54 protein-coding genes and 2 pseudogenes (2 of these 56 only partly in view) are annotated in these 57,671 nt (G+C 40.3%); 44 read left to right on the forward strand and 12 right to left on the reverse strand.

Annotated features, from left to right (window positions below):
- Positions 1-1,458, reverse strand: partial view of an ABC transporter substrate-binding protein/permease gene (locus EL076_RS01030; RefSeq protein WP_126428933.1) — the 5' portion only. The gene continues 90 nt to the left of window position 1, outside the view; only the first 1,458 of its 1,548 coding nucleotides appear in the window; the start codon lies at positions 1,456-1,458; the stop codon falls past the left edge of the window.
- A 203-nt stretch (positions 1,459-1,661) separates the two neighbouring features.
- Between EL076_RS01030 and EL076_RS01035 the strand changes: the two genes are divergently transcribed.
- Complete coding sequence (locus EL076_RS01035; RefSeq protein ID WP_126428935.1) at positions 1,662-2,516, forward strand: undecaprenyl-diphosphate phosphatase; 855 nt, start codon at positions 1,662-1,664, stop codon at positions 2,514-2,516.
- Positions 2,517-2,593: 77 nt separating this feature from the next.
- Here EL076_RS01035 and EL076_RS01040 read toward each other — a convergent pair whose 3' ends face one another.
- Positions 2,594-2,875, reverse strand: coding sequence for a DUF3021 family protein (locus tag EL076_RS01040; protein WP_126428937.1), 282 nt, complete (start codon positions 2,873-2,875; stop codon positions 2,594-2,596).
- Positions 2,876-3,140: 265 nt separating this feature from the next.
- On the opposite strand from EL076_RS01040, the gene mecA reads away from it, so the two are divergent.
- From mecA to sufB, 7 genes are all read left to right on the forward strand, one after another.
- A complete protein-coding gene (mecA, locus tag EL076_RS01045) occupies positions 3,141-3,890 on the forward strand; it encodes an adaptor protein MecA (RefSeq protein ID WP_126428939.1) in 750 nt (249 codons plus the stop codon).
- A 3-nt stretch (positions 3,891-3,893) separates the two neighbouring features.
- Positions 3,894-5,051, forward strand: coding sequence for a glycosyltransferase family 4 protein (locus EL076_RS01050; protein WP_003098132.1), 1,158 nt, complete (start codon positions 3,894-3,896; stop codon positions 5,049-5,051).
- A gap of 160 nt (positions 5,052-5,211) precedes the next feature.
- A complete protein-coding gene (sufC, locus tag EL076_RS01055) occupies positions 5,212-5,982 on the forward strand; it encodes a Fe-S cluster assembly ATPase SufC (protein WP_002883600.1) in 771 nt (256 codons plus the stop codon).
- 36 nt (positions 5,983-6,018) lie between these two features.
- The gene (gene sufD, locus EL076_RS01060; protein ID WP_126428941.1) at positions 6,019-7,281 is read left to right on the forward strand and encodes a Fe-S cluster assembly protein SufD; all 1,263 of its coding nucleotides are present in this window, start codon (positions 6,019-6,021) and stop codon (positions 7,279-7,281) included.
- 53 nt (positions 7,282-7,334) lie between these two features.
- Complete coding sequence (locus EL076_RS01065) at positions 7,335-8,567, forward strand: cysteine desulfurase (protein ID WP_064519082.1); 1,233 nt, start codon at positions 7,335-7,337, stop codon at positions 8,565-8,567.
- Positions 8,554-8,985, forward strand: a complete 432-nt coding sequence (sufU, locus tag EL076_RS01070) for a Fe-S cluster assembly sulfur transfer protein SufU (protein WP_003095135.1) — start codon at positions 8,554-8,556, stop codon at positions 8,983-8,985. Before EL076_RS01065 ends, sufU begins: the two co-directional genes overlap by 14 nt.
- Positions 8,986-9,060: 75 nt before the next feature.
- On the forward strand, positions 9,061-10,479 hold the full coding sequence (gene sufB, locus EL076_RS01075) for a Fe-S cluster assembly protein SufB (protein ID WP_002883666.1): 1,419 nt from the start codon (positions 9,061-9,063) through the stop codon (positions 10,477-10,479).
- A 322-nt stretch (positions 10,480-10,801) separates the two neighbouring features.
- Here sufB and EL076_RS01080 read toward each other — a convergent pair.
- Positions 10,802-12,051, reverse strand: a pseudogene (locus EL076_RS01080) (ISL3 family transposase).
- A 130-nt stretch (positions 12,052-12,181) separates the two neighbouring features.
- Here EL076_RS01080 and EL076_RS01085 point away from each other — a divergent pair.
- The 26 genes from EL076_RS01085 (at position 12,182) to groL (ending at position 41,236) form a co-directional block, all read left to right on the forward strand.
- Positions 12,182-13,828, forward strand: coding sequence for a peptide ABC transporter substrate-binding protein (locus EL076_RS01085; protein WP_003098122.1), 1,647 nt, complete (start codon positions 12,182-12,184; stop codon positions 13,826-13,828).
- A 130-nt stretch (positions 13,829-13,958) separates the two neighbouring features.
- Positions 13,959-14,873 (forward strand): ABC transporter permease, encoded by a 915-nt coding sequence (locus EL076_RS01090; protein WP_126428943.1) that lies wholly within the window; start codon positions 13,959-13,961, stop codon positions 14,871-14,873.
- A 10-nt stretch (positions 14,874-14,883) separates the two neighbouring features.
- On the forward strand, positions 14,884-15,915 hold the full coding sequence (locus EL076_RS01095) for an ABC transporter permease (protein ID WP_408055269.1): 1,032 nt from the start codon (positions 14,884-14,886) through the stop codon (positions 15,913-15,915).
- 13 nt (positions 15,916-15,928) lie between these two features.
- A complete protein-coding gene (locus tag EL076_RS01100) occupies positions 15,929-16,969 on the forward strand; it encodes an ABC transporter ATP-binding protein (RefSeq protein ID WP_037621603.1) in 1,041 nt (346 codons plus the stop codon).
- 1 nt (position 16,970) lies between these two features.
- Positions 16,971-17,909, forward strand: coding sequence for an ABC transporter ATP-binding protein (locus tag EL076_RS01105; protein ID WP_003098114.1), 939 nt, complete (start codon positions 16,971-16,973; stop codon positions 17,907-17,909).
- A gap of 228 nt (positions 17,910-18,137) precedes the next feature.
- On the forward strand, positions 18,138-18,302 hold the full coding sequence (locus EL076_RS10155) for a hypothetical protein (RefSeq protein ID WP_003098113.1): 165 nt from the start codon (positions 18,138-18,140) through the stop codon (positions 18,300-18,302).
- Between the two features lie 117 nt (positions 18,303-18,419).
- Positions 18,420-19,286, forward strand: coding sequence for an Hsp33 family molecular chaperone HslO (gene hslO, locus EL076_RS01115; protein WP_002883609.1), 867 nt, complete (start codon positions 18,420-18,422; stop codon positions 19,284-19,286).
- Positions 19,279-20,256 carry a tRNA dihydrouridine synthase DusB gene (dusB, locus tag EL076_RS01120; protein ID WP_117647330.1) on the forward strand — a complete coding sequence of 326 codons (978 nt, stop codon included), beginning with the start codon at positions 19,279-19,281 and terminating at the stop codon, positions 20,254-20,256. Before hslO ends, dusB begins: the two co-directional genes overlap by 8 nt.
- A gap of 228 nt (positions 20,257-20,484) precedes the next feature.
- Positions 20,485-21,753, forward strand: a complete 1,269-nt coding sequence (locus tag EL076_RS01125; protein WP_003095034.1) for an MFS transporter — start codon at positions 20,485-20,487, stop codon at positions 21,751-21,753.
- 105 nt (positions 21,754-21,858) lie between these two features.
- Positions 21,859-22,302: a zinc-dependent MarR family transcriptional regulator gene (locus EL076_RS01130; RefSeq protein ID WP_003095002.1), complete on the forward strand. Its 444-nt coding sequence runs from the start codon at positions 21,859-21,861 to the stop codon at positions 22,300-22,302.
- A gap of 1 nt (position 22,303) precedes the next feature.
- Positions 22,304-23,011, forward strand: a complete 708-nt coding sequence (locus EL076_RS01135) for a metal ABC transporter ATP-binding protein (RefSeq protein WP_003095024.1) — start codon at positions 22,304-22,306, stop codon at positions 23,009-23,011.
- Complete coding sequence (locus EL076_RS01140; RefSeq protein WP_003095010.1) at positions 23,004-23,816, forward strand: metal ABC transporter permease; 813 nt, start codon at positions 23,004-23,006, stop codon at positions 23,814-23,816. The genes EL076_RS01135 and EL076_RS01140 overlap by 8 nt, the downstream gene beginning before the upstream one ends.
- Before the next feature lie 162 nt (positions 23,817-23,978).
- Positions 23,979-24,917, forward strand: coding sequence for an AEC family transporter (locus EL076_RS01145; RefSeq protein ID WP_126428947.1), 939 nt, complete (start codon positions 23,979-23,981; stop codon positions 24,915-24,917).
- A 155-nt stretch (positions 24,918-25,072) separates the two neighbouring features.
- Positions 25,073-27,259 (forward strand): PTS transporter subunit IIBC, encoded by a 2,187-nt coding sequence (locus EL076_RS01150; RefSeq protein WP_126428949.1) that lies wholly within the window; start codon positions 25,073-25,075, stop codon positions 27,257-27,259.
- A gap of 98 nt (positions 27,260-27,357) precedes the next feature.
- Positions 27,358-28,173 (forward strand): endonuclease/exonuclease/phosphatase family protein, encoded by an 816-nt coding sequence (locus EL076_RS01155; RefSeq protein ID WP_117647339.1) that lies wholly within the window; start codon positions 27,358-27,360, stop codon positions 28,171-28,173.
- Positions 28,174-28,277: 104 nt separating this feature from the next.
- Positions 28,278-29,627, forward strand: a complete 1,350-nt coding sequence (locus EL076_RS01160) for a glucose-6-phosphate isomerase (RefSeq protein WP_117647341.1) — start codon at positions 28,278-28,280, stop codon at positions 29,625-29,627.
- Between the two features lie 187 nt (positions 29,628-29,814).
- A complete protein-coding gene (locus EL076_RS01165; protein ID WP_003095160.1) occupies positions 29,815-30,531 on the forward strand; it encodes a YebC/PmpR family DNA-binding transcriptional regulator in 717 nt (238 codons plus the stop codon).
- Between the two features lie 125 nt (positions 30,532-30,656).
- Complete coding sequence (locus EL076_RS01170) at positions 30,657-30,995, forward strand: preprotein translocase subunit YajC (RefSeq protein WP_117647343.1); 339 nt, start codon at positions 30,657-30,659, stop codon at positions 30,993-30,995.
- Positions 30,996-31,123: 128 nt separating this feature from the next.
- On the forward strand, positions 31,124-31,873 hold the full coding sequence (locus EL076_RS01175) for an isoprenyl transferase (protein WP_021143496.1): 750 nt from the start codon (positions 31,124-31,126) through the stop codon (positions 31,871-31,873).
- A gap of 12 nt (positions 31,874-31,885) precedes the next feature.
- Positions 31,886-32,680 carry a phosphatidate cytidylyltransferase gene (locus EL076_RS01180; protein ID WP_003095116.1) on the forward strand — a complete coding sequence of 265 codons (795 nt, stop codon included), beginning with the start codon at positions 31,886-31,888 and terminating at the stop codon, positions 32,678-32,680.
- 16 nt (positions 32,681-32,696) lie between these two features.
- Complete coding sequence (gene rseP, locus EL076_RS01185; RefSeq protein ID WP_126428951.1) at positions 32,697-33,959, forward strand: RIP metalloprotease RseP; 1,263 nt, start codon at positions 32,697-32,699, stop codon at positions 33,957-33,959.
- Positions 33,960-34,029: 70 nt separating this feature from the next.
- Positions 34,030-35,892 carry a proline--tRNA ligase gene (locus EL076_RS01190; RefSeq protein WP_126428953.1) on the forward strand — a complete coding sequence of 621 codons (1,863 nt, stop codon included), beginning with the start codon at positions 34,030-34,032 and terminating at the stop codon, positions 35,890-35,892.
- Between the two features lie 483 nt (positions 35,893-36,375).
- Positions 36,376-38,316, forward strand: a complete 1,941-nt coding sequence (locus EL076_RS01195; protein WP_126428955.1) for an ABC transporter substrate binding protein — start codon at positions 36,376-36,378, stop codon at positions 38,314-38,316.
- Positions 38,316-39,119, forward strand: a complete 804-nt coding sequence (locus EL076_RS01200) for an ABC transporter ATP-binding protein (protein WP_003095020.1) — start codon at positions 38,316-38,318, stop codon at positions 39,117-39,119. The genes EL076_RS01195 and EL076_RS01200 overlap by 1 nt, the downstream gene beginning before the upstream one ends.
- Before the next feature lie 165 nt (positions 39,120-39,284).
- Positions 39,285-39,572 carry a co-chaperone GroES gene (groES, locus tag EL076_RS01205; protein WP_003095068.1) on the forward strand — a complete coding sequence of 96 codons (288 nt, stop codon included), beginning with the start codon at positions 39,285-39,287 and terminating at the stop codon, positions 39,570-39,572.
- Positions 39,573-39,616: 44 nt separating this feature from the next.
- Positions 39,617-41,236 (forward strand): chaperonin GroEL, encoded by a 1,620-nt coding sequence (gene groL, locus EL076_RS01210; protein WP_003095125.1) that lies wholly within the window; start codon positions 39,617-39,619, stop codon positions 41,234-41,236.
- 78 nt (positions 41,237-41,314) lie between these two features.
- Here the strand turns inward: groL and EL076_RS01215 are convergent, their stop codons facing one another.
- From EL076_RS01215 to EL076_RS01230, 4 genes are all read right to left on the reverse strand, one after another.
- A complete protein-coding gene (locus EL076_RS01215) occupies positions 41,315-42,178 on the reverse strand; it encodes a superinfection immunity protein (protein WP_003095111.1) in 864 nt (287 codons plus the stop codon).
- A 101-nt stretch (positions 42,179-42,279) separates the two neighbouring features.
- Positions 42,280-42,585 (reverse strand): DUF2752 domain-containing protein, encoded by a 306-nt coding sequence (locus EL076_RS01220; protein ID WP_003098092.1) that lies wholly within the window; start codon positions 42,583-42,585, stop codon positions 42,280-42,282.
- A complete protein-coding gene (locus EL076_RS01225; RefSeq protein ID WP_003095133.1) occupies positions 42,585-42,917 on the reverse strand; it encodes a TM2 domain-containing protein in 333 nt (110 codons plus the stop codon). The genes EL076_RS01220 and EL076_RS01225 overlap by 1 nt, the downstream gene beginning before the upstream one ends.
- A 182-nt stretch (positions 42,918-43,099) precedes the next feature.
- Positions 43,100-43,969: an RluA family pseudouridine synthase gene (locus tag EL076_RS01230; RefSeq protein WP_003095163.1), complete on the reverse strand. Its 870-nt coding sequence runs from the start codon at positions 43,967-43,969 to the stop codon at positions 43,100-43,102.
- A 65-nt stretch (positions 43,970-44,034) separates the two neighbouring features.
- Between EL076_RS01230 and pbp2a the strand changes: the two genes are divergently transcribed.
- The 5 genes from pbp2a (at position 44,035) to EL076_RS01255 (ending at position 48,102) form a co-directional block, all read left to right on the forward strand.
- Positions 44,035-46,362: a penicillin-binding protein PBP2A gene (gene pbp2a, locus EL076_RS01235; protein ID WP_003095136.1), complete on the forward strand. Its 2,328-nt coding sequence runs from the start codon at positions 44,035-44,037 to the stop codon at positions 46,360-46,362.
- 46 nt (positions 46,363-46,408) lie between these two features.
- Positions 46,409-46,561: a 50S ribosomal protein L33 gene (rpmG, locus tag EL076_RS01240; RefSeq protein WP_002886472.1), complete on the forward strand. Its 153-nt coding sequence runs from the start codon at positions 46,409-46,411 to the stop codon at positions 46,559-46,561.
- Between the two features lie 8 nt (positions 46,562-46,569).
- On the forward strand, positions 46,570-46,746 hold the full coding sequence (gene secE, locus EL076_RS01245) for a preprotein translocase subunit SecE (protein ID WP_003095130.1): 177 nt from the start codon (positions 46,570-46,572) through the stop codon (positions 46,744-46,746).
- Between the two features lie 200 nt (positions 46,747-46,946).
- Entirely contained in the window at positions 46,947-47,486 is a 540-nt protein-coding gene (nusG, locus tag EL076_RS01250; protein ID WP_002883644.1) for a transcription termination/antitermination protein NusG, read from the forward strand.
- A 127-nt stretch (positions 47,487-47,613) separates the two neighbouring features.
- A complete protein-coding gene (locus EL076_RS01255) occupies positions 47,614-48,102 on the forward strand; it encodes a phosphatase PAP2 family protein (protein WP_039976626.1) in 489 nt (162 codons plus the stop codon).
- Positions 48,103-48,233: 131 nt separating this feature from the next.
- Here the strand turns inward: EL076_RS01255 and EL076_RS01260 are convergent, their stop codons facing one another.
- Together EL076_RS01260 and EL076_RS01265 are read right to left on the reverse strand one after the other, a co-directional pair.
- The gene (locus EL076_RS01260) at positions 48,234-49,043 is read right to left on the reverse strand and encodes a Cof-type HAD-IIB family hydrolase (protein WP_126428957.1); all 810 of its coding nucleotides are present in this window, start codon (positions 49,041-49,043) and stop codon (positions 48,234-48,236) included.
- A complete protein-coding gene (locus tag EL076_RS01265) occupies positions 49,036-49,803 on the reverse strand; it encodes a DeoR/GlpR family DNA-binding transcription regulator (protein ID WP_126428959.1) in 768 nt (255 codons plus the stop codon). Before EL076_RS01265 ends, EL076_RS01260 begins: the two co-directional genes overlap by 8 nt.
- 173 nt (positions 49,804-49,976) lie before the next feature.
- On the opposite strand from EL076_RS01265, the gene leuS reads away from it, so the two are divergent.
- From leuS to EL076_RS01285, 4 genes are all read left to right on the forward strand, one after another.
- A complete protein-coding gene (leuS, locus tag EL076_RS01270) occupies positions 49,977-52,478 on the forward strand; it encodes a leucine--tRNA ligase (RefSeq protein ID WP_126428961.1) in 2,502 nt (833 codons plus the stop codon).
- Positions 52,479-52,743: 265 nt separating this feature from the next.
- Entirely contained in the window at positions 52,744-53,199 is a 456-nt protein-coding gene (locus tag EL076_RS01275) for a MarR family winged helix-turn-helix transcriptional regulator (protein ID WP_126428963.1), read from the forward strand.
- 58 nt (positions 53,200-53,257) lie between these two features.
- Positions 53,258-54,490 (forward strand): acyl-CoA thioesterase/bile acid-CoA:amino acid N-acyltransferase family protein, encoded by a 1,233-nt coding sequence (locus tag EL076_RS01280; RefSeq protein ID WP_126428965.1) that lies wholly within the window; start codon positions 53,258-53,260, stop codon positions 54,488-54,490.
- 141 nt (positions 54,491-54,631) lie between these two features.
- A complete protein-coding gene (locus EL076_RS01285; RefSeq protein WP_003095191.1) occupies positions 54,632-55,045 on the forward strand; it encodes a YjdF family protein in 414 nt (137 codons plus the stop codon).
- 93 nt (positions 55,046-55,138) lie between these two features.
- Here the strand turns inward: EL076_RS01285 and EL076_RS10460 are convergent.
- Positions 55,139-55,270, reverse strand: a pseudogene (locus tag EL076_RS10460) (YciI family protein); the annotation flags it as partial.
- A gap of 8 nt (positions 55,271-55,278) precedes the next feature.
- Between EL076_RS10460 and EL076_RS10545 the strand changes: the two are divergent.
- The gene (locus tag EL076_RS10545) at positions 55,279-55,497 is read left to right on the forward strand and encodes an integrase core domain-containing protein (protein WP_081448752.1); all 219 of its coding nucleotides are present in this window, start codon (positions 55,279-55,281) and stop codon (positions 55,495-55,497) included.
- A gap of 176 nt (positions 55,498-55,673) precedes the next feature.
- On the opposite strand, the gene EL076_RS01300 is transcribed toward EL076_RS10545, so the two are convergent.
- Together EL076_RS01300 and EL076_RS01305 are read right to left on the reverse strand one after the other, a co-directional pair.
- The gene (locus tag EL076_RS01300) at positions 55,674-57,026 is read right to left on the reverse strand and encodes a sensor histidine kinase (RefSeq protein ID WP_126428967.1); all 1,353 of its coding nucleotides are present in this window, start codon (positions 57,024-57,026) and stop codon (positions 55,674-55,676) included.
- A 17-nt stretch (positions 57,027-57,043) separates the two neighbouring features.
- Positions 57,044-57,671, reverse strand: the 3' portion of a protein-coding gene (locus EL076_RS01305; protein WP_003098075.1) for a response regulator transcription factor. It continues 71 nt past the right edge of the window; the window shows 628 of its 699 coding nt (coding positions 72-699); its start codon lies off the right edge, out of view; its stop codon occupies positions 57,044-57,046.

A 57,671-nucleotide genomic window follows, 5' to 3' on the forward strand; every position in this document is an offset into this window, starting at 1 on the left:
GTAGATTGCTGCGATAACAAAGAATGTTTGGAAGTATTGATAAGTTTGGCTTGCAACAGTGTTACCTGCGAAGTAAAGTTCCACAACAGAGATAACGTTCAAAACAGAGGTATCCTTGATATTGATAACGAACTCATTACCAGTAGCTGGCAAGATGTTACGGATAACCTGTGGAAGAACAATCTTACGCATGGTTTGACCGTGGGTAAATCCAAGAGCAGTTGCAGCTTCAAATTGTCCTTTATCTACAGAGAAGATACCACCACGTACGATTTCACTCATGTAGGCTCCGGTGTTGATAGAAACGATGAAGACAGCTGCTAGGGTACGGTCAATGTTGATACCAAAGGCCTGGGCAGTACCGTAGTAGATAACCATAGATTGTACAATCATTGGCGTACCACGGAAAACTTCGATATAGACATTAAGAACCCAACCGAAGAGTTTTTGGAGCAAGGCTACAAATTTATTAGCAGCCTTAGGAGCTGTGCGGTAAACACCAATCATAAGACCGATGAAAGTACCCACAACTGTACCGATAATCGAGATAAGAAGGGTGATTCCTGTACCACGTAAGAATTGTGGCCAGTTCTTAGCGATGATAGTGCTCATCTGACTAAAGAAGTTTCCTTTTTTAGTCTCATCAGTCTTATCTGCAGGTTGGATGTTAATGATGTGATCCATCAGTTTAACACGTTCCTCTTGACTGATTCCAGCAAGGACCTTATTGACTTGTTCCATTTGCTGGCTGTCTCCTTTACGAAGACCGACGGCCAAGGAGACGTCATCGTCTGAAACCTGGAAACCACCATCTTTAAGCGTAATCATCTTATATTTTGAGCTAGCTTCTTCGGCAGTTTTTGCTTCAGGACGCTCTGAAACATAACCATCGATGATACCAGATGCAAGGGCTTGGCGCATAGCACCGAAGTCTCCCATAGCTGTTTGTTTGCTGACGTCTGGGATTTGGTCAATCAAGTTATAGAGATAAACTCCTTGTTGAGCTGTGATTTTAGCATCCTTGAAATCCTTGAGACTCTTAGCGTTGGCATAATCACCATCAGAGCTAACAACCATAACAGGTTCGCTTCGGTAGTAGCTATCTGAAAAGTCAATTTCTTGACGACGTTCAGCTGTTGGACTCATACCTGCGATAATCATATCAATCTTGCTGGAAGTGAGGGCAGGAATCAAACCTGTCCAGGCTGTTTTGACCACCAAGGGTTTCTTACCTTGAGCTTCAGCGATTTTTTTAGCGATTTGCACGTCATAACCGTTGGCATACTGTTTAGTACCTTCGATTGGAACGGCTCCGTTTGAGTCATCGTCCTGCGTCCAGTTGAAAGGTGCATAGGCAGCCTCCATACCGACACGGAGATACTCGTCTGCTTGAGCGCTTGACACTCCACCAAAAACGAGGAGGAGTGCTGTAAAGCAGGCTACAATAATTTTTTTCATTGAAACAATGTCTCCTATAAAATTGTCATTCCTTACTATTTTACAGGAAATTGAGATTGATGACAATAAGTTGATGCTAGAAAAAAACTGTATATCAGGATTGTCTTCAAATACAAGTTGTAATTTGATATAATGAGAAGGACAATTTGGAGCCCTGATCATTTTTGGTGTGATGGGGCTAGCATTTTAAAACGGAGATAATTATGCAAACGGCACAATTTATTATTGAATTACTAAAAGCAGTCTTTCTTGGGATTGTTGAAGGAATCACAGAGTGGTTACCGATTTCATCTACAGGTCACTTGATTTTGGTTAATGAATTCTTGAACTTGAGACAAAGTAAGGATTTCATCGATATGTTTAATATCGTTATCCAACTTGGTGCTATTCTTGCGGTTATGGTCATTTACTTTAAACGTTTGAATCCCTTCCAACCTGGTAAGACGGCACGTGAAGTGCAGTTGACTTGGCAACTTTGGCTTAAGGTGGTCATTGCCTGTATTCCTTCAGCCTTCTTTGGTCTTCTTTTAGATGATTGGATGGAGGCCCACCTCAGTAATTTCTTTGTAGTAGCTATCATGTTGGTGGTCTACGGGATTGCCTTTATTTGGATTGAGGACCGCAATCGACGTGTAGAGCCTAAGGTAACGGATTTGGCACGTATGTCTTACAAGACCGCTTTCTATATTGGCCTCTTCCAAGTCTTGAGTATCATTCCAGGGACTAGTCGTTCAGGTGCTACTATTCTTGGGGGAATCATCGTTGGTACTAGTCGTAGCGTAGCAGCTGACTTTACCTTCTTCCTCGGTATTCCAACGATGTTTGGTTATAGTGGGCTTAAGGCAGTTAAGTATTTTATTGATGGGAACACCTTGACTGGTGGACAAGTGGCCATTCTATTGGTAGCTAGTGTGACAGCCTTTCTTGTCAGCCTATTTGTGATTCGCTTCTTGATGAACTATATTAAGAAACACGATTTCACTGTTTTTGGAAAATACCGTATCGTACTCGGTATCATTGTGCTTTTCTATGGAGCTGTTAAACTTATTTTTGGATAAAAAATTGAAAGGATTTCGATTGAAGTCCTTTTTATCTGGTTTAGAGATTATTTATTGAGAAGTTTTCCAAAGCTAAGCTAAGCTAGTGTCCAAAGGACCAGTCCGCAAGTTAAGAAACCGGAAAGGATTTTCAATAAGTCTACCATATTATGCAAGGGATGCCATCCAGATAAACAGAGGATTGGAAGGATGGTAACATACATGATTGAGAAGTGGAGGAGTGATTGTTGTCGGAGTGTCAAATGGTCATCGTCGTAAATGGGTGCAGTTGCCAGTATGATGGCAAAGATTAATCCTGTAAGAAAGGTAGATTTGTTTACTTGATGAGGTTGTCCTGACAAGTAGAGAAAGAGCGTCAAAAAATTCGTTATTCTTGCAGTATTGCTAGTTCGAAGTCATCCTTTTTTATAGGCAGTCATGGTTGTCACCTCCAACTACATATCCACTTTTATTTTACTCTTTTCTAGGATAGCTGACGGCTATAAATAGGAAAATTCAAATCTTTGCTAGCATTAGAGAATTTTTAGAAAAGCTTCCTAAAATAAGACCTGAACTTGTTCAGAAATTGCTATCTCTTTGCTTTTCTAGTATAATGAAATAACTACTCGTGCGAGGTTTTTACATATGGAAATGAAACAAATAAGCGAGACAACTCTAAAAATCATGATTACCATGGAAGATCTTGAAGAACATGGTATGGAGCTGAAAGATTTCTTAATTCCCCAGGAAAAAACAGAGGAATTTTTCTATACTGTCATGGATGAGTTGGACTTGCCTGATAACTTTAAAAATAGTGGGATGCTGAGCTTCCGTGTCACGCCACGCAAGGATCGTGTGGATGTCTTTGTGACTAAATCAGACCTTAAGGAAGACCTTGATTTCAATGATTTGTCAGATATGGATGACTATTCAGGACTTTCTCCAGAAGAATTCCTCAAAGCTCTTGAGGGTAACTTTATGGACAAGGGAGATATTGAAGCTCACCATAAGCTCGAAGAGATTGAAAAGGCCTTGGAAGAGGTTGATAAGACTATGACAGAGCCGGCTAAGGAAGTGGCTGAGGAAGCTATTCGTGAAGATTATACTCACTATGTCTTGGCTTTCTCTGACTTTGATCAAGTAGTAACCTTTACGCAAGGTTTGAAGGATGTGCCAGTGGAAGGTTCTGAACTTTATAAACTTGGTGATATCTACTATATGACTATCCTTCTTTACTTGGCTGATGAGCCTGACTATTACGCGAACAATATGTATGCGCGTTTTCTTGAATATGCGAATGTGGCAGACCGAACACGTCCCTATCTACAAGAGCATGCAACAATCTTGATGGAAGAGGACGCCTTATCGGTATTACAAGCAACGAAATGGAGCTAGGACATGCCTTGGACCATTAATTATATCTTTGTCTTGATTGGGACATTTTTGATTGCCATTGTGGGAACTCCACTGGTGCGCTCTTTGGCCTTTCGAGTCGGAGCGGTTGATCATCCAAATGCAAGACGTATCAATAAAAAGCCAATGCCGAGTGCTGGTGGTCTAGCTATTTTCTTGGCCTTTGTACTGGCGACCTTGGTATTTATGCCTATGATTATTCAGAAGGATGTCTGGCATATTTCTTATTTAAGATACATCCTACCGGTTGTTGTGGGTGGTGCTATTGTGGCATTGACAGGTTTCATTGATGATATCTTTGAATTAAAACCTTTGCCTAAGATGCTCGGTATTGTTATGGGAGCTGTCATTGTTTGGGCTTTTACGGATTTTCGATTTGATAGCTTTAAGATACCTTTTGGCGGGCCCATGATTCAGTTTGGACCAGTCTTGACCTTGATTCTAACAGTGTTATGGATTGCGGCTATCACCAATGCCATTAATCTGATTGATGGTTTGGATGGATTGGTTGGAGGAGTTTCTATCATTTCCCTGATGACTATGGGGGTGATTTCTTATTTCTTCCTCTATGATACTGATATTTTTTTGACCATGACCATCTTTGTCTTAGTGGCTGCCATTATGGGATTTTTCCCTTACAATTATCATCCAGCGATTATCTATCTAGGTGATACAGGGGCGCTCTTTATTGGCTTTATGATTGGTGTCTTGTCATTACAAGGGTTGAAAAATGCGACAGCAGTGGCTATTTTGTCACCTGTTATTATCCTTGGAGTGCCTATTGTTGACACAGTGGTGGCTATTGTCCGCCGTAAGTTGTCAGGGCGCTCAGCTATGGAAGCTGATAAGATGCATTTGCATCATCGTCTTTTAGCTATGGGGTTCACTCATCGAGGAGCAGTTCTGGTGGTTTATGCCATCGCTATCCTCTTTTCATTGATTGCCCTCTTATTAAATGTTTCCAGTCGTCTCGGTGGTATTCTCTTACTTCTGAGTTTGATTTTGGGAATGGAAATTCTGATTGAAGGGCTTGAGATTTGGGGCGTTGGTCGAACACCTCTCTTCAATTTCCTAAAATTTATCGGGAATAGTGATTATCGCCAAGCAATCATGTTGAAATGGAAGCAAGGTCGAAAAAAATAAACATTTGAAAAGCCAAGCAATGGCTTTTTTGTTATAATGATTCTAATTAAGGAAAATGGAAGTTCTCTTTTTATTTTCCAGAAAATAGCAAGACTATTTTCAAAAATAATGCAAATTAGCGAGCACCTGCTTGCTGTATATATGGAAAAAGGAGTATACAATGTCTGTACTTGAAATCAAAAATCTTCATGTTTCTGTTGAAGATAAAGAAATCTTGAAGGGTCTTAATTTGACTCTTAAAACTGGTGAGATTGCTGCTATTATGGGTCCTAACGGAACTGGTAAATCTACCCTTTCGGCTGCTATCATGGGTAACCCAAATTATGAAATCACAGAAGGGGACATCCTTTTTGATGGTGAAAGTATCCTTGACTTGGAAGTTGATGAACGTGCACGCCTAGGTCTTTTCCTTGCTATGCAATATCCAGCTGAAATCCCAGGGATTACAAATGCTGAGTTTATCCGTGCGGCTATGAATGCTGGTAAAGAAGATGACGAAAAGATTTCTGTCCTTGATTTCATCACTAAATTGGATGAAAAGATGGAATTACTTGGTATGCGTGAAGAAATGGCTGAGCGTTACCTTAACGAAGGTTTCTCAGGTGGTGAGAAGAAACGTAACGAAATTCTTCAGTTGCTTATGTTGGAACCTAAGTTTGCTCTTCTTGACGAGATTGACTCAGGTCTTGATATTGATGCTCTTAAAGTGGTTTCAAAAGGGGTTAACGCTATGCGTGGTGAAGGCTTTGGTGCTATGATTATCACTCACTATCAACGTCTCTTGAACTACATCACTCCAGATGTTGTACACGTAATGATGGAAGGTAAAGTGGTTCTTTCAGGTGGCCCTGAATTGGCTGCTCGTCTTGAGCAAGAAGGTTATGCGAAAATCGCTGAAGAGCTCGGTTACGAGTACCACGAAGAAGCGTAAGTCTGTTACTCGAAATAACTAGAAAAGGAGTAACCTATGTTAAAAGAATCTATTATCGCTTTTTCACAAGCAAAAGCAGAGCCACTCTGGTTGCAAGACCTTCGTCAAGCAGCTTTTGATAAGCTTGACAGCTTGGCTCTTCCGAAAATTGAGCGTGTTAAATTCCACCGTTGGAACCTAGGCGATGGAACGATTGCTGAAAATGAACCATCAGCAAATGTGCCTGACTTTACAGCGCTTGGAAACAATCCTAAGTTGGTTCAAGTAGGAACAAATACTGTTCTTGAACAATTGCCAGCTGACTTGATTAGCCAAGGTGTGGTCTTCACAGACCTTACGACTGCTCTTGAAGAAATCCCAGAAGTCGTTGAATCCTTCTTTGGTAAGGCTGTAGCCTACGATGAGGATAAATTAGCAGCTTATAACTATGCCTATTTCAATAGTGCAGCGGTTCTTTATGTACCAGATAATGTTGAAATTGACTTGCCAGTTGAAAGCTATTTTTACCAAGATGGAACTTCAAATGTGCCCTTTAACAAGCACGTTTTGATTGTAGCTGGTAAAAACAGTAAATTGACTTACCTTGAGCGTTTTGAAACGCTAGGTGAAGCTACTGAAAAAGCTAGTGCCAACATTTCTGTGGAAGTTATTGCTCAAGATGGTGCACAAGTTAAGTTTGCGGCTATTGACCGTTTGGGTGAAAATGTCACAACTTATATTAGTCGTCGTGGCCGTATTGGTCGTGATGCAAGCATTGACTGGGCTCTCGGCATCATGAACGAGGGCAATGTTATTGCTGACTTTGATAGCGACTTGATTGGCAATGGAAGTCATGCCAACCTTAAAGTTATTGGTCTATCATCAGGTCGTCAGGTGCAAGGGATTGATACTCGTGTGACTAACTATGGTAACAACTCTGTGGGACATATCCTACAACATGGTGTTATTTTGGAACGCGGTACTTTGACCTTCAATGGTATTGGTCACATTGTCAAAGGTGCTAAGGGTGCTGATGCACAACAAGAAAGCCGTGTGCTTATGCTTTCTGATAAAGCCCGTTCAGATGCGAACCCAATCCTTTTGATTGATGAAAATGAAGTTACAGCAGGACACGCTGCTTCAATCGGTCAGGTGGATCCAGAGGATATGTACTACCTTATGAGTCGTGGACTTGATCAAGACACTGCAGAACGCTTGGTTATTCGCGGTTTCTTGGGAGCAGTTATCACTGAAATCCCAGTTAAGGAAGTGCGTGATGAGATGATTTCTGTAACTGATACAAAACTAAACAAACGTTAGGAACTATCGACGCAGATAGTCTAACCTATGATATATCTAGATAGGGAGATAAGATGTCAGCTTTAGATGCCTATAAGATTCGACAAGATTTTGCCATTTTAGATCAGGTAGTTAATGATGAACCTTTGGTATACTTGGATAATGCAGCAACGACCCAGAAGCCTCAAGTAGTTTTGGACGCTCTCATGACCTACTATCATGAGGACAATGCCAATGTTCACCGTGGTGTGCATACTTTGGCTGAGCGTGCAACAGCTGCTTACGAAGCTAGTCGTGAAAAGTTTCGTCAGTTTATCAATGCGAAATCAACCAAAGAGGTCCTCTTTACACGTGGAACGACAACTGGTCTTAACTGGGTTGGTCGTTTTGCAGAGCAGGTTCTTGAGCCAGGAGATGAGGTGGTTATTTCAATTATGGAACACCACTCTAATATCATACCTTGGCAGGAAGCTTGTAAGAAGGCGAGGGCTAAACTTGTATATGCCTACTTGAAAGATGGCCAATTGGATATGGAAGATTTGGCCAACAAGATTACTGAAAAGACAAAATTTGTCAGCCTAGCTCAGGTTTCTAACGTTTTAGGCTGCATCAATCCTGTCAAAGAAATTGCCAAGCTTGCCCACCAAGTTGGTGCCTATATGGTGGTGGATGGTGCCCAATCGGCGCCCCACATGGCCATTGATGTACAGGATTTGGATTGTGATTTCTTCACCCTTTCTGGACATAAGATGTTAGGTCCAACAGGGATTGGGGTCCTCTATGGCAAAGAAGAAATTCTCAACCAGATGAATCCTATCGAATTTGGTGGTGAGATGATTGATTTTGTTTATGAACAAGAAGCCACTTGGAAGGAACTACCTTGGAAATTTGAGGCTGGTACACCTAACATTGCGGGGGCTATTGCTCTTGGAGCTGCTGTAGACTACCTCTCTGCTTTAGGTATGGGAAATGTTCATGCTTACGAGCAGGAGTTAGTAGACTATGTATTGCCTAAACTTCAAGCGATTGAGGGATTGACAGTCTACGGTCCAGAGGATCCTAGCCAGCATGCAGGTGTTATTGCCTTTAATATTGACGGGCTTCATCCTCATGATGTGGCGACAGCTCTTGACTATGAAGGAGTGGCAGTACGTGCGGGTCACCACTGTGCTCAGCCTTTAATTAATCATTTAGGAATCTCATCAGCTGCCCGAGCAAGCTTCTATATTTACAATACCAAAGAGGATTGTGACAAGTTTGTAGAGGCAATTCTTGCGACGAAGGAGTTTTTCAATGGCACTCTCTAGACTAGATAGTTTATATATGGCTGTTGTGGCCGATCACTCTAAGAGCCCTCACCATCATGGTGTTATACCTGATGTGGAGCAACTTCAACTGAATAATCCGACTTGTGGAGATGTTATCAATCTGTCAGTCAAATTTGATGGTGACGTGATTGAAGACATTGCCTTTGCTGGAGATGGTTGTACCATTTCTACAGCGTCATCAAGTATGATGACGGATGCTGTTATTGGAAAAACCAAGGCAGAGGCTTTGGAACTAGCGGAGATTTTCTCTCTTATGATTCAAGGAGATCATAAAGATGAAGATAAGCTAGGCGAAGCCAAGCTCTTGGCGGGGGTTTCTAAATTTCCACAACGTATCAAATGTGCAACTCTCTCTTGGAATGCCCTTAAAAAGGCTATAGAGAGAAGTGAGCTTTAGGAAGTCAAGGGGCAGTCAGTCTCCTTGCCCAAGCAAAAAGGAAAACAAATCAAACCTTTAATAAAGGAAAATACTATGACTGAAACAAATGAAAAAGTAGAACCAAAACCCATTGATCTTGGGGAATATAAATACGGTTTCCATGATGATGTGACACCAGTCTTTTCAACCGGAAAAGGAATCAGTGAAGACGTGGTCCGTGCCATGTCTGCTGAAAAGGGGGAACCTGAGTGGATGCTTGAATTCCGCTTAAAATCATTGGAAACCTTTAACAAAATGGCTATGCAAGAGTGGGGGCCAGACCTTTCTGGTATTAACTTTGATGACCTGACTTATTTCCAAAAGGCATCAGACAAACCTGCTCGTGACTGGGAAGATGTTCCTGAGAAAATCAAGGAAACTTTTGAACGTATTGGTATCCCAGAAGCAGAGCGTGCCTATCTTGCTGGAGCCTCAGCTCAGTATGAATCAGAAGTGGTTTACCACAACATGAAAGAAGAGTATGACAAGTTGGGTATCATCTTTACAGATACAGACTCAGCCCTTAAAGAGCATCCAGAACTCTTCAAGAAGTACTTCTCAAAACTGGTTCCACCAACAGATAATAAATTTGCTGCCCTTAACTCAGCCTTCTGGTCAGGTGGTACCTTTATCTATGTACCTAAAGGCGTTAAGGTAGATATTCCGCTTCAAACCTACTTCCGTATCAATAACGAAGCAACTGCTCAGTTTGAACGTACTCTTATCATCGTTGATGAAGGTGCCAGCGTTCACTATGTTGAAGGATGTACAGCGCCAACTTACACAACGGCAAGCCTTCATGCGGCCATCGTTGAAATCTTTGCACTTGATGGTGCCTACATGCGCTACTCAACTATCCAAAACTGGTCAGATAGCGTCTACAACTTGGTAACTAAACGTGCTACGGCTAAGAAAAATGCGACTGTTGAGTGGATTGATGGTAACCTTGGAGCCGAAGTAACTATGAAATATCCATCTGTTTACCTTGATGGAGAAGGTGCACGTGGTACCATGCTTTCAATTGCTTTTGCTAATGCTGGTCAACACCAAGATACAGGGGCTAAGATGATTCACAATGCACCGCATACATCATCATCTATTGTTTCTAAATCAATCGCTCGTAATGGTGGTAAGGTTGACTATCGTGGACAAGTAACCTTCAACAAAGATTCTAAGAAATCGGTATCTCACATTGAATGTGACACCATCTTGATGGATGATTTGTCTAAATCAGATACTATCCCATTCAACGAAATCCACAATTCACAAGTTGCGCTTGAACACGAAGCTAAAGTTTCTAAGATTTCTGAAGAACAGCTCTACTACCTCATGAGCCGTGGACTTTCAGAACAAGAAGCAACTGAAATGATTGTCATGGGATTTGTGGAACCATTTACCAAAGAACTTCCAATGGAATATGCTGTTGAGCTTAACCGCTTGATTAGTTATGAAATGGAAGGATCAGTTGGGTAAGAAGTAAGCTTGTGTATAAATACAGAGTAAACTGAGAAATTGGTTCAAAATACTATAAGGTTAAGATATATCTCTTAGCCTTTTTTGTTTGGATTGATTGTAAAACGTTTATGTGTAGTGGACAAGAGTTATAGATGCGTCATTTTTTGGATATTTCGAGTCTTTTTCGAGACAAAATAACTGAATTGTCGAATTATTCAGAATTAGGTCTTTACTTTAGGCTATTTTAAGGTATAATTATACACGAAAGTAAATTTTTGATTGGAGGAGGTTTCTTATAATGGCTCTTTGTCAACTGTAGTGGGTGACGAAAAGCTAACATCTAGAGAGGACCTGATAGGTCTTCTCTTTTTTTATGTTCAGAGTGATGAAGACACGTTTCTTAAAGTTGATGAAGTTTCTAAAACCGAAGCCCAACCGTTTGATGTCTTTAATCAACTTGTTGGTAGCTTCCAGTTTTGCGTTTGAATAGTCTGTTTCTAGTGCATTTTGGATGTATTGTTTGTGTCTAAGAAAAGTTCTAAAGACCGTTTGAAAATAGTGATTGACTTTGCTTCTATTTTCCTCTATCAGCTCAAAGAATTCATCTACTCTCTTCTCCTGAAAGTGAAAAAGCAAAAGCTGATAAAGGTTATAATAATTAGCGAGTTCCTCTGAGAAATTCAATGTCTTCTCAACAACTTCATGTGGTGCTAAAGTTTGGCGGAAAGTCTTTGAATAAAAAGAGTTGAGAGATAGTTTACGGCTGTCCTTTTGGAAAAGTCGCCAGTGATTCTTCAAGGCTCGATAGGGTAGTGACTTCTTATCGAACTGGTTCATAATGGCAATTCTTGTCTTTAAAAAGGCTCGACCAAGGTGCTGGATGATGTGGAAACGATCAAGAACGATTTTGGCGTTTGGAAAGAGTCTGTGGGCTAGTGGGATATAGGCTCCAGACATATCCATCGTGATAAACTGCACCTTTTGTCGAGCTTTCAATGGATACTTCAAAAAGTAGTTTCGTATAGTGGTTTGGCGGCGATTATCAAGGATGGTTATGAGTTCGTTGGTCTCATAATTCTGCGCCACAAAAGCCAAGTCACCTTTCTTGAACCCAAACTCATCCCAGGACATTATAGCTGGAAGTTTGTCATAATGTTTCTTGAAAGTGAACTGGTCAAGCTTACGATAGACAGTGGACGTTGACACACGAAGTCTTCTGGCAATATCCGTTAGTGACACCTTCTCAGTTAGGAGTTGTGTAACCTTTTGTCGGACCAGATTAGAGATTTGGCAGTTTTTCTCAACGATAGATGTCTCAGCCACCGTTACTCTCTTACAACTTTTGCACTGGAAACGACGTTTTTTCAGACGTAGTAGAGTTGGAGTTCCAGCTTGCTCGAGAAGAGGGATTTTAGAGTTTTTTTGAAAGTCATATTTGATCATCTTTCCATGGCAGTGAGGACATGATGGTGCAGGGTAATCGAGTTTTGCTTGAATCTCTATATGAGTGTCAGTTTCAAAAACAAGTGAAATAATGATATTTTGGTCTTTAATTCCGATTAATTCTGTGGTATTCTTAATAAGTCTCATAAGTTCTTCCTAATGATGGTTTGGTTGCTTTTCATTATAGTTCTTATGGGACTTTTTGTCTGCATTCAAAAAGCTCCATAATCTCTACAGTGGTTTTACCCACTACAGAAATTATAGAGCCCTTATAATTATGATTAAGAAACGTAACTTTAAGAGTATTGTAGCTGTTGGAGTAATTGCTTTGGCTTCTGCAACACTTCTTGCTGCTTGTGGCTCAAAATCAACCTCAAGTAAAGATGAAATTAATTGGTACACCCCTACTGAAATATTGACCCTTGATATTTCTAAAAATTCAGATCACTATTCAGCCTTGGCGATTGGGAACTCAGAAAGTAACTTACTTCGTGTTGATAAAGATGGGAAGTTGCAACCTGATTTGGCTAAAAAGGTTGATGTGTCAGCCGATGGTTTAACTTATACAGCGACTCTTAGAGATGGCTTGAAGTATTCAGATGGTACTAAGATTACTGCTGAGGACTTTGTCTATACTTGGCAACGTATGGTTGATCCTGCTACAGCTTCTGAGTATGCTTACCTTACTTCAGATTCTCACCTTGTTAATGCTGCAGACATTATTGCTGGTAAGAAGAGTGTTGATGAATTAGGTGTTAAGGCTGAGGGAAATAAAGTTATCTTTACCTTGTCAAATCCTTCTCCACAATTCAAGAGTCTTTTGTCATTCTCAAACTTTGTCCCACAACATAAGGAATTTGTAGAGAAGGCTGGAAAACAATATGGAACGAAGTCTGACAAACAAATTTATTCTGGACCTTTTAAAGTTGAAAATTGGAATGGTACAAGTGGTAGCTTCAAACTTGTCAAAAATGACAATTATTGGGATGCTAAGCATGTCAAAACAAAGACAATCAATATTCAAACGGTTAAAAAACCTGATACAGCCGTCCAAATGTATAAACAAGGTCAACTTGACTTTGCAAATATTTCAAATACGTCAGCAATTTTTAACTCAAATAAAAAGAACAAAGATGTTGTTACAGTTCCAGAAGCAACAACAGCTTATATGACCTATAATGAAACTGGTAAAGTTAAAGGTCTAGATAATCTTAAAATCCGTCAAGCTCTCAACCTTGCTACTGACCGTAAAGGTATTGTCGAAGCTGCGGTTGATACGGGTTCAGTTCCAGCAACTAGTCTTGTACCTACTGGATTGGAAAAATTACCTGATGGTACTGATTTATCTAAATATGTGGCACCTGGCTATAGCTATAACAAGGAAGAAGCAGCTAAGCTCTTTAAAGAAGGTCTTGCTGAAGCTGGTTTAAGCGACTTGAAATTGACAATTACAGCAGATTCAGATACACCTGCTGCTAAAGCTGCAGTTGATTACATTAAAGAAACTTGGGAAAAAGCTCTTCCTGGTTTGACTGTTGAAGAAAAATTTGTGACATTTAAACAACGTATTGAAGATACCAAAAATCAAAACTTTGATGTCGCTCTAGTCAATTGGGGTGGTGACTATCCAGAAGGATCAACATTCTATGGCTTGTTCACTTCAAATTCATCTTATAACTATGGTAAGGCAAATAGCTCTACATACGATGCAGCCTATGAAAAAGCTATTTCGGCTGATGCATTAGATCCAACAGCTGCTGCAAATGATTATAAAGCTGCTGAAAAAGCACTTTATGATGAAGCAATGTATAATCCGGTTTACTTCCGATTTACAAAAGGTTTACAAAATCCTTCAATTAAAGGACTTGTACGTAACTCAACTGGTCTTGATGTTGACTTCACCTATGCTTATAAAGATAAATAGTTGCTATCATTATAATGACAGAGTAAAGTAGAACATTCATCAGCTACTGTATGTACGTTTATCACAAAATGAACTAAGAAGCTGGCGGCTTTAGTCCCAGCTTCTTTCGTTGTTACATAAAGGAAATTTTATGACGAAATATTTATTGAAAAGGATAGCTATTTTGCTAGTTACCTTATGGGTGGTTGTCACTCTATCTTTCTTCTTAATGCAAGTTATGCCGGGGTCACCATTCAATAATCCCAAATTAACGAATGATATGATTGCGGTTATGAATAAGCAATATGGCTTAGATAAGCCTGTATGGCAACAGTATTTGCAATATCTTTGGAATGTCCTGCACGGTGATTTAGGAACAAGTTATCAGTCTGCGAATCAGCCTGTTAGCATGATGATTAGTCAACGTTTGGCAGTTTCAGCGCAATTGGGTATTCAAGCCCTTGTTGTTGGGGTTTTGGCTGGTCTTTTTGTGGGAGCAGTGTCGGCACGTAATAAAAATAACTGGATTGATAATATCTTGAGCGTGCTATCAACACTCGGTATTTCAGTGCCATCATTTATTATCGGTCTTCTGCTTTTGGATTACCTTGGATTTAAGTGGGGAGTTCTTCCTTTATCTGGATGGGGCTCATTTAGCCAAACGATTTTACCTACTTTAGCTCTTGCTATTCCAGTATTTGCTCAAGTCACCCGTTTTTTTCGTAGTGAAATGATTGAAACCATGAATACTGATTATATTCAACTAGCTAGGGCTAAGGGGTTGACAACACGTCAAATTAGTAATCGACACGCCTATCGCAATTCAATGATTCCTATTCTTACCTTAATCGGTCCAATGGCTGCTAATATTCTAACAGGTTCAGCACTTATAGAGCAGATTTTCTCAATTCCTGGGATTGGTCAACAGTTTGTTACCTCTATTCCAACAAAAGATTATCCTGTCATTATGGGAACCACTATCGTTTATGCCGTTATGCTTATGGTAGCTATCCTATTGACAGATATCATTACTAGTTTCGTGGATCCACGTGTCCGTCTGAAGTAAGGAGAGTATCATGGAAGAAAAACAACTATTCAAACTTGTTGGTGCTGGAAATACTGAATCACAAGAAAAAATTGAAAAACCGACTCTCTCTTTTACACAAGATGCTTGGAGACGTCTGAAAAAAAATAAACTGGCGACCATATCCCTTTGGTTTTTAGCCATTCTACTGGTCTTTTCGATTGGCTCAAATTTCTTTGTTAATGCCAAGGATGCTAATAGTTTTAATGGTGGTGAAGTTAAGACATATCGTAATTTACCACCTAAACTATCAGATAGCTTACCATTCTGGAATGGTAGTATTGTCTTTTCAGGTAATACGGAGCCTAATGATGTGTACTCTGATCAATCAGTTCCAAAAGACGATAAATTTATTTTGGGAACTGACAATCTAGGACGTAGCTTAGCGAAACGTGTGATTGTTGGTATACGTATCTCTCTCTTAATTGCCATCGTTGCTACTTTAATTGATTTGATTATTGGAGTAACCTATGGTCTGGTGTCAGGTTTCTTAGGTGGGAAAATTGACCTCTTCATGCAACGTGTTATTGAGGTTATCTCATCTATCCCTAACTTGGTCATAGTAACGATGTTAGGGCTTCTCTTGGGTAGTGGTGTGTTGTCAATCATTATCTCAATTGCCATTGTCGGATGGACGTCTATGGCGCGTCAAGTCCGTAATTTGACCCTATCCTACCGAGAACGTGAATTTGTTTTAGCCTCACGTGCTTTGGGTGAAAATAACTTCAAGATAGCTTTTAAACATGTTTTACCAAATATTTCAGGTATCATTATTGTTCAAATTATGATGACCGTTCCAAGTGCTATTATGTACGAGGCGGTTCTATCAGCTATCAATTTGGGGGTTAAGCCACCAACAGCTTCTTTAGGTTCGTTGATTACGGATGCTTCTGAGAATCTTCAATACTACCCTTATCAGGTGGTAATTCCTTCCTTGGCTCTTGTTTTTATCTCTCTTGCCTTCATTCTTTTAGGGGACGGCTTGCGTGATGCATTTGACCCTAAATCTAACAAAGAAAACTAATAGGAGCGTAATAATGATGAAAGAAACGATTTTAAGTGTAAAAAATCTCCATGTTAATTTTCATACTTACGCTGGAGAAGTAAAAGCGATTCGTGATGTCAATTTTGACTTGAAAAAAGGTGAGACACTGGCAATTGTTGGTGAGTCTGGTTCAGGAAAATCTGTAACGACAAGGACGCTAATGGGTCTATCAGACAAAAACGCTAAGGTAACTGGAGACATTACCTTTAAAGGGCATGATATGCAAGCCTTGAAGGAGGAAGATTGGGTTAAAGTTCGTGGAAATGATATTGCTATGATTTTTCAAGATCCCATGACCAGTCTTGACCCTACTATGAAAATTGGGCGCCAAATTGCTGAGCCTATCATGATTCATACCAAAGTATCTCAGAAAGAAGCCTTAGATATGGCTTTACAATTAATGAAAGATGTTGGGATACCTAATGCCGAAGAACATATAAATGACTACCCTCACCAATGGTCAGGAGGAATGCGTCAAAGAGCAGTAATTGCCATTGCTCTAGCTGCAGATCCTGAAATTTTGATTGCTGATGAGCCTACTACAGCTTTAGATGTTACGATTCAAGCACAAATTCTTCATCTGATGAAAAAAATCCAAGAAGAGCGTGATTCATCCATTATTTTTATTACTCATGACTTGGGTGTTGTCGCTGGGATGGCTGATCGTGTGGCGGTTATGTATGCTGGTAAAATTGTGGAATATGGGACTGTGGATGAGGTTTTCTATAATCCGCAACACCCATACACATGGGGACTTCTTAACTCTATGCCTACAACAGAAACAGAATCTGGCAGCCTAGAAGCTATTCCAGGAACTCCTCCAGATTTGCTTTATCCTCCTAAAGGTGATGCCTTTGCTACTCGAAATGTCTTTGCTTTAGATATTGATTATCAGGAAGAACCGCCAATGTTTAAAGTATCAGATACGCATTTTGCAGCAACATGGCTCTTAGATGAACGAGCTCCTAAAGTAACCCCTCCTTCACCAATATTGAAACGATGGGAAAAATGGTCAAAGATGAAGGAGAAATAAGATGACACAAGAACGTAAAAAGTTAGTAGAACTAAAAAATGTGTCTCTAACTTTTAATAAAGGAAAATCAAACGAAGTTAAGGCTATTGATGACGTTAGCTTTGATATCTATGAGGGCGAAATTTTTGGCCTAGTTGGCGAATCTGGATCAGGTAAAACAACCATTGGGCGTTCTGTTTTAAAACTTTCTGATATTGATTCGGGTACTATTACCTTTTCAGGTAATGAGATATCAAGTTTAAAAGGAAAAGATCTTCATGATTTCCGTAAGACAGCTCAGATGATTTTTCAAGATCCTCAAGCTAGTCTTAATGGACGCATGAAAATCCGTGATATTATTGCTGAAGGCATTGATATTCATAAATTGGCTAAATCTAAGGAAGAGCGTGAAGCTAAGGTTAAAGAACTCATTGATTTGGTAGGGTTAAATGAAGATCACCTATCAAGATATCCTCATGAGTTTTCTGGTGGTCAACGTCAAAGGATTGGTATTGCGCGTGCTTTAGCGGTTAATCCTCATTTTATTGTAGCAGACGAACCGATTTCTGCTTTGGATGTTTCTATTCAAGCACAAGTGGTTAATTTGATGCAGAAGTTGCAACATGAACAGGGGTTAACTTATTTGTTTATTGCCCATGATCTGTCAATGGTTAAATATATATCCGATCGCATTGGTGTGATGCATTGGGGTAAACTCCTTGAAGTAGGACCAGCAGATGAGATTTATCATAATCCAATTCATCCTTATACAAAGAGTCTATTGTCTGCAATTCCAGAACCAGATCCAGAAAGAGAGCGTAAGCGTCAGCATTTGATTTACAATTCCTCTATTGAAAATGATGGGGAAAATAGACAAATGTATGAAATCCGACCAGGGCATTTTGTTTATGCTACAGAAGCAGAGGCTAAAAATTATAAAGAAGAAGCCAAGGCTAATTAAACTGTAAAAAGGTGGTGATTCCCTAGTCACCTCCTTTTTATTTTTAGATTAGTAAGCGTTTACGATACATAGGCAAAACAGTATAATAACGACTGGCTACTCAATCAGATTCGTGGGACAGCCAACGTCGTCAGTAAGGTTTTTAAGTTTGAGAGTCTGGATATTAATTGGGGTCAGGTAGAAGACGAGCAAGGGTACACTGTTGATGGAAATGACTACATTGATGATTTGTTAATTCATGAAAAGTATGATCAGGCGACTGCCTTCATTCATAGTCAACTCAAACGTTTGACGACTGATGACTATAATCTCCTTGTCAGTGTCTATATGGAGTATTTGGAGAATTTACCACCTGTAATAAGACAGAAACACCATTTTGATGATAGAAAATAGCAAGTTTGAGGGAAAAACTGTCCGAATTTTCATGGTAATTTGATAGAGAGTGTGGAAGAGAAACGCCGAGCGTTTACGATTTTTCCACCCTCTTTTTTGTGTTATAATAGAATCACTATGGATAAATTAATTAAAACAATTTCAGAATCAGGTTCTTTCCGTGCTTACGTTCTTGATAGCACTGAAACAGTTAGAACCGCACAAGAAAAACACAATACTCTATCATCATCTACAGTTGCTTTGGGGCGTACCCTTATTGCTAACCAAATTTTGGCTGCTAACCAAAAAGGTGAAAGCAAAATTACGGTTAAGGTTATCGGAAACAGCTCTTTTGGTCATATTATCTCTGTAGCTGATACCAAAGGACATGTTAAGGGCTACATCCAAAATCCAGGTGTGGATATCAAGAAAACAGCGACTGGTGAAGTTTTGGTGGGTCCTTTCATGGGGCAAGGGCAGTTTGTCTCAATCATCGATTATGGAACTGGTAATCCTTACACGTCATCAACACCACTTATTTCTGGAGAAATCGGCGAAGACTTTGCCTACTATTTGACAGAATCTGAGCAAACGCCATCTGCTGTTGGTCTTAATGTACTTCTTGACGAAGAGGACAAGGTCAAGGTTGCTGGTGGTTTCATGCTTCAGGTCTTGCCAGGAGCTAGCGAAGAAGAGATCGCTCGTTACGAAAAACGCATCCAGGAGATGCCTGCCATTTCAACGCTTTTGGAATCTGATGACCATATTGAAGCTCTCTTGAATGCCATTTATGGGGATGAACCTTTCAAACGTTTGTCTGAAGAGGAGCTTAGCTTTGAGTGTGATTGCTCACGTGAACGTTTTGAAAATGCCCTCTTGACACTTGGTAAGGATGAACTTCAAGCCATGAAAGACGAGGATCATGGGGCTGAGATCGTCTGCCAATTCTGCCAAACCAAGTATGAATTTTCAGAAGCTGACTTGGAGGAACTCATCAATGACTAAGCTTAATTCGTCCTTCATGATTGGAAATGTGGAGATTCCTCATCGTACAGTACTAGCTCCTATGGCGGGTGTGACTAACTCTGCCTTCCGTACTATTGCAAAGGAATTTGGTGCTGGTCTTGTTGTGATGGAGATGATCTCTGAAAAGGGTCTCCTCTACAATAATGAGAAAACCCTCCACATGCTTCATATCGATGAGAATGAGCATCCAATGTCTATCCAACTTTTCGGTGGTGATGCTGAGGGCTTGAAGCGTGCGGCTGACTTTATCCAGACCAATACCAAGGCTGATATTGTTGATATCAACATGGGTTGTCCAGTCAATAAGGTAGTCAAAAATGAAGCGGGGGCCAAGTGGCTCAAGGATCCAGACAAGATTTACCACATCGTCAAGGAAGTAACATCAGTACTTGATATTCCTTTGACTGTTAAGATGCGTACAGGTTGGTCAGACAGTGATTTGGCTGTAGAAAATGCTCTTGCAGCTGAGTCTGCAGGTGTTTCTGCCCTTGCTATGCACGGCCGTACTCGTGAGCAGATGTACACAGGTCACTGTGACCACGAGACTTTGGCCCGTGTTGCTAAGGCTATCACTAAGATTCCGTTTATCGGAAATGGTGATGTTCGTAGCGTTCAAGACGCTAAGCTCATGATTGAAGAACTTGGTGTTGATGCCGTTATGGTGGGGCGTGCAGCTATGAACAATCCATATATCTTCACGCAAATTAACCACTTCTTCGAAACAGGAGAAGAGTTGCCAGATCTTCCATTTGATAAGAAGCTGGACATCGCTGAAGACCACCTCAAACGTTTGGTGGACCTTAAAGGTGAAAAGATTGCTGTCCGTGAATTCCGTGGTCTGGCACCACACTATCTTCGTGGAACAGCAGGAGCAGCTAAGGTTCGTGGCGAAGTTTCACGTGCCGAGTCTGTTGATCAGGTTGAAAAAATCTTTGCGACTTTGCGATAAAATAGAAAGAGCCCTGTTAGTATATACTCTAACAGGGCTCATATATAATAAATTGCTTGTAATCTGACGAATAAAGCGATAAGACAGCTGTCTAACTCTTCAATATTCAAGTTAAGAGAAAAGAATCGATTACATATCTATGAATATTATCCTAATAATGAGGAGAGAGATGTAACTCATGAGTATCAATTTATGTTTAATCTATTTCTTACCCATCAGGAGGTTTAAATGCAGCTTTTTTTACAACACAAGCCTTATAGGGTTTTGACCCTGTCCATCTTGTTAGGTATCTTTGGGACCACCTTGTTTGACTTGGTTTCGGTTCTCTATGCGGCTACCTTCCCTAATCCAGAATTGGCGGTGGGGTTGGCGAGTTTGATTACCTCGCTTCCCTATGTTTTTGATTTTATTGTGGGTTATGTCTCTGATCGAGCGTCAAATAGCTTTAAGGCCATGAAATTGGTACGCTGGTTGCAGATGAGTCTATATGTCTTTTTTGGGGTGTTAACCTTGCTTAGACCTAGTTGGTGGGTCTTCGTCTTGGTCCTAGCCATCAACTTTATGAGTGATATTATTGGTAATTACACTGCCTATCTCAATCTTTCCCTCAATCGTCAGGTGGTGGATGAGGAGAATTTTTCCTTGGCTATCTCTTTTCGCAAGGGAATGCCTAATATCGTCACCTTAGCGGGAAAGAGTGTGGGTGTCATGCTCATTGCCCTGCTGGCTCATAACTATTTCTTGTTTGCCTTGATTAATGTTTTGGTTTTCTTGGCTTCTTATCTGGTCTTGCGACGAGGGCAAAAACTTTTTGACTATCTTAATGAACCAGTACCTGAGTCCAAAGAACAACAAGCAGAATCCTTAAAAGCCCTGATTTGTCAGTTTGTCAAGGACACCATAACCAATTTCACCTTTCTCAAATCCCAGTCCTCTATTTTTAATTTGGTCATGATTTACTCTAGTATGAACCTGCTCTCGTCAGCCATGGCCACCCTGTTGATGATTTATCTCTTATCGGTCAAGGAGTTGCAGTTGGGGTCTTATGCTGTGACTATCACAGTCTTTGAGTCTATCGAATTGGTTGCTTTCTTTTTAGGATCACTTTTTCCGTTCGACTTTTACCGCAAGTTGTCCATTAGGTCCAACCTGCTTTTTGAGAATAGTCTAGCATTGTTGATGATTGTCAGTATCTTTATATGGCACAATCCCATTGTTCTCTTTACCTTGCTTTTTCTTTCTTCTTATGCGACAGCCATTTCCAACCCAAAATCGGATACCATCGTCATCTTCTCCATTGTTGAAGAGCGACAGAACGCTGTCTTTAGTATCTTTTCAACCATTGTCACAGCGACTGTACCCCTGGGTGCAGCTATGATTTTGGCTTTAAACCAGTCCTTGGGTGCCACTTTGTCATGGACGTTCTTGGTTCTCTTGGAGGTATTTAATATAGGTTACACCTGCTTTTGGAAGGAAAAGACACGGTCAGTATCTTAAACCTATTATCATTTTTAAGTCTAGCTGCGGTTGGGCTTTTTCTTTCCTCTTGCCAAACCTCTGTGTTTTCGATATAATTAACTGGTTAAGTATATGGAGAAAGCGATGCTAGAACTAGAAGAACAAGTTAATCAATTGATTAATCAAATCGTGCTCAAGTCTGAAAATCAGCATGAGCTCCTTATTGGGCAGTGCCGTAGTCAAGTTAAATTGACTAATACTCAGGAACATATTCTGATGCTTTTGGCCGAGGGTCGCAAGACCAATTCGGAGTTGGCAAAGACCTTAAATGTCAGTCAGGCTGCTGTTACCAAGGCTGTTAAGACCTTGGTCAAGGAAGGTATGTTGGAGGCCAAGAAGGACAAAGGTGATGGACGGGTAACCTATTTTGTCCTGACACAAGAGGCTCAACCTATTGCCCAGGAGCATGAGGAACACCACCAAGAGACTTTAGGTGTCTATCGCACTGTATTGGAGCAGTTTGATAGTAAAGAACGTCAGATTATAGGGCGTTTCTTGACGAAATTAGAAGAAAGAATCGAGGAATAAGATGCGTTATATTACAGTTGAAGGACTAAGCTTTCAGTATGATGCGGAGCCCGTTCTGGATAATATTCACTATCACTTGGATTCTGGGGAGTTTGTGACCCTGACTGGGGAAAATGGAGCTGCCAAGTCAACGCTTATAAAGGCTACCCTAGGGATTCTCAAGCCTAAGAAGGGAACTGTAACCATCTCTGAAACCAATAAAGATGGTAAAAAGCTTCGTATGGCCTATCTTCCCCAGCAAATTGCCAGCTTTAATGCAGGTTTTCCGAGCACGGTCTACGAGTTTGTGAAGTCTGGCCGTTATCCTCGTCAGGGCTGGTTCCGTCGTTTGACTAAGCACGACTTGGAGCATGTTCAACGTGCCCTTGAGTCTGTAGGTATGTGGGAAAATCGTCACAAGCAGATTGGACATCTCTCAGGTGGTCAAAAGCAGCGTGCCGTCATTGCTCGTATTTTTGCCTCAGATCCAGATATCTTTGTCTTGGACGAGCCAACGACAGGGATGGATGCAGGAACAGCCAATACCTTTTACGAACTCATGCACCACTCGGCTCACAAGCATGGCAAGTCTGTCTTGATGATTACCCACGACCCAGAGGAAGTTAAAGAGTACACAGACCGTAATATTCATCTGGTTCGTAACCAGAAATTGCCTTGGCGTTGTTTCAATGTCCATGAAAAGGATGGAGAGGAGCATAAACATGATTAGTGAATTATTAACCTATGATTTTATGCAGCGTGCTATTCTCGCCGTGATTGCTATCAGTATCTTTTCGCCAATTTTGGGGCTCTTCTTAATTCTTCGTCGTCAGAGTCTGATGAGTGATACCTTGAGTCACGTGTCCCTAGCTGGGGTGGCTGTTGGGATTTTCTTGGGACAATCAATCACTTGGATGACCCTAGTGGTTGTGGTTATTGCAGCTTTGGTTTTGGAATATCTCAGGGTTAGTTACAAGCATTATATGGAGATTTCAACGGCTATCCTCATGTCAATGGGATTGGCAGTGGCTCTTATTCTTAGTAACAAGGCGGGTAGCAGTAGCATGAGTCTGGACAGCTATCTTTTTGGTTCTATCATCACGATTAGCCCAGAGCAGGTGCGTGCCCTCTTTGTCATTGCGGCTATTGTACTGGTCTTGACTCTACTCTTTATTCGTCCTATGTATCTTTTGACTTTTGATGAGGACACTGCTCATGTAGATGGCTTGCCAGTTCGTCTCATGTCTCTCCTCTTCAATATTGTGACAGGGATAGCGATTGCCCTGATGATTCCAGCAGCAGGATCACTTTTGGTTTCCACCATCATGATTCTTCCAGCAGCTATTGGTATGAAAATAGGTCAAACCTTTAAATCTGTCATTTTTTGGGCTATTGGTATTGGTTTGATTGGTATGCTCTCTGGTATCTTTATTTCCTATTATTGGGAAACACCAGCCAGTGCAACTATTACCCTTATATTCATCGCCTTCTTTGGTCTGGTATCGATCTTTGAACCCCTCTTAAAAGCAGAGTAAATAATAGAAAAGGAGCTTGAGAAATCGAGCTCTTTTTGTGATATACTAAAGTAGTTTTTTAGATTTGAGTTAAACCAATAATGGTAGATTTCTATGCAGAAAAATGATTAGATTTTTCTGGTGTCCACTATCATTTGTAACAGTAACAAAAAAGGAGAAAACATGGAAATCTTTTTAACGAGTATATCGGGAATACTAGTCATCTTGGGTATGATTTTAGTGGGATTTGTTATGGGCGAAAAAGGCTGGTTTGATGACGAGTCACGTGGTCTTATAGCTAAGCTAGTCACCCAAATTGCCCTGCCTTGTTACATGCTCTATACGATCACACAGCGTTTCACAGCGACAGACCTACTCAAGATGTTGCCAGAGTTGCGTTTTCCTGCACTTTCCATGGCGATTTTGCTTGGGATTGCGACAGCGGTGGCTGGCATTTTTGCAGTAAAAAAGGAGCGTCGTGGTCTCTTTATTTCCATGTTTTTTAATTCGAACACCATTTTTGTGGGGCTCCCTATCAATCAAGCCCTCTTTGGGGATGCTAGTATTCCCTATGTTCTTATCTATTATATGTGCAATACGACCTTTTTCTGGACCTTGGGAACTTACCTTATTCAGCGAGATGGGGAAGGAGAGGCAGAATTTGATTTAAAAACAAGTCTGAAAAAGATCTTCTCTCCCCCTCTAATGGGTTTCATGTTAGGTCTTATTATTGTTATCCTTCATATTAAATTACCAACCTTTTTAGCCAGTGACTTGCAGTATTTGGGTAGTTTGACGACTCCTTTATCTATGATTTTCATCGGTTTGTCGGTATCCAATGCAGGTGTGAAGCAGTTAGTTCTTAAAAAGGACCAGGTGTTGATTTTGTTGGGACGCTTTGTAGTTGCTCCTCTCTTGATGGCTACCATTGTTTACTGGGCACCTCTCCCAACTTTGATGAAGCAAGTTTTTATCATCCAGTCGGCTATGCCTGTCATGACCAATGCACCTGTGGTTGCCAAACTCTACGGAGCTGATAGTGATTACGCTGCTGTCATGGTGACTGAGACTACCCTCGCGACCATGATCGTTATCCCAATTCTCATGGTTTTGATGGCCTAATAAATGTCTGAGCCCTCCAGTTTTTGCTGGGGGGACTCTCTTTGTAAAAAAAAATCAAAAAAAGTTTACGAAAACGCTTTACAAATCCCCAAAAGATGATATAATAATTACATAAGTTATGCAAGCGTTTGCATAGAAACGTAGGAGGAAATGAAATGAATAAGCTAAAAGAAAAATTTGGCTTTGAGTTCTGGCAAAAATTCGGTAAATCCCTCATGGTTGTTATCGCGGTTATGCCAGCAGCAGGTCTTATGATCTCTATCGGTAAAACGATTGCCATGATTAATCCAAACGTGGCACCTCTCGTTATTACGGGTGGATTTCTTGAGCAAATTGGTTGGGGGGTTATCGGTAACCTTCACATCTTGTTTGCCCTTGCCATTGGTGGTAGCTGGGCTAAGGAACGTGCAGGCGGTGCCTTTGCAGCAGGTCTAGCATTTATCCTGATTAACCGTTTGACTGGTTCAATCTTTGGTGTTACTTCAGATATTCTTGCTGATAAGGGTGCTACAGTTCACACACTTCTTGGTCAATCAATCAAGGTGTCTGACTACTTCATCAGTGTTTTGGAAGCTCCAGCCCTTAACATGGGTGTATTCGTAGGTATCATCTCTGGTTTCATCGGGGCTACTGCCTTTAACAAATACTATAACTTCCGTAAATTGCCAGAAGCTTTATCATTCTTCAATGGTAAACGTTTCGTACCATTTGTAGTTATTGTTCGTTCAGCTATTGCAGCTATCGTTCTTGCTATTGTATGGCCAGTTATCCAATCTGGAATTAATGGTTTTGGTATGTGGATTGCCAACTCGAAAGAAACTGCTCCAATTTTGGCACCGTTCTTGTTCGGTACATTGGAACGTCTTCTCTTGCCGTTTGGTCTCCACCACATGTTGACTATCCCAATTAACTATACTCAATTGGGTGGTACTTATGAAGTCTTGACTGGTGCTGCAAAAGGTACTAAAGTTTTGGGTCAAGATCCACTCTGGCTCGCATGGGTTACTGACCTTGCTAACCTTAAAGGTGCGCATCCAGATCAATATAAACACCTTCTTGAAGCTTATACACCAGCTCGTTTCAAAGTGGGTCAAATGATTGGTTCATTTGGTATCTTGATGGGTATGGTGGTAGCTATCTACCGTAACGTTGATGATGATAAGAAACATCAATACAAAGGTATGATGACTGCGACTGCGCTTGCAACATTCTTGACAGGGGTAACAGAACCTATCGAGTACATGTTCATGTTCGTAGCTACTCCACTGTACATCATTTACGCATTTGTACAAGGTGCTGCCTTTGCAATGGCTGACATCGTTCACCTCCGTGTTCACTCATTCGGTTCTATCGAATTCTTGACACGTACACCACTCGCTATTAACGCAGGTTTGGCGATGGATATCATTAACTTCATTTGGGTAACTGTACTCTTTGGTGTTATCATGTTCTTCATTGCTAACTTCATGATTAAGAAATTTGACTACGCTACACCAGGACGTAACGGTAACTATGAGCAAGGTGATGATGCTTCATCAGAATCTGCTGGCTCAGCAAGTGCTGGAACAAGCTCAGCAAGCTCACAAGTTATCAACATCATCAACCTTCTTGGTGGACGTGCTAACATCGTCGACGTTGACGCATGTATGACTCGTCTCCGTGTTACTGTTAAAGAAGCTGATAAAGTCGGAACTGAAGAACAATGGAAAGCTGAAGGAGCTATGGGTCTTGTCATGAAAGGACAAGGGGTTCAAGCTATCTATGGTCCTAAAGCAGACGTATTGAAATCTGATATCCAAGACGTACTTGATTCAGGTGAAGTTATTCCTGAAACACTTCCAAGTCAAATGACTGCTGTTCAAAAAGCAGAAGCTCAATTCAAAGGTGTAACTGAAGATGTTCACTCAGTTGCAGATGGTCAAGTTATCAATATTGAAGATGTAAAAGACCCAGTATTCTCACAAAAAATGATGGGTGACGGTTTCGCTGTGAAACCAGAAAACGGTAAGATTGTTTCTCCGGTATCTGGTAAAGTTGCAAGTATCTTCCCAACTAAACACGCTCTTGGTTTGGTAACTGACAATGGTCTTGAAGTTTTGGTTCACATCGGACTTGACACTGTTAGTCTTGAAGGTAAACCATTCGACGTTAAAGTTACTGAAGGTCAAACAGTTGCTGCAGGTGATCTCTTGGTTGAAGCAAACCTTGATGCTATCCGTGAAGCAGGTCGTGAAACATCTACAGTTGTTGTCTTTACTAATACAGACGCAATTAAATCAGTTAAAGTAGAACATACAGGAAAATTGGCAGCTAATGCTCCAGTTGCAAAAGTAGAACTTTAATTTGTTAAATAATAATCAAGCAGACAGCCCCTGGGCTGTTTTGTTTGTAAAAGACCTTGTTATCATTTCTATATGTAAGTCAGATAGAGGATAAGATTATGAAATTTCTAACCTTAAATACCCATAGTTGGATGGAAGAAGATGCAGAAGGAAAATTCCAAACCCTAAAGGAACAAATCCTTAAGGCTCAATATGATATCATTTGTTTCCAAGAAGTTAATCAGGAAATAGAGACGGCAGCTGTAGAAACGGATGCTTACTATCATGCGCTACCATCAGCAACACCAATCCACCAAGATCACTTTGTCCGTTTGCTTGTGGAAAAATTAGCTGAAGAGGGCCTTCAATATCATTGGACGTGGGCTTATAATCACATTGGTTATGATCACCTTAATGAAGGTGTTGCTGTCTTGTCACGCCAACCATTGACATCTAGCGAAATTTTAGTTTCAGATGTTGATGATCCAACAGACTATCATACACGCCGTGTGGCAGTGGCTGAGACGGCTGTAGATGGCCGAGAAGTTGCTGTTGCTAGTGTCCATCTTTCATGGTGGGATAAAGGTTTCCAAGAAGAGTGGGCACGTATTGAGGGACGTTTCCAATCTATTGGCAAACCGCTTATCCTAGCAGGGGACTTTAATAATCCAGCAGGTCGAGAAGGTTACCAAGCAATATTAGCCAGTCCGCTCAAACTTCAGGATAGCTTCCAAGTGGCTCAAGAAACAAATGGAAGCTATACAGTTGGACCTGGTATCGATGGTTGGAAAGGTAATGAAGAACCTTTACGTATTGACTATGTTTTTGCAAGCCAGGAGTGGGCAGTAAATCACCTTAGTGTCATTTTTGATGGAAACAATCAACCTCTAGTAAGTGATCATTATGGCCTTGAAGCAGAGCTAACATTTAAATAGTAACTGTAACCTATCGTGACCTAATAAGGGTAAAAAAATATTGTCAAAAGATAAATAAAAGAGTAAACTAGAAACTATAATTGAATTTTTATAAGGAGAGACTAATGGCTCATATTACATTTGACTATTCAAAAGTTTTGGATAAATTTGTAGCACCACACGAAGTAGATAACCTTCAAGCACAAGTAACAGTAGCAGACGAAATGGTTCGCAAAGGAACAGGCCCAGGCGCTGACTTCCTTGGATGGCGTGACCTTCCAGAGAACTACGATCGAGAAGAGTTTGATCGTATCTTGAAAGCTGCTGAAAAAATTAAAGAAGAAAGCGACGTTTTGGTTGTTATCGGTATCGGTGGCTCTTACCTTGGTGCCAAAGCAGCTATTGACTTCTTGAACAATCACTTTGCTAACCTTCAAACAAAAGAAGAACGTAAAGCACCACAAATCGTTTATGCTGGTAACTCAATTTCATCAACTTACCTTGCTGACTTGCTTGAGTATGTTGAAGGTAAAGATTTCTCAGTTAACGTTATCTCTAAATCAGGAACAACAACTGAACCAGCTATCGCTTTCCGTGTGTTCAAGGAACTTCTTGTTAAGAAATACGGTCAAGAAGAAGCTAACAACCGTATCTACGCAACAACTGACCGCCAAAAAGGTGCTGTTAAAGTTGAAGCAGATGCTAATGGTTGGGAAACTTTCGTTGTTCCAGATGACATCGGTGGACGTTTCTCAGTATTGACAGCTGTAGGTCTATTGCCAATTGCAGCTTCAGGTGCTGATATCAAAGCCCTTATGGAAGGTGCTAACGCTGCACGTAAAGAGTACTCTTCATCTAAAATCTCTGAAAATGAAGCTTACCAATACGCTGCAATTCGTAACATCCTTTACCGTAAAGGTTACACAACTGAAATCTTGGCAAACTACGAACCATCACTTCAATACTTCGCTGAGTGGTGGAAACAATTGGCTGGTGAGTCAGAAGGTAAAGACCAAAGAGGTATCTACCCAACTTCAGCAAACTTCTCAACAGACTTGCACTCTCTTGGTCAATTCATTCAAGAAGGTACACGTAACCTTTTTGAAACTGTTGTTCGTGTAGATAAACCACGTAAGAACATTGTTATTCCTGAATTGGCTGAAGACCTTGATGGACTTGGTTACCTCCAAGGTAAAGATGTTGACTTTGTTAACAAAAAAGCAACAGACGGTGTTCTTCTTGCTCATACAGATGGTGACGTGCCTAACATGTTCATCACTATCCCTGAACAAGATGCTTTCACATTGGGATATATCATCTACTTCTTTGAGCTTGCTATCGCTCTTTCAGGATATTTGAATGCTGTTAATCCATTTAACCAACCAGGTGTAGAAGCTTACAAGAAAAACATGTTTGCTCTTCTTGGAAAACCAGGATTTGAAGAACTTGGAGCAGAACTTAACGCTCGCTTGTAATGTTCATACCAGACCAGCTTAGGCTGGTCTTTTTTCTGTTATTAGCACTTCGTCTTTATTTCAATTTTACTAACGGCAGTCAAAATGCTATAATATAAAGGACTGTGAATTTAGCAAGTTCTGCTATTTTCAAAAAAGAAAAAACAAATCAGAGATGTCAGAACATCTCTTAGAAGAGGTGAATCCCATGGGACGTAAATGGGCTAATATCGTTGCTAAAAAAACTGCTAAAGATGGTGCCAACTCAAAGGTTTACGCTAAGTTTGGTGTTGAAATCTATGTAGCTGCTAAACAAGGTGAGCCAGATCCAGAGTCAAACTCAGCTTTGAAATTCGTTTTGGAACGTGCTAAACAAGCACAAGTACCAAAACATGTTATTGATAAGGCCATTGATAAGGCCAAAGGTAACACCGATGAAACCTTTGTTGAAGGGCGTTATGAAGGATTTGGACCAAATGGTTCTATGATTATCGTAGATACTTTGACTTCAAACGTTAACCGTACAGCTGCTAACGTACGTACTGCCTTTGGTAAAAATGGCGGTAACATGGGTGCATCAGGTTCTGTTTCATACATGTTTGATAAAAAAGGTGTTATCGTTTTTGCAGGTGAAGATGCAGACGCAATCTTTGAACAATTGCTTGAAGCTGATGTAGAAGTTGAAGATGTAGAAGCAGAAGATGGTGCTATCACTGTTTATACTGAGCCAACAGAACTTCACAAGGCGTTAGAAGCTCTCCGTGCTAACGGTCAGGAAGAGTTCCAAGTGACAGAACTTGAAATGATTCCACAAACTGAGGTTACTCTTGAAGGTGAAGACCTTGAGACGTTCGAAGGACTTATTGATGCTCTTGAAGCGGATGATGATGTTCAAAAGGTTTATCACAACGTAGCAGATATGTAATCTCATTAAACACTTTCTGTCTTGTAGAAAGTGTTTTTATGTGGTCTGTCTAAGGATTTGTCTTGCTTGTCCTGACTTAATCTGATATAGTAGTAGCCAAGTGAATTATTGGAGGAATACGAAATATGAATATGATGCTAGTTTTGGCCATTTATGTGGTCGCCATTGTTGCTTATGTGGCTTTCAACCGTCGCCGTCAGGCAAAGGCTCAAGAAGATCGTTTTGCAGGTCTTGATAAGGGTGCTGAAGTTGAAACAATCGGTGGTTTGATTGCTATTGTTGATGAGATTGACAAAGAAAATAACCGTATCGTTTTGGATGCAGAAGGTGTCTTCTTGACCTTTGATTTGAGTCGTTCAATCATGAAAGTAATCACACCAGCACCAAGTACAGAAACAGCAGAGACTGTTAAAGAGACAATTGTTGAAGAAGATTCAGCGATTGAGTCTGCTGATGAAAAGTAAGATGTGTATTTTAGGCTAGGTTAAATCCTGGTCTTTTTACATTTTCTAATCTCCTTGGTATTAAACACTGTTCAGAACCCCTGAAAATGTGGTAAAATAAAGGGTAAACTATATTTAGAGGATATTCCATGTTTAAATTTAGAAAAAAATCTCATCAAGAGGTTCTAGACAATATTCCTAACCATATTGGTATTATTATGGATGGAAATGGCCGTTGGGCTAAAAAGCGTCTACAACCACGTGTGATGGGACATAAGGCTGGGATGGATGCCTTGCAAAAGGTAACCATCGAAGCGTCACAACTTGGAGTTAAGGTATTGACAGTCTATGCCTTCTCAACTGAAAACTGGTCACGTCCACAAGATGAAGTTAAATTTATCATGAATTTGCCAGTCGAATTTTTTAACAAGTATGTACCAGAATTAGATAAAAACAATGTTCGCATTTTGACAATCGGAGATAATAGTCGCCTACCTAAGGAAACCTTAGATGCTCTTGAAAAGGCAGTAGAGCAGACGAAACACAATTCCGGTTTGGTACTCAATTTTGCATTAAACTACGGTGGTCGTGCGGAGATTGTGTCTGCTGTTCAAGCGATTGCTAAAGAGGTTGAAGCAGGAAAACTCAGTCCTGAAGCTATTGATGAAGATCTCATTGCTAAGCATTTGATGACTGATAAATTGCCTTACCTCTATCGTGATCCAGATTTAATTATCCGTACGAGTGGCGAACTTCGTCTTAGTAATTTCTTGCCTTGGCAATCTGCCTATAGTGAGTTTTACTTCACAGATGTTTTCTGGCCAGACTTTGACCATCAGGGGCTACGTCAAGCCATCTCTGACTACAATAAACGTCACCGTCGCTTCGGTGGTGTCTAGAAAGGACCTCTCATGCAAGAACGTTTAATTGGTGGGGGTGTGGCAGCAGCCATTTTCCTCCCATTACTCTTTATCGGTGGTCTTCCTTTCCAGCTTTTGGTTGGGGCTATGGCCATGGTTGCAGTGTCTGAGATGCTTCGTATGAAGCACTTGGAGATTTTCTCTATCGAAGGTATTTTGTCTATGTTGGCAGCCTTTATTTTAGTAGTGCCTATTGACCATTATTTTATCAGTCTTCCGACAAATGCCAGTGTGACAGGTTTTGCTATTATTTCTTTTTTGATTTTAGCAGGAACTGTACTTAATAGCGACCATTATTCTTTTGATGATGCAGTATATCCAATCACCTCTGCCTTTTATGTTGGTTTTGGTTTCCAAAATCTCATTGCAGCACGTTTGGATAGCTGGGAAAAAGTTTTATTTGCCCTCTTCATTGTTTGGGCAACGGACATTGGTGCCTATCTCTTTGGTCGTCAATTTGGTCAAAACAAGTTATTGCCAAAAGTATCACCTAATAAAACCATTGAAGGTAGTGTTGGTGGCATCTTATCAGCAATCATTGTAGCACTACTCTTTGGGTTGATTAATCATAATGTCTATGCACCGCATAGTTTCTTCTGGTTGCTTATCTGTACGATTCTCTTTAGTATTTTCGGTCAATTTGGTGACTTGGTTGAATCAGCTATTAAACGACACTTTGGTGTTAAAGACTCAGGTAACCTTATTCCTGGGCACGGTGGCATATTAGACCGTTGTGATAGCTGGATTTTCGTTTTCCCAATCATGCACTTACTAGGACTTTTTTAAGGGTGGTGGTGTCTAAATGAAAGCTATTATTACTTTTTTACTGATTTTCTGTGTGATTGTCGTCTTCCATGAGTTTGGCCATTTCTTCTTTGCCAAACGATCAGGTATTCTGGTGCGTGAATTTGCCATTGGTATGGGACCGAAAATTTTTGCACATACAGGTAAGGATGGTACCGTTTATACTGTCCGTATCCTCCCTTTGGGTGGTTATGTCCGTATGGCTGGTTGGGGTGAAGATACAACTGAGATTAAAACAGGTAGCCCTGCCAGTCTAACGATTGGATCAGATGGTAAGGTAAGACGTATCAACCTTTCGGATCGCCAGGTTGACCAGACGGCTTTGCCTATGAACGTCACTGCCTATGATTTGGAAGATAAGTTAACCATTACAGGTCTAGTCTTAGATGAGACCAAGACCTATGAGGTTGACCATGATGCCACTATCGTTGAGGAGGATGGTACAGAACTTCGTATCGCTCCTAAGGATGTCCAATATCAAAATGCAAGCATTTGGGGACGTTTAATTACCAACTTTGCTGGTCCTATGAATAACTTCATTCTTGGGGTGCTTGTCTTTATTATCTTAGCCTTTGTTCAAGGTGGTGTTCAAGATACCTCAACTAACCGTATCCAGGTAGCCGATGGAGGTGCTGCTCAGGTGGCAGGCTTGAAAAATGGTGATGCCATCGAGGCTATCAATAAAGACAAGGTTACGGATTGGGACAGCTTGAAGGAATCATTGACAGAGAATACTCAAAAATTCTCCAAAGGTGACAACCTTTCTGTGACGGTTAAGAGAAGTAACGGTCAGGAAGAAACGGTCTCTGTTAAACCTAAGGAGAATCAAGGTAGCTACTTTTTAGGTGTCTCTCCTGCCTTAAAGACAGGTCTTAAAGATAAGATTTTTGGTGGTTTCCAAATGGCTTGGGAAGGGGCCTTCAAAATTCTCGTGGCACTTAAGGGGCTTATCACCAACTTTAGTTTGAATAAACTTGGTGGACCGGTTGCTATGTTCCAGATGTCTGCCCAGGCTTCAGAAAATGGCTTGATTTCCATTCTTAACCTTATGGGAATGCTCTCTATCAACTTAGGGATTTTCAATCTTATTCCAATTCCAGCCCTTGACGGTGGTAAAATTGTTATGAATATTATTGAAGCTATTCGTCGTAAACCACTTAATCAAGAAATTGAAAGCTATATCACACTCGCAGGTGTTGCGGTCATGGTTGTTCTTATGATTGCAGTGACTTGGAATGATATTATGCGTGCTTTCTTTTAATTAGAAACAAAGAAATGAAAGGAAGTCTAAGGGACTTGACCCACGGGCCAGCCTCCTTAGTATGTAAATAATGAAACAAAGTAAAATGTTGATTCCAACACTTCGTGAAATGCCAAGTGATGCTCAAGTTATTAGTCATGCCCTTATGGTACGTGCGGGTTACGTGCGTCAGGTCTCTGCTGGTATTTATGCTTATATGCCATTGGCAAATCGTGCTATCGAGAAATTTAAAACCATCATGCGTGAGGAGTTTGAAAAAATCGGTGCGGTTGAAATGTTTGCGCCAGCGCTTTTGACAGCAGATTTGTGGCGTGAATCAGGTCGTTATGAAACTTATGGTGAAGACCTTTATAAACTTAAAAACCGTGACAAATCTGACTTTATCCTCGGTCCAACTCACGAAGAAACGTTTACAGCCTTGGTTCGTGATGCGGTTAAATCATACAAACAATTGCCACTTAATCTCTACCAAATCCAATCAAAATACCGTGATGAAAAACGTCCTCGTAACGGTCTTCTTCGTACACGTGAATTTATCATGAAGGATGCTTATAGTTTCCACCAAAACTATGAAGATTTGGATGTAACCTATGAAGACTACCGTAAGGCTTATGAAGCTATCTTTACACGTGCTGGCCTTGAATTTAAGGGAATCATCGGTGATGGTGGTGCCATGGGTGGTAAGGATTCTCAAGAATTCATGGCGGTCACTCCTGAGCGTACAGACCTCAACCGTTGGGTAGTTCTTGACAAGTCAATTGCTTCGTTGGATGAGATTCCAGAAGATGTCATGGAAGAAATCAAGAATGAATTGACATCGTGGTTGGTATCTGGTGAAGATACGATTGCATACTCTACAGAGTCAAGCTATGCAGCTAACCTTGAGATGGCAACAAACGCCTACACACCAGCGACTAAGGTTGTGACTCAAGAAGAAGTAACTCGAGTTGAAACGCCAGATTGCAAGTCAATTGATGAAGTTGCTGCTTTCTTGAATGTTCCAGAAGAACAAACCATCAAGACTTTGCTTTTCACTGCTGATGACGAACCAGTAGTGGCTCTTCTTGTTGGTAATGATCAAGTTAACGATGTGAAGTTGAAAAACTACCTTGCCGTTGACTTCCTTGAACCAGCTACAGAAGATGAAGCGCGTCAAGTCTTTGGTGCTAACTTCGGTTCTCTTGGTCCAGTTAACCTTCCTGAAAATGTTCGTATCATTGCAGACCGTAAGGTTCAAGACGTGGCTAATGCTGTTGTTGGAGCCAATGAAGATGGCTATCACTTGACAGGGGTTAACCCAGAGCGTGACTTCAAGGCAGAATACGTGGATATTCGTGAAGTTAAAGAAGGTGAGATTTCGCCAGACGGTCAAGGTGTCCTTCAATTTGCGCGTGGTATCGAGATCGGTCATATCTTTAAACTTGGTACACGTTACTCTGAAAGTATGGGTGCTAACGTTCTTGACGAAAATGGTCGTGCAGTTCCAATTATCATGGGATGTTACGGTATCGGTGTTAGCCGTATCTTGTCAGCTGTGATCGAACAACATGCACGTCTCTTTGTTAACAAGACTCCAAAAGGTCAATACCGCTACGCATGGGGAATTAACTTCCCTAAAGAATTGGCGCCTTATGATGTTCACTTGATTACAGTTAATACAAAGGACGAGGAAGCTAATGCGTTGACAGATCGTTTGGAATCTGCTCTTGCAGCTGAAGGTTACGATGTTTTGATAGATGACCGTAATGAGCGTGTTGGTTCTAAATTCTCTGATAGTGACCTTATCGGGCTTCCAATTCGTGTGACGGTTGGTAAAAAAGCCAGCGAAGGTGTTGTCGAAGTTAAAATCAAGGCAACTGGTGACACTATTGAAGTTAATGCCGATAACTTGATTGAAACACTTGCTATCTTAACAACAGAACAAGATGCTTAATATTAAAAAATCTTTTCTTGCAGATGTGGGAAGAGATTTTTCTTTTTAAACGACAAAGATTAATTGAGAAAAAAGGAGATAAATTCCAATTTGACAGAATTGTCTAAATAGTGTAAACTTAAATCTATCTTAACTACGGAGGCATTACATGCTTAACAAAGCCACCCACTGGGGAAATCTTAAAGCTTTTTATTACTTTAGTTTCTTTAGATAGGACGTTTGTGTTTCAAGATACAGGCGTCAATAAGTTTGTATCTATGAAGCTAAAGCATTTTGTGATGGATTAGCCGATTAGATGAATAGGTCTAACCGGTGGTATAAGCTAGTTTGTGCTAGTCAATATGCAGAGAACCAGTTGGGCCTTGTCCTAGCTGGTTTTTCCATGCCGTGGTCTATTTTTAGTTTTCTTTTGACCCTATCGTCTCGGAAAAAGCATAAAAGAAAATTGGAAATAGATAGAATAAAAAAATAGAGGTATACAAGATGAAGAAATTCTTGGTCGGTATGATGGCTGTTATAACAGCTGTCATCTTGGTTGCATGCTCAAATGCTTCTAACAAAGATTTAGTTCACGTCGGTGTTCTCCAATATGTGGAACATCCTTCCTTGTCAGCGACACGTAAAGGGTTCATTGAAGAACTCAAAGAGGAAGGCTATGTCGATGGTAAGAACATTAAAATCGATTATCAGAATGCACAAGGGGATCAGTCTAACTTGCAGACGATTTCTCAGTCGCTTATTGAAGATAATGATGTCATGTTGGCTATCGCAACCCCAGCAGCTCAGTCTTTGAGTAGTTTGACAAAGGACAAGCCAATTCTCTTTACAGCTGTCACAGATCCAGTCTCAGCTAAACTAGTTAAGTCTATGGACAATGTTGGAGGAAATGTGACGGGAACAAGTGACATGTCCCCTATCAATAAACAGGTTGAATTGTTGAAAAAGGTCTTTCCAAACACTAAAAAAGTTGGGATTATGTATACGACCAGCGAGCGTAACTCAGAAGTTCAGGTTGAAGAAGCCAAGAAATACTTCAAGGAAGCTGGTATTGAAACGGTTATCAAAGGAATTTCATCAACCAATGATATACAAGATACAGCCAAGAGCTTGATGAGTCAGACCGAAGTCATCTTCATCCCAACTGATAATACCATTGTTAGTGCTATTAATACCTTGGTAGATCTTTCTAAAGAGACTAAGGTTCCAGTTGTTGGTAGTGACGCTGGCAGTGTAGAAAAAGGTGTCCTATTCACTTACGGAACCAACTATGAAGCGCTTGGACGTCAAACAGGTAGGTTGGCAGGCCGTGTTCTCCGAGGTGAGAAGGTCAAGGATGTCGATGCAGAGTATCCTAAAACACTTAATGTTGTGGTAAACCATGACATGGCTAAAGAACTTGGCATTGATGTTTCTAGCATTAGTGACGAGGAATCTAAAGCATCAACACAAGATGACAAACCAATTGCTAAAAAAGATAAGGGTGTCATTAAGCTTAAGGTCAATAAGTCTTCTAAAAAAGGATTTTCAAATGTGGTGTTAACAGCCATTTCTCAGGGACTCCTCTGGGCTATTATGGCTATTGGGGTCTTCATTACCTTCCGTATTTTGGACCTTGCTGATTTGACAGCTGAGGGGGCCTTTCCACTTGGTGCTGCTACGACAACTATCATGATTATCCGTGGGATTAACCCGATCTTTGCGACTTTAGGTGGTTTTGTTGCTGGTATGCTTGCTGGAGCGGTGTCTGGCTTTATGCATACGAAAATGAAGATACCAGCACTCTTAACAGGGATTATTACCTTAACAGGGCTCTATTCCGTTAACCTTTTGGTTCTTGGTAGTGCCAATGTCTCTCTTTCAGGACATAACACGCTGGTGACTATGGTGATGGATCTTGGTCTATCTAAGCTGAATGGTGTGATTCTATTAGGACTGATTTTTGTTAGTCTGGTAGTGCTTATGTTGGTTGTCCTCCTTAATACGCAGGTTGGTCTGGCCCTTCGTGCGACAGGTGATAACCTTGCCATGGGTGAAGCCAATGGTATCAAGGTTGATCGTATGAAGATTCTTGGCTACATGATTTCCAATGGTTTGATTGCCCTATCAGGTGCTCTCCTAGCTCAAAATAATGGCTATGCGGATATGAATATGGGTACTGGTACAATCGTAAATGGCTTGGCTGCAATTATCTTGGCTGAAGTTATCGTCAAGTATCTACCACTTGGTAAACGCCTGTGGTCAATTGTTGTAGGAGCTGTTCTCTACCGTCTGGTCTTGGTTATTATCCTTGCCATGAACGTTGATGCTCAAATGCTGAAATTAGCTTCAGCTATCTTGCTTGCTATCATCCTTTATGTGCCTGAAGTACGCCAAAAATTGAAAATCAAACCTAACAAATCCTTGATTCCAGGAGGTGACAAGTAATGGCTTTACTTAGTTTACAACAGATTCATAAAACCTTTGAAAAAGGTACAGTCAATGAAAATCACGTCCTTCGTGGTTTGGATCTCGACATTGAGCAGGGAGATTTTATCTCTGTTATTGGGGGAAATGGTGCTGGTAAATCAACCTTGATGAATTCAATTGCTGGTGTTCTCAGGATTGATGAGGGGGATATCTTGTTGGAGGGTCAATCTATTAAGAAAGCATCTGTAGATGAGCGCTCTAAAGACATTAGCCGTGTTTTCCAAGATCCTCGAATGGGTACAGCGACAAACCTTTCTATCGAAGAAAATATGGCAATCGCCTATCGTCGTGGTAAGAAACGTAGCTTCTTTAAAAAGTCTATTACTGAAAGTGAACGTCAAGTATTTAAGGAAGCCTTGGTAGATCTTGGTCTTGGTCTTGAGAATCGTATGAAGACTGATGCTAATTTCTTGTCAGGTGGACAACGTCAGGCCTTGACACTTGCTATGGCGACCTTGGTTCGTCCAAAGATTTTGCTGCTAGATGAACACACAGCAGCACTGGATCCTAAGACAAGTGACATGGTTATGAATTTGACACGTAAGATTGTTGAAGAACAAGAGTTGACAACTCTTATGATTACCCATAATATGGAGCATGCTATCGAATATGGGAACCGTCTGGTCATGCTCTATCATGGTAAAATCGTCGTCGATGTGCGAGGTGAGGAAAAGAAAAATCTCACTGTTGCAGAACTTATGGATCTCTTCCACAAAAATAGTGGACAAGTCCTCAATGACGATGCCTTGGTACTCGGTTAATAAGCAAAAAGAAACTATCCAAAGTTCAGATTTTGGGTAGTTTTTTCTTGACTATTTTTGACCAAGTGCTAAAATAAATATATGGATTAGCACTCATTGTTCGTGAGTGCTAAAAATAACGTTTCACACGTTACTAATAATAAATAACATTTGGAGGTAATTGGTATGGCATTAAAACCATTGGGCGATCGTATTGTCGTCCGTTTTGAAGAAACAGAAGAAAAAACAGCTAGTGGCTTTGTATTGGCGGGAGCTAGTCATGAAGCTACTAAGACTGCAGAGGTCTTGGCAGTAGGTGAAGGCATCCGTACTCTTACTGGGGAATTGATTGCACCTAGTGTTGCAGTAGGCGACAAGGTCCTTGTTGAAAATGGTGCAGGTGTCAGCGTTAAAGACGGAGAAGATTCCGTTTCAATTATTCGTGAAGCAGATATTTTAGCGGTCCTAGCTTAGGCCCTCGCTAATCAGATATAATTTAAGATAAAGAAGGAGTAACTATGGCAAAAGATATTAAATTTTCATCAGATGCACGCGCAGCAATGGTTCGTGGTGTTGATACTTTAGCTGATACCGTTAAGGTAACGCTTGGCCCTAAAGGTCGTAACGTTGTTTTGGAAAAGGCTTTTGGCTCACCACTTATCACTAATGATGGTGTGACAATTGCTAAAGAAATTGAACTCGAGGATCACTTTGAAAATATGGGTGCTAAGCTTGTCAGCGAAGTGGCTTCAAAAACTAATGATATTGCCGGTGACGGAACAACTACAGCCACTGTTTTGACACAAGCTATTGTTCGTGAGGGGCTAAAAAATGTAACAGCTGGTGCCAATCCAATCGGTATCCGTCGTGGGATTGAGGCAGCTGTAGCTACAGCTGTGGAAGAGCTTAAAGCCATTGCTCAACCAGTTGCCAATAAGGAAGCTATTGCTCAAGTCGCAGCGGTTTCATCTCGCTCTGAAAAAGTTGGTGAATACATTTCAGAAGCAATGGAACGCGTTGGTAATGACGGTGTTATCACTATTGAAGAGTCTCGTGGTATGGAGACAGAACTCGAAGTGGTTGAAGGTATGCAGTTTGACCGTGGATATCTTTCTCAGTACATGGTTACTGATAATGAAAAAATGGTCGCAGATCTTGAGAATCCATTTATTCTTGTGACTGACAAGAAAATTTCAAATATCCAAGATGTTCTTCCACTCTTGGAAGAAGTGCTTAAGACCAGCCGTCCACTTTTGATTATTGCTGATGACGTGGATGGTGAAGCTCTTCCAACGCTTGTTCTTAACAAGATTCGTGGAACCTTCAATGTTGTTGCTGTTAAGGCGCCTGGCTTTGGTGACCGTCGTAAAGCGATGCTGGAAGACATTGCTATATTGACTGGAGCAACTGTTATTACTGAGGATCTTGGTCTTGAACTTAAGGATGCAACTATGGCAGCACTTGGTCAGGCTTCGAAAGTAACTGTGGATAAGGATAGCACAGTTATCGTCGAAGGAGCAGGAAGCGCAGAAGCAATTGCTAACCGTGTTAACCTTATTAAATCTCAATTGGAAACAACAACATCTGAATTTGACCGTGAAAAACTTCAAGAGCGTTTGGCTAAATTGTCAGGTGGTGTTGCAGTTGTTAAGGTCGGTGCAGCCACTGAAACAGCCCTTAAAGAAATGAAACTTCGTATCGAAGATGCCCTTAACGCTACTCGTGCCGCTGTTGAAGAAGGTATCGTAGCAGGTGGTGGTACAGCCCTTGTTAACGTCATTGCTAAGGTTGCTGAACTTGATCTTGAAGGTGACGACGCTACAGGACGTAATATTGTCCTCCGTGCCTTGGAAGAACCAGTTCGCCAAATTGCTTATAACGCTGGCTATGAAGGTTCAGTTATCATTGATAAATTGAAGAACAGCCAAGTTGGTACAGGCTTTAACGCTGCCAACGGTGAGTGGGTAGATATGGTTGGAGCAGGAATCATTGATCCAGTTAAGGTCACACGTTCTGCCCTTCAAAATGCCGCCTCAGTAGCTAGTCTTATCTTGACAACTGAAGCAGTTGTTGCCAACAAGCCTGAACCAGAGGCTCCAGCAGCGCCAGCTATGGATCCAGGAATGATGGGTTACTAAGATTTAAGAAAGTAAAAAAACCTAGGAAAAGTCGAGAGAAACTTTTCCTGGGTTTTCTTTTCTATTATTTATTGTTAATTAGTGAAAAGGGTTAAACATATCAGAACTTCCTTGTTTACCTGACATCTGCATCATCATTTGTTGCTGCTTGATACGCTCTGCCTCCTTATTCGTATTGATAGAAATAATAAGCAAGATGATCCATCCAATGAAAGTCCAGTTTAGGAGGATAGATAAGACAAAGATTAGCCATTTCTTGTCTGTTTTGTTTAGAAGTGCTGGTAGGATGTCAATAATGATTACTGGTAGCCCCACAATCAAAGTCCATAATGCCAAACCCAAGCCCATACTAAAATCGTCTCCAACAACTCCAAGTAAGAATAAGCCAAGAGCCCAAAGGATAACTGGGATGGTAGCGATGGCTATCATGATGAGGTTTGTTCGGGATTTCTTTTCTGGCTCTTTCCAAGGCTCGTTAAGGGGGGTATTTGTTTGTGGGAAGCTTGTATTAGCTTGGTCGGCAAAGGAATTTAAAGGCTTATTAGTAGTGTCTTGTATTGGATTTATTTGTTCTTGAGAGTTGGCTGTTGGAGCTTCTTGACCTAGGTTAGGAGTTTGGAAAGTTTGTCTTTCATCGATACTAGAATCAACTAAGGGTTCTTCAGCGACATCATAGATTTCAACGGAAGGTTCAACACTTTCTGTGACTTCTTTAGAGGGTGTTGTTTCTATTGTTTCATCAGTTTTGGTTGCTTCAACAGGTGCCAAGGGTTCCTTGGTTTCTACTATTTCTTCAGGTTTGTTTGCTTCGATAGATTGTTTATGTTTCTTAGAGCTTTCTCGGACAAACTCGCCTTTCTGAGCTGCTTCAGCCATTTCTTGAATACTTGGATTACGACCATTAACTGCTTGGAAAAAATCGATCCAATCTTGTTGCTTCATGTGTATAACCTCCAGATAACTTGATTATAAAAATTTTGATAATTACAATTATAGCAATAGTGTAAGGGAACGGCAATGGGAATCGAATAAGAGTGTTTGCTTTATTTCCTAATAATCTTCTTATCACTAAATATGGGAAAGAGAAAGAAATAGGTTAAGATGTAGACCACTAGAGGGTATATCAGTGGATTATAGTCCCAGGCTCCTTGCCAATCTAGGTGTAGTAGTCTAACGCTAGCGCGTGTTAGGCCTGCGCTCCAACCCTTAAGTCCAAATGGTCTTAGGATTAAACTGAGTGGTGTTGGCAGATGCAAAAGGTAGACTCCATAAACTGCCACTAAAACTAAGAGATATAATCTAAAAAAACGCTGGTGGTAGGCCCACAAGCGTGTGAAATAGTTTTTCATTACCCAATAACAGCAAAAAGTTTTTGAGCGTTTGATTGGCGAGTAGCATCCATGATGAGGAACCAGTCAACGATTGACCAGATACCACAACCACCACATGTCAAAAGTTTACCGATACCAAGACCAACTTGTCCCAACATAAAGCGGTCGATTCCAAGAGAACCACCAAAAAGTGAGATAATAAGCATCATTGTAGGATCTTGGAAGCTGATTGAGTAAAGCATTGAAAGTTGTTGTTCAGGAAGTGTCTCAAGACGTTGGCGGATGTACTGCACTTGTTCTGTTGGGAAATACTTGACGTTAATTGCTAGCCATTGATCGACTGGATTCATAATTAAATACTCCTCTAATTTATATGATATGTAAAGCTTAACATAATGTCCAGGGAGATTCAAGGTAGTCAAGGCTTTCGAAGTCAATAAAAGCAACTTATTTGCAAGCTTCCACTGTGTCATAACTAGAGGATCATTAGGATAATCCTTTCGCACTATGCTTGAGAATAAGCCTACTTCTATTATTTGTGATTTCTCAACCCTTGTTCGAAACTTTCTGATTTAGCCTTAACAGTGACTTTTTCGAGTGTTAAGGGATGGGTGAAACTAAGGGTGTGTGCGTGGAGCATGAGTCGAGATGCGGGGCGATGGCTATAAAGAGGGTCCCCCAGAATGGCATGCCCATGGTGGGCCAGGTGCACCCGAATTTGGTGGGTCCGTCCGGTTTTTAGTTGGCAATTGACCAGACTAGCTCCTTTGAAGGCTTTGAGGCGTGTGACGGTTGTATAGGCAACCTGCCCTTTTCTAGGATCAACCACCCGTTTTCTACGATCATGGCGGTCGCGTCCAATCTTGTCATTGTACACAGTCTCCTTGGTTTGGAATTTACCTTCAGTCAATGCCCAATATTGACGCTGAATCATCTTATCTTCTAAAAGCCGGTTGAGGATTGGCAGAATAAACGGATTTTTAGCGAAAATCACAGCCCCACTAGTTTCCATATCTAGTCGATGAACGACGTAACAGGTTTGTCTACAATAAGCCGAAACATGGTTCAGAAGAGCGATTTCTGTGGGTTCATTGCCATGCGTCTTCATCCCTTCAGGTTTATTGACCACGATGAGATGCGAATCCTCATAGAGAGGCTCTACCAAATTGGCGTCTCCCATAGGGATAGTTTTATTAGGATAGTCCTCTGTGTCAAAGGTCAGGCTAATCCTATCACCTTCTTTAACGGGACTCTGCCAATTAATAGTCTCTCCATTGATGAGGACGTGCTTTTTCGTGCGTAGGAAATGACGAATCTTACGAGGAATGAGGAGTCTGGTTTCTAGTAACTCTTTGACAGTTGTTATAGGATAGGGATTGATAATTTCTACGTGTAAAGTCATGGTTTCATTATATCATGAACACTTAAAAGAGGACAGAACCTGTAAAAACTTGATATAATAAGGTTATGACATTTTTTGATAATCTAAAAAACAAACTTTTTAAAGAAGAAAATAGCGGAAAGGGTAAGGATTCCCAGCCTGCTGAAAAATCGAAGAATTTACAAAATAAGATAAAGGGACTCTTTGCTAAGAAACCTGATGAGGTTGAACAAGCCGTTGAAGACTTGGATATGTCTCAGGAAAGTCAAGAGACGTCACGTTACCAACGTTCTAAGCAAAAGAAACCTATTGATACCACCAAACCCTTAGGTAAGGTTCAGGCGTTCTTGAGCAAGTTTACGCTTTCGCCAAGAAATCCTATTCGCCGTTTCTGGCGTCGCTATCATATTGGGAAAATTCTCTTTATCATGCTAGCTGTGCTGGTTCTGACAGTAGGTTCCTACCTTTTCTATATTGCCAAGACGACCAATGTTTCAGACCTTCAAGATGCCTTGAAGGCTACTACGGTTATCTATGACAAAGAAGGCAATCAAGCTGGTTCTTTGTCAGGGCAAAAAGGGACCTATGTGGAACTAGATGCTATTAGTGATAGCTTGGAGAATGCTGTCATAGCAACTGAGGACCGTACCTTCTATAAAAATAGCGGGGTTAACGTCAAGCGATTCCTTCTGGCTATTGTATCTATGGGACGCTTTGGTGGTGGTTCGACCATTACCCAACAGTTGGCTAAAAATGCCTTCTTGACACAAGAACAGACAGTCACTCGTAAGGCCAAGGAATTCTTCCTCTCTTTGGAATTAACCAAGAAATACAGCAAGCAAGAAATCCTTACCATGTACCTCAATAATGCCTACTTCGGGAATGGTGTTTGGGGTGTTGAAGATGCTAGCCAAAAATACTTCGGGACAAGTGCTGCCAATCTAACTGTTGATGAAGCAGCGACCCTCGCGGGTATGCTTAAGGGACCTGAAATTTATAACCCAATCGATAATATCCAAAATGCGACCAACCGTCGAAACACTGTTCTCTCTAACATGGTTGATGACAAGAAGTTGAGTCAGGCAGATGCCGACAGTGCGGCTGGAGTTGATATGGCTAGTCGCCTAGATGATACCTATCAAGGGACTGGCGATGACTACAAGTATCCGTCCTACTTTGATGCCGTCATTGAAGAAGCTACGAAAACTTATGGCTTGAGTGAGGATGAAATCGTTAAAAATGGCTACAAGATCTACACAGAGATGGATGCCAACTCACAAGCTAACATGCAGCAAACCTATGAAAATACTTATCTCTTCCCTACATCAGAAAGTGACGGTAGTACAGCTCAGTCAGCTAGTGTGGCGCTTGATCCAACAACTGGAGCGGTCCGTGGTCTAGTAGGTCGTGTAGGTGGTACCAGTGATACAACCTTCCGTAACTTTAACTATGCAACCCAAGGGAAACGTAGTCCTGGATCGACCATTAAACCTTTAGTGGTCTATGCCCCAGCTCTGGCTTCAGGATGGAGCATCAATAAGGACCTTCCAAATAAACCAATCGACTATAACGGCTATACTCCAACCAACTACGGTGGTGTTGAGACTGAGGATGTGCCCATGTATCAAGCTTTGGCCAACTCCTACAATATCCCAGCAGTTTACCTCTTTAATCAAATCGGTATACAAAAAGGGATTAGTTACGGTCAAAAATTCGGTCTTAACTTTGACAATGTTCCAGAAGAACTGGGAATTTCACTTGGTGGTGGTGTGACAGCTAGTCCTCTTCAAATGGCTCAGGCTTATGCGACCTTTGCTAATGGTGGTGAGATGAATACGGCTTATTTCATCACTAAAATTGAAAATGCTAGTGGTGACATTATCGCTACCCATAGTAAGAAGTCTAAGCGTGTTATCAGCCAGTCAGTAGCTAACCAGATGACCAGCATGATGCTTGGTACCTTCTCAAATGGTTCTGCTGTGAATGCCAACTACACAGGTTATACTATGGCAGGTAAGACAGGTACTGTTCAGGCTGAATTTAACAAGGATTTGACCAGTGATCAGTGGGTTATTGGCTATACTCCGGATGTGGTTATGACGACTTGGATTGGTTTTGATAAGACTGACGAGAATCACTACTTAACAGGAGCAAGCTCAGGAACAGCTTCAACTATTTTCAGCTATATCGCTGCAGATGTTTTGCCAAATACACCAGGTAATGAGTTTACCGTTGAAAATGCCTATGCGGCTGATGGTCAAACACTAGACTATACGGCAGATCCAAATGACTCTCGTAATAGCAGTAACAAGTCATGGACAGACAAGGCTTCAGACGTTGTCAATGATGTAAAAGATCAAGCAAGCAGTCTATGGGATAAGATTTCAGACTCCTTATCAGGTCTATTCAGATAGCTTGTCAATTGCATTTAAAAGTGGTAAGATAAAAAACGGAGGCGTTATGGCACAGAAAAAAGCAAGCCTAGCGTGTGCTGAATGTGGGAGTCGAAACTACTCAATTAATGTTAGTAGTACTCCCAAACCAACACGACTAGAAGTTAACAAATTTTGTAAACATTGTAAAAAATACACCTTGCATAAGGAAACAAGATAGGAGACACCGTGAGACAAACTGGAAGTATTTTCAAAGTCTTGAAAGACACGACTTGGCCAGACCGTAAACAACGCTGGCACGATTTTAGTTCAGTTCTTGAGTATACTGCATTCTTCACTGTCATCATCTATGCGTTTGATGAATTGTTGAGTCGCGCTATGTCAGCACTGATTAACTTTTTCTAAAGAAAACATAAAAAGAGTGGGCATGCCTGCTCTTTTTTGTTATAATAAATGTAGATAAAAGCGAGAACAAGGGCCATCAGGCTTTTTTATTACGCTTTGAATTAAAACATAGGCATTCATTTACATTTAACGCTTGCGCCTCGAAGATTGATGGTCAATGGTGTTTAAATGTCATTTAGAACAAAGAAAGGAATCCTAAAATGCTAGATTCATTCGACAAGGGCTGGTTCGTCCTTCAAACGTATTCAGGATACGAAAATAAAGTTAAAGAAAATCTTTTGCAACGTGCTCAAACTTATAACATGCTTGAAAATATCTTGCGTGTTGAAATCCCAACTCAAACGGTCAATGTTGAGAAAAACGGTAAAGTTAAAGAAGTGGAAGAAAACCGCTTCCCTGGTTACGTTCTTGTTGAGATGGTAATGACAGACGAAGCCTGGTTCGTTGTCCGTAATACTCCGAACGTTACTGGTTTCGTTGGTTCTCACGGTAACCGTTCTAAACCAACACCACTTTTGGAAGAAGAAATCCGTCAAATCTTGATTTCAATGGGTCAAACTGTTGATGTCTTTGATACTAATATCAAGGTTGGAGATGTGGTTCAAATCATCGATGGTGCCTTTATGGGTCAAGAAGGCCGTGTTGTAGAAATTGAAAACAACAAGGTTAAAATCATGATTAATATGTTTGGTTCAGAAACAGCTGCTGAACTTGAACTTTACCAAATCGCTGAACTTTAAGATAGACAAAAAGAGGTTGGGCTAAGAGACTTCAACCTTGGAAGACTATCTCATTAAACTTGAGGGAGAGGCTAGAAGCTAGATTTTTGAAATTTAGTTCTGTGTCACTCCCTTTTTCTAACGGATGATGATGAATTATAAACAATTTTACAATAGGATTAGCGGTCCATTGCGTCCTTATGCTAGGGTCTTAGGAGGATTGAACAAGGCTATCACAAGGACTTTTTACCTGCTTTTTCCGATATTTATTAGTTTGGTTTGGCTAAGGAATGGCTGGTTTGTTCTCTCTACGACAGTGCTTATTATGGGGGGAGGCTTTTTCCTTCTTTCTCTTGGTCGTAGCTTTTATAATCGCCCACGCCCATATCAGACCTGGGACATTCAGCCACTTATTAAGAAGGACAGTCTGGGTAAGTCGTTTCCCAGTCGGCATGTTTTCTCAGCGACTGTCATTGCTATGTTGGCATTGACGCTTAACCCCTGGCTAGGTGGGACTATGCTTTTTCTGGCTGGTGCTCTATCCCTTTTGCGCGTGCTAGGTGGTGTTCACTATCCAAGTGATGTTTTGGCAGGCTATGTTATTGGAATTCTTGTAGGTCTCCTTCTTTATCTTTAGAAAATTTGGGTCTTCTTCGAGAGAGGAAGGCTTTTTTCGTTGAAAAAGAAAAGGCACCTCTAGGGCACCTTTCCTTTCGTTCTAACATTCGAGTTGGCAATTAAAGGTTGTTCCCACCATTAGAGGTTAGCTTATTTTAGGACATGTTCTGTAATGGCTTGAGCGACACCATGCTCATCATTTGAGGCCGTTACTAAGTTTGCAGTTTCCTTAACCCCTTCAGGTGCATTGCCCATGGCAATTCCTAGACCAGCCAGAGCTAGCATGGGACTATCGTTGAAGTTATCTCCGATGGTCATGACTTCTTCAAGAGGAAGGTCATAATATTTGGCAACTTCAAGGAGAGCGTGTTCTTTAGAAACGTGTTTGGCAGTGACTTCAAGATAATTATCTTTGGACAAGTAAAAGGCTGTCTGTGGAAAATCCATGCTTAGGAGTTTTTGGTGGAGGTCCTGGATAACTTCAGGCTCATCAATCAACAATAGCTTGTGGATAGGTGGTTCTGAGTCTGAGACCGTGTCTTGCAGTTCCTTAATGATAGGAGATTCACCCGTGATACTTCCTTCCAACTGAGACCATTTGTCTAGTTGGTTGGTAATCCAGTCCTTGCCAGAGTAGATATTCACAGAGACACTTGGGTAATCTGTGGATAAGTAGTTAAGAAGCTCTTGAATCTCAGCTTTATCCACAGGGTGTTGGATAATAGTACGATCACCCTCAAGTACTAAGGCGCCGTTGTAGCAGGCGATGGGGTTGTTATGAAGTCCCAGTTTATGAGCAATTGGTTGCATCCCTAGTGGCGAACGGGCAGAAGCTAAAACAAAGGGAATATTTGCCTTTTCAAGCTCTGGCATTACCTCAATCAGTTGCTCATCCATCTGGTGGTTACTAGTGAGAATAGTGCCATCAATGTCACTGATAATCAAACGAATATTACTCATAGTCGCTATCCTTTCCATCGTATAAAATCGTTATTTTATCTTTAAGAGCCTCGACCAAATCAGGATCAGGTTCCTTATCTGTAATCCAGTAGTCAAAGTCTTCAATCTTGCCCAATATATATTTGGAATGCTTTTCATATTTATCAGATTCAGCAATAAGAATCTTGGTTCGAGCAGCTTGCATGGCTAGTTGTTTGACAGCAACGTCCTCTTCATCTTCATAGCTGACCACTCCTTGACTGAGACTGGCCGCTCCGAAGAAGGCTAAGTCAAATTGTAGATGTTGCAAGAGCTGGGCTTCGTGAAGCGAATAGTAGAAGCGGTTTTTGCTGTAAAATCTTCCTCCCAAGAGATGAAAGTCGACGCCTTCTTTACCACTTAGGACCAAGGCGTTGTCCAAAGAGTGGGAGTAGATAGTGACCTTCTTAGTCAATTTTTGTGAGACTTCAAGCATCAAGGTAGAGACATCGAAGAAGAGTAGAGATTGGTCTTTGACCAAGCTAAGCACTAGATCTGCCATTTTTTTCTTGTCTTCAGTGAGTCCTTTCTGACGTTCCTGGAAGCCAAGAACAGTGGTATTTTTTACTGGAAGAATGCCACCATGAGTACGCTGAGCCAAATTCCTCTGGCTGAGACAGTCGAAATCTCTTCTGATAGTATCTTTGGAAACTTCTAATTCATCAACCATTTCCTTGACAGATAGGTTTCCTCTCTCTTCCAAGAGAATCAAAATTCTCTCAAGCCGTTGTTCTTGATACATGAGTCACCTACTTTCTAATACTAGAATAGCATTTTTTTGCCTTTTTTGTAAACAAAAATGCAAAAAAATGCAAACTGGAATAAGGTTAATTCGTCTCTTAAACTTCCCTTATCATCTTTAAAAATCCCTCAAAAATGCTATAATAGAAGCATTACGAATATTGGAGAGAAACCATGAGTTTTTACAATCATAAAGAAATCGAGCCTAAGTGGCAAAAATACTGGGCTGACAATCACACGTTTAAGACAGGAACAGATGCCTCAAAACCTAAGTTTTATGCGCTTGACATGTTCCCTTACCCATCTGGAGCGGGTCTTCACGTAGGACACCCAGAAGGCTACACAGCGACTGATATCCTCAGCCGTTTCAAACGTGCGCAAGGTTACAATGTCCTTCACCCAATGGGATGGGATGCCTTTGGTTTGCCTGCAGAGCAATACGCTATGGATACAGGTAATGATCCAGCAGAATTCACAGCAGAAAACATTGCCAACTTCAAACGCCAAATCAATGCGCTTGGATTCTCTTACGACTGGGACCGTGAAGTCAATACTACAGATCCGAACTACTACAAATGGACGCAATGGATCTTCACTAAGCTTTACGAAAAAGGTTTGGCTTATGAAGCTGAAGTGCCAGTAAACTGGGTTGAAGAATTGGGAACAGCTATCGCCAACGAAGAAGTTCTTCCAGATGGAACATCTGAGCGTGGTGGCTATCCAGTTGTCCGCAAACCAATGCGCCAATGGATGCTCAAAATCACTGCCTATGCTGAGCGCTTGCTCAATGACTTGGATGACCTTGACTGGCCAGAGTCTATCAAGGACATGCAACGCAACTGGATTGGGAAATCAACTGGTGCCAATGTCACTTTCAAAGTAAAAGGAACAGACAAGGAATTCACAGTCTTTACGACACGTCCAGATACTCTTTTTGGTGCGACCTTCACTGTTTTGGCTCCTGAGCATGACTTGGTAGATGCCATCACAACACCTGGACAAGCTGAGGCTGTATCTGACTACAAACATCAAGCCAGCCTTAAATCAGACTTGGCTCGTACAGACCTTGCCAAGGACAAAACAGGGGTTTGGACTGGTGCTTATGCTGTCAACCCTGTCAATGGTAAAGAAATCCCAATCTGGATTGCTGACTATGTTCTTGCCAGCTACGGAACAGGTGCTGTTATGGCCGTACCTGCCCACGATGAGCGTGACTGGGAATTTGCAAAACAGTTTGACCTTCCAATCGTAGAAGTACTTGAAGGTGGAAATGTTGAAGAGGCTGCTTATACAGAAGATGGCCTTCACGTTAACTCTGACTTCTTGAACGGTCTCAACAAAGAAGAAGCGATTGCTAAAATTGTGGCTTGGCTAGAAGAAAAAGGCTTTGGTCAAGAAAAAATCACTTACCGTCTTCGTGACTGGCTCTTTAGCCGTCAACGTTACTGGGGTGAACCAATCCCAATTATTCATTGGGAAGACGGTACTTCAACAGCTGTTCCAGAAAGTGAACTCCCACTTGTCTTGCCAGTAACCAAGGACATTCGCCCTTCAGGTACTGGTGAAAGCCCATTGGCTAACTTGACAGACTGGCTTGAAGTGACTCGTGAAGATGGCGTCAAAGGTCGTCGTGAGACGAATACTATGCCACAATGGGCAGGTTCAAGCTGGTACTACCTCCGCTATATCGATCCACACAACACAGAGAAATTGGCTGACGAGGACCTCCTCAAACAATGGTTGCCAGTTGATATCTACGTGGGTGGTGCAGAGCATGCCGTGCTTCACTTGCTTTACGCTCGTTTTTGGCATAAATTCCTCTATGACCTTGGTGTTGTACCAACTAAGGAGCCATTCCAAAAACTCTTTAACCAAGGAATGATTTTGGGAACAAGCTACCGTGACCACCGTGGAGCTCTTGTGGCAACTGACAAAGTTGAAAAACGTGACGGTTCCTTCTTTCATGTGGAAACAGGAGAAGAATTGGAGCAAGCACCAGCCAAGATGTCTAAATCCCTCAAGAACGTTGTCAACCCAGACGATGTGGTGGAACAATACGGTGCTGATACCCTTCGTGTCTATGAAATGTTCATGGGACCACTCGATGCTTCAATCGCTTGGTCTGAAGAAGGATTGGAAGGAAGCCGTAAATTCCTTGACCGTGTTTACCGTTTGATTACAAGTAAAGAAATCGTTGCGGAAAACAATGGTGCTCTTGATAAGGTTTATAACGAAACCGTTAAATCTGTTACTGAGCAAATCGAGTTGATGAAATTTAACACAGCCATTGCTCAACTCATGGTCTTTGTCAACGCGGCTAACAAGGAAGACAAACTCTATGTGGATTACGCCAAAGGATTTATCCAATTGATCGCTCCATTTGCGCCTCACTTAGCAGAAGAAATCTGGCAAACAGTCGCAGAAACAGGTGAGTCTATCTCTTATGTAGCTTGGCCAACATGGGATGAAAGCAAATTGGTTGAAGACGAAATCGAAATCGTCGTTCAAATCAAAGGTAAAGTCCGTGCCAAACTCATGGTTGCTAAAGATCTTTCACGCGAAGAGTTGCAAGAAGTAGCTCTTGCTAACGAAAAAGTCAAAGCAGAGATCGATGGCAAGGAAATTGTGAAAGTAATTAGTGTACCTAATAAACTCGTTAATATTGTCGTTAAATAACGAGTTTATTAGCCTTATCTGCTACCTTCAACAGTCCACTGGACTATTGAAGCCGAACAAACTTGTCAACATTGTTGTGAAATAACCGATTTATTTGTTCATGCTCAACCTCAAACAGTTTCCCAAACTGTTTGAGCCTAATACACTCGTTAATATCGTTGTGAAATAAAAATGAATCCTTCGGAGCTAAGCTCTGGAGGATTTTTTACTCTTCTTGACAAGAAAACGATATTTTGTTAATATCATTAACAAAAAGAAGGAAACTATGAATAAGAAAGAACTGCATAAGTTTAATAATCGTTTTAACAGCTTTGCCTTAGCCTTTGAACGGTTGAAAAAGAATCAGCATAGAAATAGTATTGATAAATCAATCACTATTAATGAAGTCCATTTGATTGATTTAATAGGTTGGAATCAGCCTGTGAATCTAGTGAAATTATCTGAGTTACTTGAAGTATCAAGGAGCGCTATTACTCAGAGTGTTAGACGTTTAACCAAGAAAGACCTCGTTGCTTTTGAATTTGCACAGGATAATGAAAAAAATAAATATCTGATATTATCCAAAAAAGGGGTTGACGTTTTTAACGTCCATAAAGAGCAGCAAGAACATATTGAAAAAACCATTTTTTCAGTTTTAAGAAACTATAGTGAAGAGGACCTTCAAATGGTTATGAAACTGATGGATGATGTTGAACAGGTATGGCGAGAGTTACCGTGGTAAAAGTCACGGTAATTTTAAAACCATATTGTTAATTATATTAACAAAAAAAGAGGAAGATATGAATATACAAATTGAACTTATCTCAGAGTCTGAGTTAGCAGACGAATCTTTTAATATTGTCATCAATGGCTTAAAACCAAGAGAAACATATCGAGTCGAGATGTACCTAACTGATTATTATTGTATCAATGCTCCCATGCTTTTAGCTCATGATGTTTTATGGAGATCAACAGGGGCTTTTGTATCAGATAAGAATGGTATTATTGATATGTCACAAACTCCATCTTGTTCTGGCTCTTATGAAGGCATTTCAACAATGGGACTATTTTTTAATGCTAAGCCCTTGACCAATGAGAGAAAGAAACTTCCAAACTCTCTTTCTGAAATTCCCTTATTAGCTCATTTTTTTGTGGATATCAAAATTATGCAAGGAAATACTGTCATTGAAGAGAGAACTTTCACAAGACATTACATGAGTTCGCAAATTAGTCATAAAGATATTTACGGGGAACATTTTCAAGGGAGACTATTTTATGATAAAAAGTCACTAAAAGCACCAGCATTGATTATTGTGAGCGGTAGTGAAGGACGGATTGAAAAGGCACAGAATATAGCTCAGATTTTATCTTCTAGAGGTTATATTTGCCTAGCAGTTGCCTTCTTTGGTTTAGAAGGGTTGCCAAAATATTTGGAACGTATTCCTTTAGAGTGTCTTGCGGAGGCAAAGGATTATCTACGTCAGCATCCTCAAGTAGATAGTGAAAGAATTGGAATCTATGGACGGTCTAAGGGAGCAGAATTGGTTTTAGCTGAGGAGAGCCTTTTTAATGACGTTCAATGTTTGGTGCTAAATTCACCCTCTGATGTGGTGTATGAAGGGATAGAAGGGAAATGGAACTCTCATACTTCTTCTTGGACGCATTTGCAAAAAGAACTTCCCTATCAAAAGTTTCGACTTAGAGATTATCTGTTCAGTAAACTTTTTAGAAAACCTATCCCTAAAGATTGCTCTGCTAGGATAGACATTAGTAAACTCTCTTCGCCAATTTTATTGCTCGGAAGTACTGTTGATGAAATATGGGATGCCTCGTCAGCAATTGATGATATTGTCTCACATTATAAAGGACACCACATTACATTTAAAAAATATCATGAAACAGGTCACATGTTGACAGTGACTTATCAACCAAATCACCGTTATCGAAAAGATTGGCGTTTATTGATGAAAGAGAGTAAGGACTCTTGGCTGGCTACGATTCATTTTTTTGATAGGCATTTGAAGAAGCAATAAAAATAGCTTATAAATATGCTATAATAGTCCCAACTAAGATAAAAACACAGTTCTGGTTGGTAGTCCAGACGTAGGCAAGCCTATCAGTAACCTTCCTCCTTGGTTGTCCATTCTTAGGGATAGATTTAAGGAGGTGCTGTCGTGGAAACAATTTCAATTGGATTGACAGTTTATTTTGAAGATGGATTTTGGCATGGTTTGTTCGAACAAGTGTATCTAGAAACTTATCAAGTTTGTCGTGTGACATTTGGTCAGGAGCCAAAAGATGATGAAATTCTAGAGATCTTACAGACTCAGTTTACTCAATTATCTTTTAGTCCAGAAGCTATAGTTAAGCAACATGTAAAAGTCAAGAATCCTAAACGATTACAGCGAATGGTGAAGAAACAAGTAAATCAGAAAGTTTCTTCCAAGTCGAAAGAACTATTGCAGTTGCAGTATGAGGAAAGGAAAAAGATTTCAAAACATCAATCTAGTGTCCAAAAACAATTGCTCAAACAAGAGAAATTTGAACGCAAACAGCAAAAACGAAGAGAGAAGCATAAAGGACATTAATGTGTTTCTCTTTATAGAAACAGCTCTTTTCTAAGTAGAAAGGAGCCGTTTTACTAGTATTGAAGCGTCGTTTTTTACTGTTTCCTAATATGGTTACTTGTCGTCAAAAGTTTTACTGATGATAGGTTCAAATTCAGGACAATACTTACTTGCCTCAAATTCAATGACATCATATTGGGCAATCTCATTTTGATAGAATGGATCGTGTGTAATGATTTCTTGAACACCACTGTATTCAACATTCCTATAGTGCTAAGGGATGCCCATATGACAATAGTTGTATAGAGTCATTTCACGCAACGATCAAAAAGGAGTGTATTTACGCCGAAGCTAATATTGGTTATAAAGATTTTCAGACCTGTTACGATAGTATTTTTAAGTATATCGGAGGTTTTTATAATTCGAGGAGGCGCCACAGCAAACTGAACTATCTTTGTCCGAATGAATTTTAAAAACAAATTGCTTAGTTAATAGCACTCCTTCTACGCGCTTATAAAATTCATTTTATGATCTCGTAGAAGGAGTCCAGCAACCGAAGGGCGCTAGCCTTCAAATTTTTCTCCTAAAATGTGTCCAAAATATTGACAGAATTCCAAAACTCAATTATTTAAAATGGAATGACTGGGTACTATAAGGTAGGTGATTCAATAGGAAGGATAATTTCTGTTTGAAAATATTCTCCTTGTTCACTTGTGATAATCATACTACCTCCATGTAAATCAACAATTTGGTTAGAAATTTTTAGTCCCATACCACTTCTGCGAGCCCCAGAAATATCAAAATTAAATTCCTCAATTTTATTAATATTTTTAAGTCTATCTGTAGAGGTTCCAATTCCATTATCACGTATAATAACTGAAAATTTATTACGAGAAATATAGTTAAGGACAATCTGAATATTACAACCAGAAGGGTTATGCAATACAGAATTATAAATGAGATTGTGAATAACTCTAGACATCAAAGATTTTTCAATGTACATTTTTTTACCCAACAATTTATTATCAGGAATAAACTCAAAATTAAAATTATTCCAAATCTCTTCATTAATAATTTGTATGATTATTTCCCTAAAGAAGGGGATAATATCTGTTATTTCTTGATTTAATTTAAAATTACCGTTTGTTAGTCTAGCGAATATGTTGAGATCGTTTAGCAAATTTTGAATATAGTGACTCTCAACTAGTGTAGGTTTCAAATTTTTTAATAGGTCATCATTGTCTGTTTTTTCAATGGCTAATGATGTATTAGCCATGATAACTGAGAGTGGGGTTTTTATGTCATGAGCTATTCCTGAAATCCAATTTTCTTTAAAATTTTCGTTTTCACGTAATTGTTGATTTGCAGAATTAACAGCAAGAGTCAATTTATCTAGCTCTTTTACAGATTTTACTTGAGTGTTTATACCACTTGGTAAGTTGTTAATTGCGTTAATAATTGGTTTGATATTTCGGTTAAAGAAAGTAAGGCTGTGACAATATAGTAAGAGACAAAATAAAATATTAGCAAATATAATTGATAGGATGATAATCGGAATGATTTGGATTCTATTCAATTCAAAGTAATTATTGCCGTATTGTATAATACTGTCTTTTGGAAATGCGATAATATATATATCATCGTTGTCGTCTTTTAGTTGAGTAAATACAGGATAATCTTTTAGATAACATCTAGAGAATCTAATAGCATCAGTAAAATTAAATTGACTGGCTATTTCTTTAGGTTTATTAACATTGAATTTTTCTTTACCACTATTTTTATCAATAACCATTATCCATAAATTATCTTTATCAATTAACTTTTTTGCGGCTGAACTTACTACATAGTTTCCATTAGAAAAAGTAATTCCATTGGATATCTTGTCAACTATATTTGAGGCAGACTGTTGGCTGCGAATATAATTAGAGGCAGTAATTAGTAGTACGATATCAATTATGATAATAAAAATAAACTTTAGTATAATTTTTTTGAAGATATTCATTGCTATCCCTCAATTATCTATATAACAAGCTTATAACCGAGACCTTTGATGGTAATTAGGTGATTTGGTCTAGAAGGAATGTCTTCGATTTTTCCTCTTATATTTCGAATATGTACCATGAGAGATTTTTCACAGCCATAGCTATCAAGTCCCCAAACAGTATCACAAATTGTTTCAATAGAGACGATATAATTTTTATTAGCATATAATTTTCGGAGAATTTGTATCTCTGTAGGTGTCAATGACAAAATTTCATCATTTTTTTTAACACTTGCGCTACTTAAATCTATAGTACAGTTATCTAACTCAATTATTTCTGACTCATCTTTATATGCCCTCCTTAATAGTGCAATAATTCGATAAGTTAAAGATTTAGGTAAAAATGGTTTCGTAACATAGTCATCTCCTCCGGAGTTAAGTCCTCGAATTTCATCGTCAGGATTATTTTTAGCGGTTAAAAATAAAATAGGAACATCGGAACTTTCTCTAACATACTCTGAAAGTAAATATCCTTCACCATCTGGCAACATAACATCTAAAATAATAAGATCAATATGTGATACTGAGAAAACATTAATCCCTTCACTGATGCTGTAAGCGACATGAATATTTTGAAAACCACGACTAGCAAGAACTTCTTTTATA

It is taken from the genome of Streptococcus vestibularis, from assembly GCF_900636445.1.
GTDB lineage: Bacteria > Bacillota > Bacilli > Lactobacillales > Streptococcaceae > Streptococcus > Streptococcus vestibularis.

Bases quoted from the DNA above. Each gene is read 5' to 3' on its own strand.
- EL076_RS01035 (WP_126428935.1), top strand. From the start codon at position 1,662: ATGCAAACGGCACAATTTATTATTGAATTACTAAAAGCAGTCTTTCTT.
- mecA (WP_126428939.1), top strand. From the start codon at position 3,141: ATGGAAATGAAACAAATAAGCGAGACAACTCTAAAAATCATGATTACC.
- EL076_RS01050 (WP_003098132.1), top strand. From the start codon at position 3,894: ATGCCTTGGACCATTAATTATATCTTTGTCTTGATTGGGACATTTTTG.
- sufC (WP_002883600.1), top strand. From the start codon at position 5,212: ATGTCTGTACTTGAAATCAAAAATCTTCATGTTTCTGTTGAAGATAAA.
- sufD (WP_126428941.1), top strand. From the start codon at position 6,019: ATGTTAAAAGAATCTATTATCGCTTTTTCACAAGCAAAAGCAGAGCCA.
- EL076_RS01065 (WP_064519082.1), top strand. From the start codon at position 7,335: ATGTCAGCTTTAGATGCCTATAAGATTCGACAAGATTTTGCCATTTTA.
- sufU (WP_003095135.1), top strand. From the start codon at position 8,554: ATGGCACTCTCTAGACTAGATAGTTTATATATGGCTGTTGTGGCCGAT.
- sufB (WP_002883666.1), top strand. From the start codon at position 9,061: ATGACTGAAACAAATGAAAAAGTAGAACCAAAACCCATTGATCTTGGG.
- EL076_RS01085 (WP_003098122.1), top strand. From the start codon at position 12,182: ATGATTAAGAAACGTAACTTTAAGAGTATTGTAGCTGTTGGAGTAATT.
- EL076_RS01090 (WP_126428943.1), top strand. From the start codon at position 13,959: ATGACGAAATATTTATTGAAAAGGATAGCTATTTTGCTAGTTACCTTA.
- EL076_RS01095 (WP_408055269.1), top strand. From the start codon at position 14,884: ATGGAAGAAAAACAACTATTCAAACTTGTTGGTGCTGGAAATACTGAA.
- EL076_RS01100 (WP_037621603.1), top strand. From the start codon at position 15,929: ATGATGAAAGAAACGATTTTAAGTGTAAAAAATCTCCATGTTAATTTT.
- EL076_RS01105 (WP_003098114.1), top strand. From the start codon at position 16,971: ATGACACAAGAACGTAAAAAGTTAGTAGAACTAAAAAATGTGTCTCTA.
- hslO (WP_002883609.1), top strand. From the start codon at position 18,420: ATGGATAAATTAATTAAAACAATTTCAGAATCAGGTTCTTTCCGTGCT.
- dusB (WP_117647330.1), top strand. From the start codon at position 19,279: ATGACTAAGCTTAATTCGTCCTTCATGATTGGAAATGTGGAGATTCCT.
- EL076_RS01125 (WP_003095034.1), top strand. From the start codon at position 20,485: ATGCAGCTTTTTTTACAACACAAGCCTTATAGGGTTTTGACCCTGTCC.
- EL076_RS01130 (WP_003095002.1), top strand. From the start codon at position 21,859: ATGCTAGAACTAGAAGAACAAGTTAATCAATTGATTAATCAAATCGTG.
- EL076_RS01135 (WP_003095024.1), top strand. From the start codon at position 22,304: ATGCGTTATATTACAGTTGAAGGACTAAGCTTTCAGTATGATGCGGAG.
- EL076_RS01140 (WP_003095010.1), top strand. From the start codon at position 23,004: ATGATTAGTGAATTATTAACCTATGATTTTATGCAGCGTGCTATTCTC.
- EL076_RS01145 (WP_126428947.1), top strand. From the start codon at position 23,979: ATGGAAATCTTTTTAACGAGTATATCGGGAATACTAGTCATCTTGGGT.
- EL076_RS01150 (WP_126428949.1), top strand. From the start codon at position 25,073: ATGAATAAGCTAAAAGAAAAATTTGGCTTTGAGTTCTGGCAAAAATTC.
- EL076_RS01155 (WP_117647339.1), top strand. From the start codon at position 27,358: ATGAAATTTCTAACCTTAAATACCCATAGTTGGATGGAAGAAGATGCA.
- EL076_RS01160 (WP_117647341.1), top strand. From the start codon at position 28,278: ATGGCTCATATTACATTTGACTATTCAAAAGTTTTGGATAAATTTGTA.
- EL076_RS01165 (WP_003095160.1), top strand. From the start codon at position 29,815: ATGGGACGTAAATGGGCTAATATCGTTGCTAAAAAAACTGCTAAAGAT.
- EL076_RS01170 (WP_117647343.1), top strand. From the start codon at position 30,657: ATGAATATGATGCTAGTTTTGGCCATTTATGTGGTCGCCATTGTTGCT.
- EL076_RS01175 (WP_021143496.1), top strand. From the start codon at position 31,124: ATGTTTAAATTTAGAAAAAAATCTCATCAAGAGGTTCTAGACAATATT.
- EL076_RS01180 (WP_003095116.1), top strand. From the start codon at position 31,886: ATGCAAGAACGTTTAATTGGTGGGGGTGTGGCAGCAGCCATTTTCCTC.
- rseP (WP_126428951.1), top strand. From the start codon at position 32,697: ATGAAAGCTATTATTACTTTTTTACTGATTTTCTGTGTGATTGTCGTC.
- EL076_RS01190 (WP_126428953.1), top strand. From the start codon at position 34,030: ATGAAACAAAGTAAAATGTTGATTCCAACACTTCGTGAAATGCCAAGT.
- EL076_RS01195 (WP_126428955.1), top strand. From the start codon at position 36,376: ATGAAGAAATTCTTGGTCGGTATGATGGCTGTTATAACAGCTGTCATC.
- EL076_RS01200 (WP_003095020.1), top strand. From the start codon at position 38,316: ATGGCTTTACTTAGTTTACAACAGATTCATAAAACCTTTGAAAAAGGT.
- groES (WP_003095068.1), top strand. From the start codon at position 39,285: ATGGCATTAAAACCATTGGGCGATCGTATTGTCGTCCGTTTTGAAGAA.
- groL (WP_003095125.1), top strand. From the start codon at position 39,617: ATGGCAAAAGATATTAAATTTTCATCAGATGCACGCGCAGCAATGGTT.
- EL076_RS01215 (WP_003095111.1), bottom strand. From the start codon at position 42,178: ATGAAGCAACAAGATTGGATCGATTTTTTCCAAGCAGTTAATGGTCGT.
- EL076_RS01220 (WP_003098092.1), bottom strand. From the start codon at position 42,585: ATGAAAAACTATTTCACACGCTTGTGGGCCTACCACCAGCGTTTTTTT.
- EL076_RS01225 (WP_003095133.1), bottom strand. From the start codon at position 42,917: ATGAATCCAGTCGATCAATGGCTAGCAATTAACGTCAAGTATTTCCCA.
- EL076_RS01230 (WP_003095163.1), bottom strand. From the start codon at position 43,969: ATGACTTTACACGTAGAAATTATCAATCCCTATCCTATAACAACTGTC.
- pbp2a (WP_003095136.1), top strand. From the start codon at position 44,035: ATGACATTTTTTGATAATCTAAAAAACAAACTTTTTAAAGAAGAAAAT.
- rpmG (WP_002886472.1), top strand. From the start codon at position 46,409: ATGGCACAGAAAAAAGCAAGCCTAGCGTGTGCTGAATGTGGGAGTCGA.
- nusG (WP_002883644.1), top strand. From the start codon at position 46,947: ATGCTAGATTCATTCGACAAGGGCTGGTTCGTCCTTCAAACGTATTCA.
- EL076_RS01255 (WP_039976626.1), top strand. From the start codon at position 47,614: ATGATGAATTATAAACAATTTTACAATAGGATTAGCGGTCCATTGCGT.
- EL076_RS01260 (WP_126428957.1), bottom strand. From the start codon at position 49,043: ATGAGTAATATTCGTTTGATTATCAGTGACATTGATGGCACTATTCTC.
- EL076_RS01265 (WP_126428959.1), bottom strand. From the start codon at position 49,803: ATGTATCAAGAACAACGGCTTGAGAGAATTTTGATTCTCTTGGAAGAG.
- leuS (WP_126428961.1), top strand. From the start codon at position 49,977: ATGAGTTTTTACAATCATAAAGAAATCGAGCCTAAGTGGCAAAAATAC.
- EL076_RS01275 (WP_126428963.1), top strand. From the start codon at position 52,744: ATGAATAAGAAAGAACTGCATAAGTTTAATAATCGTTTTAACAGCTTT.
- EL076_RS01280 (WP_126428965.1), top strand. From the start codon at position 53,258: ATGAATATACAAATTGAACTTATCTCAGAGTCTGAGTTAGCAGACGAA.
- EL076_RS01300 (WP_126428967.1), bottom strand. From the start codon at position 57,026: ATGAATATCTTCAAAAAAATTATACTAAAGTTTATTTTTATTATCATA.